The organism is Pseudomonas sp. LB3P14 (assembly GCF_054898045.1).
This window is the reverse complement of sequence record NZ_CM142714.1, coordinates 6,629,010-6,686,139: the sequence shown is the minus strand read 5'-3', so window position 1 is coordinate 6,686,139 and position 57,130 is coordinate 6,629,010. Positions and strand designations below refer to the sequence as shown.

At 59.6% G+C, this 57,130-nt stretch carries 54 protein-coding genes (2 of these 54 only partly in view); 18 read left to right on the top strand and 36 right to left on the bottom strand.

Annotated features, from left to right (window positions below):
• Positions 1–175: the 5' end (the start) of an efflux RND transporter permease subunit gene (locus ACYZT5_RS30705; RefSeq protein WP_462048666.1), read on the bottom strand. It extends 2,897 nt beyond the left edge of the window; 175 of the gene's 3,072 nt are visible here — the first part of the coding sequence; its start codon is at positions 173–175; its stop codon lies beyond the left edge, outside the window.
• Positions 176–181: 6 nt separating this feature from the next.
• Positions 182–1,282 (bottom strand): efflux RND transporter periplasmic adaptor subunit, encoded by a 1,101-nt coding sequence (locus ACYZT5_RS30700; RefSeq protein ID WP_462048665.1) that lies wholly within the window; start codon positions 1,280–1,282, stop codon positions 182–184.
• Positions 1,283–1,375: 93 nt separating this feature from the next.
• Here ACYZT5_RS30700 and ACYZT5_RS30695 point away from each other — a divergent pair, with 93 nt between their 5' ends.
• Positions 1,376–2,020, top strand: coding sequence for a TetR/AcrR family transcriptional regulator (locus ACYZT5_RS30695; RefSeq protein ID WP_462048664.1), 645 nt, complete (start codon positions 1,376–1,378; stop codon positions 2,018–2,020).
• Positions 2,021–2,151: 131 nt separating this feature from the next.
• Here ACYZT5_RS30695 and ACYZT5_RS30690 read toward each other — a convergent pair whose 3' ends face one another.
• A complete protein-coding gene (locus ACYZT5_RS30690; protein WP_462048663.1) occupies positions 2,152–2,934 on the bottom strand; it encodes a class I SAM-dependent methyltransferase in 783 nt (260 codons plus the stop codon).
• 93 nt (positions 2,935–3,027) lie between these two features.
• Here ACYZT5_RS30690 and ACYZT5_RS30685 point away from each other — a divergent pair, with 93 nt between their 5' ends.
• Complete coding sequence (locus ACYZT5_RS30685; RefSeq protein WP_462048662.1) at positions 3,028–3,648, top strand: energy transducer TonB; 621 nt, start codon at positions 3,028–3,030, stop codon at positions 3,646–3,648.
• Positions 3,649–3,665: 17 nt separating this feature from the next.
• On the opposite strand, the gene ACYZT5_RS30680 is transcribed toward ACYZT5_RS30685, so the two are convergent.
• The 7 genes from ACYZT5_RS30680 to ppc form a co-directional block, all read right to left on the bottom strand.
• Complete coding sequence (locus ACYZT5_RS30680) at positions 3,666–4,334, bottom strand: extensin-like domain-containing protein (protein WP_462052338.1); 669 nt, start codon at positions 4,332–4,334, stop codon at positions 3,666–3,668.
• Positions 4,335–4,363: 29 nt separating this feature from the next.
• Entirely contained in the window at positions 4,364–5,185 is an 822-nt protein-coding gene (locus ACYZT5_RS30675) for an isocitrate lyase/PEP mutase family protein (RefSeq protein WP_462048661.1), read from the bottom strand.
• Between the two features lie 33 nt (positions 5,186–5,218).
• Complete coding sequence (locus ACYZT5_RS30670) at positions 5,219–6,079, bottom strand: DUF72 domain-containing protein (protein WP_462048660.1); 861 nt, start codon at positions 6,077–6,079, stop codon at positions 5,219–5,221.
• Positions 6,079–6,384 (bottom strand): hypothetical protein, encoded by a 306-nt coding sequence (locus tag ACYZT5_RS30665; protein WP_462048659.1) that lies wholly within the window; start codon positions 6,382–6,384, stop codon positions 6,079–6,081. The genes ACYZT5_RS30670 and ACYZT5_RS30665 overlap by 1 nt, the downstream gene beginning before the upstream one ends.
• Before the next feature lie 259 nt (positions 6,385–6,643).
• Positions 6,644–7,318, bottom strand: coding sequence for a tRNA (adenosine(37)-N6)-threonylcarbamoyltransferase complex dimerization subunit type 1 TsaB (gene tsaB / locus ACYZT5_RS30660; protein ID WP_095128123.1), 675 nt, complete (start codon positions 7,316–7,318; stop codon positions 6,644–6,646).
• Positions 7,319–7,411: 93 nt separating this feature from the next.
• Positions 7,412–8,059 carry an adenylate kinase gene (gene adk, locus ACYZT5_RS30655; protein ID WP_462048658.1) on the bottom strand — a complete coding sequence of 216 codons (648 nt, stop codon included), beginning with the start codon at positions 8,057–8,059 and terminating at the stop codon, positions 7,412–7,414.
• 289 nt (positions 8,060–8,348) lie between these two features.
• Positions 8,349–10,979: a phosphoenolpyruvate carboxylase gene (gene ppc, locus ACYZT5_RS30650; RefSeq protein ID WP_462048657.1), complete on the bottom strand. Its 2,631-nt coding sequence runs from the start codon at positions 10,977–10,979 to the stop codon at positions 8,349–8,351.
• Positions 10,980–11,516: 537 nt separating this feature from the next.
• On the opposite strand from ppc, the gene ACYZT5_RS30645 reads away from it, so the two are divergent.
• From ACYZT5_RS30645 to ACYZT5_RS30635, 3 genes are all read left to right on the top strand, one after another.
• Positions 11,517–11,861 carry a pilin assembly protein gene (locus ACYZT5_RS30645; protein WP_462048656.1) on the top strand — a complete coding sequence of 115 codons (345 nt, stop codon included), beginning with the start codon at positions 11,517–11,519 and terminating at the stop codon, positions 11,859–11,861.
• Positions 11,862–12,134: 273 nt separating this feature from the next.
• A complete protein-coding gene (locus ACYZT5_RS30640) occupies positions 12,135–12,548 on the top strand; it encodes a DUF4398 domain-containing protein (RefSeq protein ID WP_462048655.1) in 414 nt (137 codons plus the stop codon).
• 49 nt (positions 12,549–12,597) lie between these two features.
• Positions 12,598–13,386: an OmpA family protein gene (locus ACYZT5_RS30635; RefSeq protein WP_462052337.1), complete on the top strand. Its 789-nt coding sequence runs from the start codon at positions 12,598–12,600 to the stop codon at positions 13,384–13,386.
• A 162-nt stretch (positions 13,387–13,548) separates the two neighbouring features.
• On the opposite strand, the gene ACYZT5_RS30630 is transcribed toward ACYZT5_RS30635, so the two are convergent.
• The 15 genes from ACYZT5_RS30630 to ACYZT5_RS30560 form a co-directional block, all read right to left on the bottom strand.
• The gene (locus ACYZT5_RS30630; protein ID WP_282482739.1) at positions 13,549–13,878 is read right to left on the bottom strand and encodes a hypothetical protein; all 330 of its coding nucleotides are present in this window, start codon (positions 13,876–13,878) and stop codon (positions 13,549–13,551) included.
• Positions 13,875–14,789, bottom strand: a complete 915-nt coding sequence (locus ACYZT5_RS30625; RefSeq protein ID WP_462048654.1) for an alpha/beta hydrolase — start codon at positions 14,787–14,789, stop codon at positions 13,875–13,877. The genes ACYZT5_RS30630 and ACYZT5_RS30625 overlap by 4 nt, the downstream gene beginning before the upstream one ends.
• A gap of 135 nt (positions 14,790–14,924) precedes the next feature.
• A complete protein-coding gene (locus ACYZT5_RS30620) occupies positions 14,925–16,202 on the bottom strand; it encodes a flavohemoglobin expression-modulating QEGLA motif protein (protein ID WP_462048653.1) in 1,278 nt (425 codons plus the stop codon).
• 36 nt (positions 16,203–16,238) lie between these two features.
• Complete coding sequence (locus tag ACYZT5_RS30615; protein ID WP_462048652.1) at positions 16,239–16,793, bottom strand: hypothetical protein; 555 nt, start codon at positions 16,791–16,793, stop codon at positions 16,239–16,241.
• A 152-nt stretch (positions 16,794–16,945) separates the two neighbouring features.
• Positions 16,946–17,650 (bottom strand): TetR/AcrR family transcriptional regulator, encoded by a 705-nt coding sequence (locus ACYZT5_RS30610; protein WP_462052336.1) that lies wholly within the window; start codon positions 17,648–17,650, stop codon positions 16,946–16,948.
• A gap of 114 nt (positions 17,651–17,764) precedes the next feature.
• Positions 17,765–19,267, bottom strand: coding sequence for a lysine--tRNA ligase (gene lysS / locus ACYZT5_RS30605; protein ID WP_462048651.1), 1,503 nt, complete (start codon positions 19,265–19,267; stop codon positions 17,765–17,767).
• Between the two features lie 102 nt (positions 19,268–19,369).
• Positions 19,370–20,465 (bottom strand): peptide chain release factor 2 gene (gene prfB, locus ACYZT5_RS30600; RefSeq protein WP_140677704.1). Its coding sequence is split into 2 segments (ribosomal slippage): positions 19,370–20,392 and positions 20,394–20,465, totalling 1,095 coding nucleotides; the frame shifts between segments, so codons are not numbered across the junction.
• A 316-nt stretch (positions 20,466–20,781) separates the two neighbouring features.
• Complete coding sequence (locus ACYZT5_RS30595) at positions 20,782–21,783, bottom strand: diguanylate cyclase domain-containing protein (protein ID WP_462048650.1); 1,002 nt, start codon at positions 21,781–21,783, stop codon at positions 20,782–20,784.
• Between the two features lie 48 nt (positions 21,784–21,831).
• Positions 21,832–22,842, bottom strand: a complete 1,011-nt coding sequence (cheB, locus tag ACYZT5_RS30590; protein ID WP_462048649.1) for a chemotaxis-specific protein-glutamate methyltransferase CheB — start codon at positions 22,840–22,842, stop codon at positions 21,832–21,834.
• Entirely contained in the window at positions 22,839–25,124 is a 2,286-nt protein-coding gene (locus ACYZT5_RS30585; RefSeq protein ID WP_462048648.1) for a response regulator, read from the bottom strand. Before ACYZT5_RS30585 ends, cheB begins: the two co-directional genes overlap by 4 nt.
• A complete protein-coding gene (locus ACYZT5_RS30580; protein WP_462048647.1) occupies positions 25,121–25,804 on the bottom strand; it encodes a chemotaxis protein CheW in 684 nt (227 codons plus the stop codon). Before ACYZT5_RS30580 ends, ACYZT5_RS30585 begins: the two co-directional genes overlap by 4 nt.
• A complete protein-coding gene (locus tag ACYZT5_RS30575) occupies positions 25,801–27,072 on the bottom strand; it encodes a CheR family methyltransferase (protein WP_462048646.1) in 1,272 nt (423 codons plus the stop codon). Before ACYZT5_RS30575 ends, ACYZT5_RS30580 begins: the two co-directional genes overlap by 4 nt.
• Entirely contained in the window at positions 27,069–27,605 is a 537-nt protein-coding gene (locus ACYZT5_RS30570) for a chemotaxis protein CheW (RefSeq protein WP_462048645.1), read from the bottom strand. Before ACYZT5_RS30570 ends, ACYZT5_RS30575 begins: the two co-directional genes overlap by 4 nt.
• A complete protein-coding gene (locus tag ACYZT5_RS30565) occupies positions 27,605–29,227 on the bottom strand; it encodes a methyl-accepting chemotaxis protein (RefSeq protein WP_462048644.1) in 1,623 nt (540 codons plus the stop codon). The genes ACYZT5_RS30570 and ACYZT5_RS30565 overlap by 1 nt, the downstream gene beginning before the upstream one ends.
• Before the next feature lie 327 nt (positions 29,228–29,554).
• Positions 29,555–30,277, bottom strand: a complete 723-nt coding sequence (locus ACYZT5_RS30560) for a tellurite resistance TerB family protein (protein WP_462048643.1) — start codon at positions 30,275–30,277, stop codon at positions 29,555–29,557.
• Positions 30,278–30,465: 188 nt separating this feature from the next.
• Between ACYZT5_RS30560 and ACYZT5_RS30555 the strand changes: the two genes are divergently transcribed.
• From ACYZT5_RS30555 to ACYZT5_RS30520, 8 genes are all read left to right on the top strand, one after another.
• Entirely contained in the window at positions 30,466–31,380 is a 915-nt protein-coding gene (locus ACYZT5_RS30555) for a LysR family transcriptional regulator (protein WP_008072897.1), read from the top strand.
• Positions 31,381–31,480: 100 nt separating this feature from the next.
• Positions 31,481–32,968 carry a gamma-aminobutyraldehyde dehydrogenase gene (locus ACYZT5_RS30550; protein WP_462048642.1) on the top strand — a complete coding sequence of 496 codons (1,488 nt, stop codon included), beginning with the start codon at positions 31,481–31,483 and terminating at the stop codon, positions 32,966–32,968.
• Positions 32,969–33,050: 82 nt separating this feature from the next.
• Complete coding sequence (gene ydcS, locus ACYZT5_RS30545) at positions 33,051–34,202, top strand: putative ABC transporter substrate-binding protein YdcS (protein WP_462048641.1); 1,152 nt, start codon at positions 33,051–33,053, stop codon at positions 34,200–34,202.
• A gap of 161 nt (positions 34,203–34,363) precedes the next feature.
• Positions 34,364–35,401 carry an ABC transporter ATP-binding protein gene (locus tag ACYZT5_RS30540; RefSeq protein ID WP_462048640.1) on the top strand — a complete coding sequence of 346 codons (1,038 nt, stop codon included), beginning with the start codon at positions 34,364–34,366 and terminating at the stop codon, positions 35,399–35,401.
• A 1-nt stretch (position 35,402) separates the two neighbouring features.
• Positions 35,403–36,350 carry an ABC transporter permease gene (locus ACYZT5_RS30535; RefSeq protein ID WP_462048639.1) on the top strand — a complete coding sequence of 316 codons (948 nt, stop codon included), beginning with the start codon at positions 35,403–35,405 and terminating at the stop codon, positions 36,348–36,350.
• Entirely contained in the window at positions 36,340–37,164 is an 825-nt protein-coding gene (locus ACYZT5_RS30530) for an ABC transporter permease (RefSeq protein ID WP_462048638.1), read from the top strand. Before ACYZT5_RS30535 ends, ACYZT5_RS30530 begins: the two co-directional genes overlap by 11 nt.
• A 50-nt stretch (positions 37,165–37,214) precedes the next feature.
• Positions 37,215–38,639: a gamma-aminobutyraldehyde dehydrogenase gene (locus ACYZT5_RS30525; protein ID WP_462048637.1), complete on the top strand. Its 1,425-nt coding sequence runs from the start codon at positions 37,215–37,217 to the stop codon at positions 38,637–38,639.
• A 180-nt stretch (positions 38,640–38,819) separates the two neighbouring features.
• On the top strand, positions 38,820–40,304 hold the full coding sequence (locus tag ACYZT5_RS30520) for an APC family permease (protein WP_462048636.1): 1,485 nt from the start codon (positions 38,820–38,822) through the stop codon (positions 40,302–40,304).
• Between the two features lie 44 nt (positions 40,305–40,348).
• Here ACYZT5_RS30520 and ACYZT5_RS30515 read toward each other — a convergent pair whose 3' ends face one another.
• Positions 40,349–40,975 carry an RloB family protein gene (locus ACYZT5_RS30515; RefSeq protein WP_462048635.1) on the bottom strand — a complete coding sequence of 209 codons (627 nt, stop codon included), beginning with the start codon at positions 40,973–40,975 and terminating at the stop codon, positions 40,349–40,351.
• A 2-nt stretch (positions 40,976–40,977) separates the two neighbouring features.
• The gene (locus tag ACYZT5_RS30510; protein ID WP_462048634.1) at positions 40,978–42,231 is read right to left on the bottom strand and encodes an AAA family ATPase; all 1,254 of its coding nucleotides are present in this window, start codon (positions 42,229–42,231) and stop codon (positions 40,978–40,980) included.
• Positions 42,232–42,534: 303 nt separating this feature from the next.
• On the opposite strand from ACYZT5_RS30510, the gene ACYZT5_RS30505 reads away from it, so the two are divergent.
• Positions 42,535–43,047 (top strand): BRO-N domain-containing protein, encoded by a 513-nt coding sequence (locus ACYZT5_RS30505; RefSeq protein WP_462048633.1) that lies wholly within the window; start codon positions 42,535–42,537, stop codon positions 43,045–43,047.
• A 100-nt stretch (positions 43,048–43,147) separates the two neighbouring features.
• Positions 43,148–43,351, top strand: coding sequence for a hypothetical protein (locus ACYZT5_RS30500; protein WP_462048632.1), 204 nt, complete (start codon positions 43,148–43,150; stop codon positions 43,349–43,351).
• A 9-nt stretch (positions 43,352–43,360) separates the two neighbouring features.
• On the opposite strand, the gene ACYZT5_RS30495 is transcribed toward ACYZT5_RS30500, so the two are convergent.
• Positions 43,361–43,546, bottom strand: coding sequence for a hypothetical protein (locus tag ACYZT5_RS30495; RefSeq protein ID WP_282377029.1), 186 nt, complete (start codon positions 43,544–43,546; stop codon positions 43,361–43,363).
• Positions 43,547–43,959: 413 nt separating this feature from the next.
• Between ACYZT5_RS30495 and ACYZT5_RS30490 the strand changes: the two genes are divergently transcribed.
• Positions 43,960–45,585 carry a glucan biosynthesis protein D gene (locus tag ACYZT5_RS30490; RefSeq protein ID WP_462048631.1) on the top strand — a complete coding sequence of 542 codons (1,626 nt, stop codon included), beginning with the start codon at positions 43,960–43,962 and terminating at the stop codon, positions 45,583–45,585.
• Positions 45,586–45,648: 63 nt separating this feature from the next.
• On the opposite strand, the gene ACYZT5_RS30485 is transcribed toward ACYZT5_RS30490, so the two are convergent.
• The 3 genes from ACYZT5_RS30485 to ACYZT5_RS30475 form a co-directional block, all read right to left on the bottom strand.
• Positions 45,649–46,755, bottom strand: a complete 1,107-nt coding sequence (locus ACYZT5_RS30485; RefSeq protein ID WP_462048630.1) for an NADH:flavin oxidoreductase/NADH oxidase — start codon at positions 46,753–46,755, stop codon at positions 45,649–45,651.
• A gap of 266 nt (positions 46,756–47,021) precedes the next feature.
• Entirely contained in the window at positions 47,022–48,731 is a 1,710-nt protein-coding gene (gene recJ, locus ACYZT5_RS30480; protein WP_462048629.1) for a single-stranded-DNA-specific exonuclease RecJ, read from the bottom strand.
• Between the two features lie 66 nt (positions 48,732–48,797).
• The gene (locus ACYZT5_RS30475; RefSeq protein ID WP_007897614.1) at positions 48,798–49,340 is read right to left on the bottom strand and encodes a YaeQ family protein; all 543 of its coding nucleotides are present in this window, start codon (positions 49,338–49,340) and stop codon (positions 48,798–48,800) included.
• A 147-nt stretch (positions 49,341–49,487) separates the two neighbouring features.
• Between ACYZT5_RS30475 and ACYZT5_RS30470 the strand changes: the two genes are divergently transcribed.
• Positions 49,488–50,687 carry a CaiB/BaiF CoA transferase family protein gene (locus tag ACYZT5_RS30470; protein WP_462048628.1) on the top strand — a complete coding sequence of 400 codons (1,200 nt, stop codon included), beginning with the start codon at positions 49,488–49,490 and terminating at the stop codon, positions 50,685–50,687.
• 58 nt (positions 50,688–50,745) lie between these two features.
• Positions 50,746–51,609, top strand: coding sequence for a TIGR02285 family protein (locus ACYZT5_RS30465; RefSeq protein ID WP_462048627.1), 864 nt, complete (start codon positions 50,746–50,748; stop codon positions 51,607–51,609).
• Between the two features lie 170 nt (positions 51,610–51,779).
• On the opposite strand, the gene ACYZT5_RS30460 is transcribed toward ACYZT5_RS30465, so the two are convergent.
• From ACYZT5_RS30460 to dsbC, 5 genes are all read right to left on the bottom strand, one after another.
• Entirely contained in the window at positions 51,780–52,067 is a 288-nt protein-coding gene (locus ACYZT5_RS30460; RefSeq protein ID WP_461974037.1) for a DUF3509 domain-containing protein, read from the bottom strand.
• Between the two features lie 162 nt (positions 52,068–52,229).
• Positions 52,230–53,588 (bottom strand): transporter substrate-binding domain-containing protein, encoded by a 1,359-nt coding sequence (locus ACYZT5_RS30455; protein WP_462048626.1) that lies wholly within the window; start codon positions 53,586–53,588, stop codon positions 52,230–52,232.
• Between the two features lie 121 nt (positions 53,589–53,709).
• Positions 53,710–55,119 (bottom strand): threonine synthase, encoded by a 1,410-nt coding sequence (thrC, locus tag ACYZT5_RS30450; RefSeq protein WP_462048625.1) that lies wholly within the window; start codon positions 55,117–55,119, stop codon positions 53,710–53,712.
• 66 nt (positions 55,120–55,185) lie between these two features.
• On the bottom strand, positions 55,186–56,490 hold the full coding sequence (locus tag ACYZT5_RS30445) for a homoserine dehydrogenase (protein ID WP_462048624.1): 1,305 nt from the start codon (positions 56,488–56,490) through the stop codon (positions 55,186–55,188).
• A gap of 133 nt (positions 56,491–56,623) precedes the next feature.
• Positions 56,624–57,130, bottom strand: partial view of a bifunctional protein-disulfide isomerase/oxidoreductase DsbC gene (gene dsbC, locus ACYZT5_RS30440; protein ID WP_123365749.1) — the 3' portion only. Its footprint extends 225 nt past the window's final position; the window shows 507 of its 732 coding nt (coding positions 226–732); its start codon lies beyond the right edge, outside the window — the gene reads right to left on this strand; its stop codon occupies positions 56,624–56,626.

The window sequence follows — 57,130 nt, the reverse complement described above, 5'->3', positions numbered from 1 at the left end:
GCGCCGTGGCCCCCGGCCAATTGGTACGAATCACCATGGCCTTGAAGGTGAACGGCGGGTCTTCACTTTGGCCGAGTTTGGTGTAGGACAGTGCGCCGACTACTGCCAGCAAGAGCATCAGGAACAGTACGATCTGGCGATTACGCAGCGCCCATTCGGAAAGATTGAAACCCATCGGGGATTACTCCTTGTCCGCCAGATTGACCACGCGGTTGGAGCGATCCACCGGGCGCACTTGCTGCCCGTCATGAAGCACATGAACACCAGCAGCCACGACCCAGTCACTGGCGTTCAGGCCTTCGAGCACGGGCACGGTTTTCTCGCCGAAGGCACCGACCCGGACCGGGGCTTTTTTCAAGGTATTGTTGGCGCCAAGCACCCAAACGTAGGTGGCACCGTTTTCCGCGGTGACGGCCGACAGCGGTACCGACAGCGACACCACGTCGGCGGTCTGGATGAACACTCGGGCGCTCTGGCCGAGCTCTGCGGGGACCTTGCCGGTGGTGAAAGCGATGCGGGCGGCAAAGGTGCGCGATTTTGGATCGGCAGCGGGCGACAGTTCACGGATGCGCCCGGCGAAACGTTGGTCGGGTTGGGTCCAGAGTTCTACCGACACTGGCTGACCGACCTTGAAACGGCCGAAACTTTGTTCCGGCAGGCTGATCGACACTTCACGCTCACCATCGGTGGCGAGGGTAAACACCGTTTGCCCGGCCGCCACGACTTGCCCGACTTCGACCGCACGTTTGGCCACCACGCCATCCTGAGGCGCGCGCAGCACGGCGTAACTGGCCTGATTGGTCGAGACGTTGAATTCGGCTTTGATTTGCTTGAGGCGTGCTTCACCGGATCGGTAAAGGTTTTCGGAATTGTCGTACTGCGAACGGCTGACCATCTGACGGTCCATCAAGGTCTTGTAGCGATCACGCTCGGCACGCACCAGGCTCAGATTGGCCTCGGCAGCGGCGACCTGGGCGCGGGTGGCTTCCAGTTGCAGGCGTACATCCTGAGGATCGAGCTCCACCAAAGGTTGGTCGGCCTTGACCCGCTGCCCCTCTTCGACCAGTCGTCGACTGACTTTACCGCCGATGCGAAACGCCAGGTCCGGCTCAAAGCGAGCGCGGACTTCACCGGGAAAGCTTTCCATCGCCTGAGCCGAAGGCTCTGGCTGCACGACCATGGCCGGGCGAACGGTGACTTGGGGCGCCTCTTCGTGACCACACGCAGACAATAAAAACGCCAGACTGACTGGCAACGCGAGGGGCAAGGCATAGCGGAACATGGTGAAGGACCTTTCGCTAATGGTGCTTGGAATAATTATACTGAGCAGTATGTTATTAATAGCAAACTCACCAGTCCAGTAATAAAAGCGCATATGCCCAACAATCTTTCAGCACCCAACGGCCCAGGCCGTCCCAAGGATTTGGCCAAGCGCCGAGCGATCCTCGATGCGGCGAAAATTCTGTTTCTGAGCAAGGGTTATGCGAATACCAGCATGGACGCCGTGGCGGCCGAGGCCGGAGTGTCGAAGCTGACGGTCTACAGCCATTTCAACGACAAGGAGACGCTGTTCTCCGCCGCCGTGATGGCCAAGTGCGAAGAGCAATTGCCTACGCTGTTTTTCGAATTGCCGGACGGCGTCGCGGTGGAAACCGTGTTGCTGAACATCGCGCGCGGTTTTCATCAGCTCATCAACAGCGACGAATCGGTCAACCTGCATCGGTTGATGATGACGCTGGGCAGCCAGGACCCGAAACTTTCGCTGATCTTCTTCGAGGCCGGGCCTGAGCGCATGCTGCATGGCATGGAGCGGTTGCTGATAAAGGTTGATCAGAGCGGAGCCTTGAGCATCGACAAACCGCGCAATGCGGCCGAGCATTTCTTCTGCCTGCTCAAGGGCGCGGGGAATTTCAGGCTGCTGTATGGCTGCGGCGAGCCGTTGACCGGGGAGGCGGCCGAGAGCCATGTGCAGGAAGTGGTGGGGTTGTTTATGCGGGCTTATCGGCCAGAGACAGCCTGATAGATGTTTATTGATAGAGCCGACGCCATCGCGAGCAAGCTCGCTCCCACAGATGTTGTATTGAACACAACATCAGAGAACACCTCAGAATCTGTGGGAGCGGGCTTGCCCGCGATGGGGGCGACGCGGTCTTAAGGCTTCAGCGCTTTTTTCGGATAAATGTCATACCGACTGGATTTACCATCCAGCGCATGGCTCGGCTTCGGTCCTTCAATGCTCGGCGCCTTGCGCGGTCGCTTGACCACCACCCGGTGGCTGGCCAGGGCCAACGCGGCTTCAAGCAATGCAGGGGCATCCGGATCATCGCCGACCAACGGGCGGAACAGGCGCATTTCCTTCTTCACCAAGGCAGTTTTCTCACGATGGGGAAACATCGGGTCGAGGTAGATCACCTGCGGCGGCTCGCCTTCCCAATTGCGCATCACCTCGATCGAATTGCCCTTGAGCAAGCGCATCCGCGCCACGATCGGCGCCACATCAAAGTCTTCCGCGCCGCGCGCCAGGCCATCTTCAAGCAAAGCGCCAATCAGCGGCTGACGCTCGATCAGGCTCATCTCGCAGCCCAGGCTCGCCAGCACGAACGCATCTTTGCCCAGCCCCGCCGTGGCATCCAGCACGCGCGGACGCACGCCTTGGGCAACCCCGACAGCCTTGGCGATCATCTGACCGCTACCGCCGCCGTACAAACGGCGATGGGCTGCACCACCCTCGACGAAGTCCACCCGCACCGGCCCCGGCGCGTCCGGGCCGAGTTGCTGCAACTGCAAACCCAGGTCGCCGACCTGCAAGGCAAACTCACCGTCATCCACCTGCATCGGCAAACCCAGGCGCTCGGCCCATTGTTCGGCCTGTGGCTGATAAGTCTCGGCCAGGGCCTCGACATGGATGCGGCAGACCGCAGGTTGCTCAATCATGGGAAAACACGCTCAAAAAATTAATGATCGGCAAAAACGGCCGATAACAAAACTATCGAGCATTTTGCCAGAGCTGAGCGTCGACCGAGAGAAATGTCAGACATTCAAACCACATCCGTCGGCTACCTATCGCGTCATGGCGATTATGGCCTGCGAAACTCCCAAGCACTGAGCGGCGTCAGTCACCTGTGGCAAGATTTTTTTGCCCAGGCCCTGGCCGAACAGTCGAGCGATGTGGTGCCTGCATGCGGGACTTTCCCACCGGTTGATCTCGAGAGCCCGGTCGAGCCGACCGTCGGCAGCGAGCTCTACGCACACATCATTTCCCAGCGCGAATGCGATGTGAAAGAAACCGAGGTCCGCCCGCCGGAGCCACTGTTCCTGCCGATTGCCGAGTTCGACATGGACCTGGCCGACAAACCTTTCCCACCGTTCCCGGCACAAGAAATCGTCGCGCAACAGAAACAACAGGACTTCGAAAGCGGTTGGGTGCGCCCGATCGTGCTCACGGCCGGTCAACCACTGCCAGCGCCTGGCGCCGCACCGCAACCGCGTCCACTGCACCTGCCGATCGCCGAATTCGAACTCGATCTGCTGGACAAGCCATTCCCGCCGTTCTCGCCCGAAGAGCGGGCGGAGCAACAGAAGCAATTCGATTTCGATAACGGCTGGGCTCGCCCGATCGTCCTGCAGAACCTGCGCATCGCCGCCTGACTTTCAATAACAGGCCTTCAGCGACACACCCACCACGGCCCGACATCTACATGAAAGTGATTGCGGTGGGCGGCGTTGTAATCCGGGCTCAATACCACACTGAACATGTCGCAGGCGCCATCGCGGACCTGACGTAAAAACCGTGCGTCCTGATTATCCTTCGGCCAATCCTTGAGCACGTTGATGGAGCGGCCATCGGCCAAGCGAAAACCGGCAATATCCAGAGCATCGGCGCTGGCATGCTGGCTGCGTCTGCCGTTTTCGCGGCTGTAGACGTTGCGGCAGGCAAAGCTGCCGAGATGGTCGACACGCGTTACCGCTTGACCGTAGACCGCCTGTGCCGCGGGTTGCAGGGCGTGGTGCTCGAACAGGGCGAACGACACCGCCAGGCGACAACTGGCGAGGAAACTGCTGTTAAGGGCCACCTCGCCACCTAGCACACGCAATGTGTTGATCAACGGGCACGTCGCGTCGGGGCTGTCGGCCTGATGGGTCACGCGCAATCCGGAGCTGCTCAGGGCTTGATCGCACAACTGCGGATCATCGCGCAGGCGCATCAGTTTGTAGCGGGTCAGAAAATTGGGCGCGGCCTTCACGTCCAGCGGCGCCCAAGGATTCCACTGGGGTGGTAGAGAGATCCAGCCGCGCCAGACGCTCACGGCTGCCGCCCCCATGATCAACAGCATCAACAGCAGCCACCAGCGAAACCGCACCGTCAGCCTTTGAACAATTGATTGGCCTGGGCGTACGGCATGGATCGCGATGTGAACCCGAACGTGCCCGACGTCTTGATCTCTTCGGCAGCGCGGAAAAACTCGCCATACGCTGCCAGGGCCAGCGCCGAACCGACGCTGATGCGTTTGACGCCCATTTCGCTCAACTGCTCGACCGTCAATTTCAATCCGCCAGACATCAATACATTGACCGGTTTCGGCGCCACGGCACGGACCACCGCCAACACGTCTTCAGCGCTGCGCAGACCTGGCGCATAAAGCACGTCGGCGCCCGCCTCGACAAATGCCTGCAAGCGGCGAATGGTATCGGCGAGATCAGGATTGCCGTGCAGAAAGTTTTCGGCCCGGGCCGTCAGCATGAAGGGGAAAGGCAAGCTGCGAGCCGCCGCGACCGCCGCTTCGATGCGCGCCACGGCATGCTCGAAGCAGTAGATCGGCGCATCTTCACGGCCGGTGGCATCTTCGATAGAGCCGCCGACCGCACCGGCCTCTGCTGCACGCAAAATACTCTGTGCGCATTCGGCTGGATCGTCAGCGAAGCCGTTTTCCAGATCGACGGCGACTGGCAGATCAGTTGCCGCGACAATCGCCCGAACGTTTGCCAGGGTGTCGTCCAGCGTCAACGCGCCATCGGGGCGGGCGTTGGAAAAGGCGTAACCGGCACTGGTGGTTGCCAGCGCTTCAAAACCAAGGCTGGCGAGCATTTTCGCCGAGCCGGCGTCCCACGGGTTGGGAATGACAAAAGCGCCCTCGCGTTCGTGCAGTGCTTTGAACGCTTGGGCTCGAAGGGTTTGCGCATCCATTGGCAGGCTCCTGAAAAGGACAAGGAATCCGCTTCAGAGCAGGCCAAGTTGCTCGGCAGCGGGCTCTCTGTATAGCTCAGGCAGCGGCGGCAGGCCAGGCAAACGCAGCATCAGTTGTGCGTGAAAACGTTGCGCCAGTTTGGCGGCCAGCAGGTTGTCGGCGGTGTGCAGGAAGATATAAGGCGTGCGGCCCTCTTCAATCCACACGGCGATTTTCTCGACCCACGGCACCAGGAACGGGTCGTTGGCCTCAAGCTGCGGGTGGCCGATGAAGCGCACCTGCGGACATTGCGTGAAGGCTGCCGGACGGGTTGGCACCCTGGGCTTTTTCGATTGGGCGTGAAGTACCGAGGCATCGGTCGATGTGCAGCTGAACAACGCCCGGGGATCGAGGCAGATACGCTCGACACCGCGATCCAGCAGCAGGCGATTGAGCCTTCTCTCGGCATCGCCCTTGGCGAAGAATTCGTCATGCCGCACTTCAACCGCCAAAGGCCGGTCCACAGCGTCGATAAAACTGGCAAGCTCTGACAGTCGCTGAGGTGTGAAGCTTTTGGACAGTTGCAGCCACAGCGGTGAAACCCGCTCACCGAGGGGGCTGAGCAATTGCAGGAAGGTGTCGACAGCGGTCAATTGTTCGCGCAGGTCGCCGCTGTGGCTGATGTCACCTGGGAACTTGGCCGTGAAGCGAAAGTGTTCGGGCATAGTCTCGGCCCAACGCTGCACAGTGGTCGCAGCCGGGCTCGCGTAGAAGGTCGTATTGCCTTCCACGGCGTTGAACACTTGGGAATAGAGATTCAGAAATTCGGCGGGCTTTGCGTCTTGCGGATACAGGTAGTCGCGCCAGGCGTTTTCACTCCAGGACGGACAGCCCAGGTAGTAAGGCAGCTGCATCAGATGTACAAGTCGAGGCCCAGCACATCCGAATCCCAATCGACAAAACCGGCGGTGCTCAGGTAGCTGGCCAAGGCCTTTGCGACACTGTTGCTCATGGCACGGTGATAAAGCATGTCTTGTTGACGGGCGGGGAGATTACTCAAGCGTTGCGCAGAGGCTTTGGCGGCGCGAGCGGCCATTTGCTCTTCGGACGGAAATTCCAGCTCGCCGTCGATAACAACGGACTCGTCCTCTGCCACATGGCCTTTGCGAGGCTTGCGCTTGATGGGGTAAGACTGAGAGGGAACGCCGTCTATACGCATGAGTACATGTCCGGTATCAATAATGGCAGCTTAGTGGCACATAGCCCACTGCGCAAACCGCCGAGTGATAACTAGAACACAGAAAATGGAAAAGGTTTAAAAGCTGGGGGTATAAAACGACGATTGGCTAAATCTCGGAGATTGCTTTCGCGGGCAAGCCTCGCTCCTACAGGGTTTGTGTCGTTCACATATTTTGCGGCTGGCTCAAAACCTGTGGGAGCGTGGCTTGCCCGCGAAGGGACCGACTCGGTATTGGGAATTAACGTGCTTTGGGGGTGGCTACTTTATCGCGCAGGTACACCGGCTGAGCCTCATCAGCCACGATCGCTTCGCCACGCGCCCAGGCAAAACGCGCCAGGGTCAGCAGGTCTTCAGCGTGAGGCAGCATGCCCGCATCCTGCCCGGTCAGGCTCACGGCGATACGCTCGGCGTAACCCCAGCCAGTGCCGGCGCCAAACCACTCACCGCTGGCATCAGCTGGCAACGCCGCCACTTCCGGCGGCAACACCGCTTCATTGCCAACCAGCCGCATCTCCCCCGCCGTTTCGCGGTAGCAACCCCAATACACCTCATCCATCCGCGCATCGATGGCGGCCGCGACCTGGCTCACGCCGTGTTCGCGATACGCCCGCTGCGCCAACACGGCCAGGTTGGAAACCGGCAGCACCGGGCGATCCAGCGCAAACGCCAGCCCCTGCACCACGCCGATAGCGATCCGCACACCCGTGAACGCACCCGGCCCACGTCCGAACGCGATCGCATCGACCGCTTGCAGGGTGGTGCCGGCATCCGCCAGCAGTTGCTGAATCATCGGCAGCAACTTCTGCGCATGCAGGCGCGGGATCACCTCGTAATGGCTCGTGACTTTGCCGTCATGCAGCAAGGCAACGGAGCAAGCTTCAGTCGCGGTGTCCAGGGCCAGCAAGGTGCTCATCGATGTTTCCGTAAGAGAGGTCAGAAAAAGTGCGCCAGTATAAACAACTACGGCCCGCAAGCGGGCCGTAGAAGATGAAGCGATTCAGACTTTTCAGCTCAGCGCTTCAAGCACCTTGCCGGTGATCGCTTCAACCGAGCCGACGCCAACGATGTGGCTGTACTTCGGCTTGCCCTGATCAGCGGCCAGGTTCTGGTAGAACGCTACCAGTGGCTTGGTCTGGGAATGGTAGACCGACAGGCGATGACGCACGGTTTCTTCGGTGTCGTCCTTGCGCTGCACCAGTGCTTCACCGGTGATGTCGTCCTGGCCGGCGATTTTCGGCGGGTTGTAGACGGTGTGGTACACGCGGCCGCTGGCTTCGTGAACACGACGACCGGCGATACGCTGCACGATTTCTTCGTCGTCGACGGCGATTTCGACCACGTGATCCAGCTCCACGCCGGCTTTCACCAGGGCTTCAGCCTGAGGAATGGTGCGCGGGAAACCGTCGAACAGGAAACCGTTGGCACAATCGGCCTGGCTGATGCGTTCCTTGACCAGATTGATGATCAGGTCATCGGAAACCAGACCACCGCTGTCCATGACGCTCTTGGCGATCAGGCCCAGCTCGGTGCCGGCCTTGACAGCGGCACGCAGCATGTCGCCGGTGGAGATTTGCGGGATACCGAATTTTTCGGTGATGAACTTAGCCTGAGTACCTTTACCGGCCCCGGGAGCTCCCAGCAGAATGACGCGCATCGATGTGCTCCTCAATTTTTTATATAGATAACGTCAGATTCGCCTCGTGGGGCCAATCTCAAAATAAGGGTCGTGACCGCCCAAACGGTCAAAGGCTGATCAAGATACACAGCAGGCCCGGACCACACAAGCCGCCGAAAGTCGGAGAAACCCGCGCCTGATGTGGCCTTTCGTCGGGGTACCCCTAGTCGCAACCCCATCACTAACTGTCGCCTGGCAGCACTTTTCAACCCCTCGCCCACAGGCAACTCGACGCTCGCGCCGAGTGCCTTGCCCCACGACGAAAACCTTAGCCGGTATTACGCAAACCGGCGGCAATCCCCGCCACAGACACCAGCAGCGCCTGTTCTACCGGGCTGCCCTGCGCCACTTCCTGTTGTCTCGAACGCGCCAACAACTCAGCCTGCAATAGATGAAGAGGGTCGAGGTAAGTGTTGCGCAAGCGGATGAATTCAAGCGTGGCTGGGCTATGTGCCAGTAGCTGCGACTGACCGGTCAGCCCCAGGACCACCGAGCAAGCCTGCGACAATAGGTCGCGTAAATGTGCACCCAAAGGGAGCAGATCCGGATCGACCAAGCGCTCATCGTAGGACCGGGCGATATCGGTATCGGCCTTGGCCAGCACCATTTCCAGCATATCGATGCGCGTGCGGAAGAACGGCCACTGCTCGCGCATCTGCCCCAGCAGCTCACCTTCGCCGCGCTCCAGCGCCTTGCTCAACGCCGCTTCCCAGCCGAGCCAGGCTGGTAGCATCAGACGCGTCTGGGTCCAGCCGAAGATCCACGGGATCGCCCGCAGGCTTTCAATCCCGCCGGCGCGGCGCTTGGCCGGGCGACTGCCCAGTGGCAAGCGTCCCAGTTCCTGCTCCGGAGTGGACTGGCGGAAATACTCAACGAACTGCGGGTTTTCCCGCACCACGGCGCGATAAGCGCTGACACCGTCAGCAGCCAATTCGTCCATCAAATGGCGCCAGGCAGGCTCCGGTGGAGGCGGCGGCAGCAAGGTCGCTTCCAATACCGCTGCCAGGTACAGATTGAGATTCTGCTCGGCGATGTCCGGTAGACCGAATTTGAAACGAATCATTTCCCCCTGCTCGGTGGTACGGAAACGCCCCGCCACCGAACCCGGCGGCTGCGACAGAATCGCCGCGTGCGCCGGACCGCCACCGCGACCCACGGTGCCGCCACGACCGTGGAACAACAACAGCTCCACTTGCTGCTCGCGGCAGATGTCGACCAAGCGCTCCTGCGCCCGATATTGCGCCCAGGCCGCCGCCGTCGTGCCAGCGTCCTTGGCCGAGTCGGAGTAGCCGATCATCACTTCCTGCGGCCCTTGCAGGCGCGCGCGATAACCCGGCAACAGCAACAGCTTTTCGATCACCGGGCCGGCGTTGTCGAGGTCGGCAAGGGTTTCGAACAACGGCACCACCCGCATCGGCCGCAACACGCCAGCCTCTTTGAGCAGCAGTTGCACGGCCAGCACGTCGGAAGCGGCGCCGGCCATGGAGATCACATAAGAACCGAGCGATGCGCCCGGTGCCGCGGCGATTTCCCGGCAGGTCGCCAGCACCTCGGCGGTGTCGGCCGACGGTTTGAAGTACGCCGGCAGCAGTGGCCGACGGTTATTCAGTTCGCGCATCAGGAAGGTAATGCGCTCTTCCTCGTTCCAGTCTTCGTATCGCCCCAGGCCCAGGTAATCGGTGATCTCGGTCATGGCCGCGGTATGTCGTGTCGAGTCCTGCCGCACATCGAGCCGCACCAGGAACAGCCCGAACGTCACCGCCCGGCGCAGGCAATCGAGCAGCGGCCCATCGGCGATCACGCCCATGCCGCACTCATGCAGCGAGTGGTAGCACAGCTCCAGAGGATCGAGCAGCTCGCGGTTGTTTTGCAACACATCGGCCGTTGCTGGCGTGGCCGTCGTCAACGAGGCGTGAGCCCAGTTACGCGTCGCGCGCAGGCGTTCACGCAGCTGTTTAAGCACCGCACGGTAAGGTTCGGCGCTGTCCCCGGCCTTGGCCTTCAAGTCGTCGCTGGCCTGCTGCATCGACAACTCGGCTGCCAGGTGATCGACATCACGCACGTACAAATCGGCGGCCATCCAACGCGCCAGCAGCAAGACTTCACGGGTGACGGCAGCCGTCACGTTCGGGTTGCCGTCCCGGTCGCCGCCCATCCACGAGGCAAAGCGAATCGGTGCAGCTTCCAGTGGCAAATGCAGGCCGGTGGCGTCATGCAGCGCTTTATCGGCCTTGCGCAAATAGTTGGGGATCGCCTGCCACAGCGAATGCTCAATCACCGCGAAACCCCATTTGGCTTCATCGACGGGCGTCGGGCGGGTGCGGCGGATTTCTTCGGTGTGCCAGGCTTCGGCGATCAGGCGCTGCAACTTCGCATGGATTTGCTCGCGTTCGGCAGTGGTCAGGTCGCGATGGTCCTGGGCGGCCAGCTGCGCGGCAATTGCGTCGTACTTCTGGATCAGCGTGCGGCGCGCCACTTCGGTCGGATGAGCAGTCAACACCAACTCGATTTCCAGTCGCCCTAATTGCCGGGCCAGGGATTCGGCACCATGGCCTTCGGCAAGCAGCCGGGCAAGCAGTTCCGGCAGTACTCGTGCTTCGAACGGTGCAGGCTGCGACTCTTCGCGACGGTGAATCAGCTGATATTGCTCGGCGATATTGGCCAGGTTGAGAAACTGGTTGAACGCCCGCGCCACCGGCAGCAACTCTTCTTCGCTCAATTGGTTGAGGCTGGCGCTCAGTTCAGCGTCCATCGAACCGCGACGGTCGGCCTTGGCGCCTTTGCGGATCTGCTCGATCTTGTCGAGAAAGCCGTCCCCGTACTGTTCACGAATGGTGTTGCCCAACAGTTCACCCAACAGGTGAACATCCTCGCGCAAGCGTGCATCAATATCGGTCATCAGCAGTTCTCCAGCGAAAAATCCGGGTGTGCTCGTCGTTAGAGAGTGCCGCTGTAAAGCGGTTCTTACAAGCAGACGACGAAGGGAATGCGGTTCACCTGAGAAAGTTTGATCGTTCCCACGCTCTGCGTGGGAATGCATCCCGTGACGCTCCGCGTCACCCCTGCGCAGGGCTCGAGCCTTGTGTCGACAGCGGAACGCGGAGCGTCCCCGGCGGCATTCCCACGCAGAGCGTGGGAACGATCAATACGCGTAGTCGTTGAGGAAGTAGGCCGGCAGGTAGGCCGCCTCGCTTTTGCGATATCCGATTACCGATTACCGAGGAAACGGATATACACCCAATCCCCCCAACGAACCCCCACCACAAATGAGTGTTAACGCCTGAAGCACCGAGGCAACGTTCACCACTAGACGACGAAGGGACTTTAAACCTTGGGCGTTAAAGCTAGTCTGAAGAGTAAGCCGTACAACGGCTGCAGCCGGCCTTTGCCGGACACCGACACTGCCTGCCACGAGCAGGTGCGCAATGAGGTCACTATGAAAATCCGCGAGCTTGCCCATCACTGGGAAGAAAACGCCAAGGGTCGCCTGACCGATACCGGATACTCGATTCATCTGGATGTGGAGGCCGCCGCACGGCTGGCGGCAATTATCGAGATGTACCCCAAACGACACCCCGAAGAACTGCTCGGCGAGCTGATCGGCGCCGCCCTTGAAGAGCTCGAAAAGAGCTTCCCGTATGTGAAGGGCTCAACGGTCGTAGCCACTGACGAAGAAGGTGATCCGCTGTACGAAGACGTCGGTCCGACTCCGCGCTTTCTCGCGTTGTCCCGTCGTCATTTGCACGATTTGTCGGCCGGTAACGACAAGCAGAAACACTGATTTACGCGCGTCTCCCCCTCCAAAAAAGCCTGTTCCCGACCCTGAAAAAGGTCGGGAATACCGCTGCATATCGCCAAAATTCCCGGTTTAGAGCCTTGTCCGTTCGGTCAAAGTTTTTTCAGGCAATGGGCCATATTCTCTGAACTTTTGAAAAACGCCTCGGGTCACACCCATTAACCACGCCTGGGACGGCCGTTTCAAAACACCCCCGGAAATTGAAGGTTGCGGCTCCTTGCCCAGGATGGATTGTTAAGTTTTTCAGGAGTTATTCCAATGGAGTTGAAGACCATGAAAACCCGAACTGCCAAATCCTCCTTCCCCCCTCTGCGTAGCCTGAAACTGGCTGCCCTGGCAATCGGCAGCGGCCTCGTTCTGGCCGGTTGTGCCGGCAACCCGCCAAGCGAGCAATTCGCCGTGACGGAATCGGCGGTCAACAGTGCCGTCAGTGCCGGCGGTACCGAATTCGCGGCAGTGGAAATGAAGTCCGCCCAGGACAAGCTCAAACAAGCCGAAATCGCCATGCACGACAAGAAGTATGACGAAGCCAAGACCCTCGCCGAACAGGCCGAGTGGGACGCTCGAGTGGCTGAACGCAAAGCCCAGGCGATGAAAGCCGAACAGGCTGTGAAGGACTCTCAGAAAGGGGTTCAGGAACTGCGTCAGGAAAGCCAGCGCACCGTGCAATAAGCGGCGCGGCACGACGCACTTCTTACTCGACTAAAAGGACGAAACCATGATGCGCAAACAATTGATGATCCCTGCCCTGCTGGCCGCAAGCGTTGCACTGGCCGCCTGCTCCACGCCGCCTAACGCGAACCTGGAACAGGCCCGGACCAACTACACCGGCCTGCAAACCAACCCGCAAGCCAGCAAAGTCGCGGCGCTGGAAACCAAAGAAGCCAGCGATTACCTGGACAAGGCCGACAAGGCTTACCAGGACAAAGAAGACCAGGCCAAGGTCGACCAACTGGCTTACCTGACCAATCAACGTGTTGAAGTGGCGAAGCAGACCATCGCGCTGCGTACCGCTGAAGCCAATCTGAAAAACGCTTCTGCACAACGTGCCCAGGCCCGACTGGATGCCCGCGACGCGCAGATCAAGCAATTGCAGGACAGCCTGAACGCCAAGCAGACCGATCGCGGCACGCTGGTGACGTTCGGTGACGTGCTGTTCGCCACCAACAAGGCCGAGCTGAAATCCAGCGGTCTGGTGAATATCAACAAACTGGCCCAGTTCCTTCAGGAAAACCCGGACCGTAAAGTGATTATCGAAGGCTACACCGACAGCACGGGTGCGGCGAACTACAACCAGTCGCTGTCCGAACGCCGTGCGACTTCCGTGCAAGTGGCCTTGATCAAGATGGGTGTAGATCCAGCGCGCATCGTGGCCCAGGGTTATGGCAAGGAATACCCGGTGGCCGAGAACACCAGTGTTTCGGGTCGTGCGATGAACCGTCGGGTGGAAGTGACCATTTCCAACGACAACCAGCCGGTGATCCCGCGTTCGGCGGTCAGCTCGAACTGAGTTGAACCAGCTGTAACGCAAAAGCCCCGCCTGAGTCGATCAGGCGGGGCTTTCTGTTTGGTTTTTCGTAGGAGCGAAGCTTGCTCGCGAAGAAGGCAACTCGGTCTTTCAGATGTACCGCGTTATCGTTCTTCGCGGGCAAGCCTCGCTCCTACAGAATCATCATTGTTCGAGTTTTTGCGGGGTTTCCTCGCCTACGCAGCGCACGGCTTTTTTCTTGTTATTGACCAATACGCCACTCAGGCCTTTCTGTTCGGTGTCGAACATCACCAGCACGCCATCGATGCACTGGGCTACTTGCGGGGCCGGCTCCAGGGAGACTTTGTAGTCTTCGCCCGGCACAGTCTTGAGCATGGTGAAGTCGCTGAGCAGCAGCGCATCTTCGGGTTTGGCGAAGTGCAGGTAGCCGTAGAACCACAGGGCCCCGACAGTGCCGAGGATGCTGCAGATACCGGTGATGATCAGCGGGATGGCGTTACGTTCTTCACTCATTGCGGACTCTCTGGTGGTTCATCTTCAGAATTTTTCGGTGCCGGGTAATTCGGGACTTCACCCAGTCGGCGCAAACCGTTGAAATGCTGCGGGTCGTCGAGATAACGCAGCATGACTTTGCGCCAGACCGGATCGGCGAACGTCTGCACATGCCCCCCACGGGTCAGTTGCAGCACTCGCGGCGGCGGCGCAGCTTGATACAGACGGATGCCGTTGGAAAGGGGCACGATCGGATCGTCGATGCTGTGGTAGATCAGTTTCGGCACGTCTTTGAGCTGCGCCATGGAATGGATCGCGCTGTCGCCGTCCGGCACCAGCCACGACAGCGGCACCTGAAACAACCAGGTCAGCCAGGAATTGCTCAGGGCGAATTGGCCGATACTGCGGTAGCTGGCGGGCACGCCGTCGAGGACGATGGCTTTGAGTTGTTTCTGGCGCTCGGGATGCTGAACCAGATAATGCACGGCCATCGAACCGCCAAGGCTTTGCCCCAGGAGGATCAGCGGCTTGCCCTTGACCTCCGGTGCCTGGTCGAGCCATTTGAACGCAGCGTCGATATCCTGATAGATCTCCGGCAGCGTCGGTTCACCTTCGGACAAACCGTAACCGCGATAGTCCAGCAGCAGCACTTGATAGCCTTCTTTGGGCAACCACCAGCTCCCGCCCAGATGCATGGGCAGATTGCCCCCGTTGCCGTGCAGATGCAGCACGGTGCCTTTGACCTCGACACCTTTTTTCGCCGGCAACCACCAGCCGTGCAGCTTGAGGCCGTCGGCGGTGGTCAGAGTAACGTCGCGGAATTCGAGTTTGGCTTTTTCCGGGGTGAACAACTGGCCGGGCTCGGGGTAGAACAACAAAGAGCTGCAACCGCCGAGGCTCAGAAGAAGGCAGACGATGCCGAGGATTCTCATCCTGTGAAACCTCGCTGTGAATTTGATGATCGTTCCCACGCTCTGCGTGGGAATGCATCCCGTGACGCTCTGCGTCACAGAGGACGCGGAGCGTCCATGGCGGCATTCCCACGCAGAGCGTGGGAACGATCTGAATCAAAGGATATTGGAGTAATCCGCTTCGATCCGGTCCAGGCTCAGGTGATTGAGGAAGTTGGAGAAGCACATCCACGCCGACAGCGCGTTCAGGTCACGGAACTGGTCCGGCAAATACTTCGGTGCCACCACCAGCCCTTCATCCACCAACTGGCGCAAGGTCCGCATGTCTTCCAGCGTGGTCTTGCCACAAAACAGCAGCGGTATCTGCTCGAGTTTGCCTTTACGCACGGCCAACTGAATGTAGTTGTAAACCATGATAAAGCCCTTGAGGTAGGACAAGTCTTTGGTAAATGGCAGACCTGTCGGCACCGAGCCACGGAAAACCCGACTGGCGTTGCCGTAGCTTTCGGCCATTTCGAAACCCTGCTCGCGGAAGAACTCGAAGATCTGCAGGAAGTCCGCGCCCTCCTCCACCATATGAATGGCGCGGGTACGGTTGGTCAGCTTGCGCAGCCGACTCGGGTAAGAGGCGAAAGTGATGATTTCCATCAGGATTGCCAGGCCTTCCTGAGTCACCGTCGACGAAGGCGGACCTTTGGAGAGGAAGGTGCAGATCGGCTGGTTCAGACCATTGAGCGTGGTCCCCACATGCACCAATCCTTCGTGGACTTCAAGGGCGCGCACGTCACGCTCGTTGAACATCGCGTCGGCGCGAATCTTGATGTAGTCGGCGCCGGCCGCCGCATCGGCGACGATCCCGTCGGACTCGAACACCCGAATGGTTTCCTCGGCTTCGCCAAACACCTTGTTCAACCGGTGTTGCAGCAGGCTGACGGCTTCCTGGGCGTTGAGGGTTTTCGGTTCGTCCTTCAGATCGCCACGGCCATCGATGTTGTTCAGGTAATCGGAGAGCATCAGCCCCAGGTCGGCCAGGGTCGGGTCGCCGGCGTGGAACGCGTCGGACGCGGCACCGTACAACTCCTGGGAAATCAGCCCGAAATCCTCGGTGCCGCGCGCTTCGAGCATGCGCACCACCATCCGGTATTCCTTGCACATGCGGCGCATGATCTGGCCGACCGGGTTGAACTGACCCAGCTGACGGGTGATGTCGCGCTCGATGTTCTGGAATTCCAGTTTCACTTTGCTGGAGTCAAAAGCCAGCGGCCGATTGAGGTAATAGTCGCGGTCCACCGCCGGCATTTCCTTGCCCTTGGCCTTGAGGAAACCCTTGCGGATGCTGTCGTCCCACTTGACCGCATCGAGGACGCGAATCGGCGTCTGCGCCAGCACAATGCGATCGGACAAAATGCGTATCGACTGCTGGTAATCGTCCACCCGAAACTCCTGTAGAAAAACCGTTACGTACTGGGTTTATTTGGCTTTGGCCGGACGCTGATAGCGCACCGCCTCGACGAAGACATCGGAATTGGCCGGGTCGTCGAGGTAGGCAAAAACCTGCTCCAGGCTGTTGTTGATCAATACGCCGTCGCCATCGTCGGTCTGGAAGCCTTCGCCACTCAGGACTTTCTGCCCCAGGGCCTGGTTGATCTGCTCGAGGTCGAGGTTGTAGATCACCAGTTCATGCTTATCGGTGAGTTCGAAACCAGCGATGGTGTAATGCCCGCCGAACTGCGCCGGCACCTTCGCCGACAAGTACCAGCGACTGCCATGGCGGGTCACCGTGAAGGGATAGGCTTCACGTTCCTTGGGTTTAGCCTTGAAGTAGCTGACCGCCTGATAGTGGTTGTCGCCAATGCGCGTCAGCTCCAGGTTGAGCGGCTCACCCCAGGCATTGGTGCTGGTCCATTTGCCGAGCAATCCTTTGGGCACAGGATCACTTGCGGGCAGAGGGTCCTTGAAGGTCACCAGACAGCCACTGAGCAGCAGGAACGACAAGGCGATCACAACGACACGCCAGGCTTTCATTCAACACTCCCTTTGAACACACTTCACCCCGCGATCGTTCCCACGCTCTGCGTGGGAATGCATCCAGTGACGCTCTGCGTCACACCGTAAGGGACGCGGAGCGTCCCGGGCGGCATTCCCACGCAGAGCGTGGGAACGATCAGAGGACCGGGTTACACCGACGCCAATACCAAATGCATGTAGCGGGTCAGGATGCCGAGCATTTCGGCTTCGGCGACAGGCTCGGCGTCGTTGAGCAGGCCCTGATATTCCATCCGTCCGATAATCGCCGTCAACACTTTGGCATCCTGTTGTGGCTCGCGGGAACCCAATACCTCGAAAAAATGGCAGGTGCCTTGCAGAAGAATCTGCTGATGCGAGCGCACCAACATCGCCAGGCGCGGGTTCAACAGAGCCTCCTGACGGAACGCCTGCTCGGCCATCAAGTGTTCGCGACGGTTGTGTAATTGACGCTGCACATAATCAGCGGTCAGGCGCGCAATGTCGTCAGCCAGCTGTGAACGGGCTTCAGGACTGCCATCACCATAAGCAACCATTTCACGCAGCAAGCCTTCGTTGCTGGCCCACAACTTGGCCATGAACGCCGCGCTGCGTTCCACGTATTGGGCAAAGGTATCGGTGAGCAGGTCATCGATATCCTTGAAATAGTAAGTGGTGGCCGACAGTGGCACCCCGGCCTCGGCGGCCACCGCGCGATGACGCACGGCCCGCACGCCATCGCGCACGACAATGCGCATCGCCGCATCGAGAATGTCCTGTCGACGCTGCTCGCTGCCCTGTCGGCTGGCCTTGCGGCCCTGGTACTGAACACTTTCAGCGACCGCCGTGGCGACGTCCGCTGCACCCTCTTGAGCAATTGCACGGTTCACGACAGGTATTCCTCTCTTACTTCAAAAGTAACCAATTGATACGTTTGTACCAGACAGGCAATAAAAAGCCGCCTGTTTTAGGCGGCTTTTTAGTTGAAACACTTACGCTTGCGGCCGCATGTGCGGGAACAGGATCACGTCGCGGATCGACGGGGAGTTGGTCAGCAGCATCACCAGACGGTCGATGCCGATACCTTCACCGGCGGTTGGCGGCATGCCGTACTCCAGCGCGCGAACGAAATCGGCGTCGTAGTGCATGGCTTCGTCATCGCCGGCATCCTTGTCGGCCACCTGCGCCATGAAGCGCTCGGCCTGGTCTTCCGCGTCGTTCAACTCGGAGTAGGCGTTGGCGATTTCGCGGCCACCGATGAACAGCTCGAAACGGTCAGTGACGTTCGGGTTCTCGTCATTACGACGGGCCAGCGGCGACACTTCGAACGGGTACTGAGTGATGAAGTGCGGCTGTTCCAGCTTGTGCTCGACCAGCTCTTCGAAAATCATCACCTGCAGTTTGCCCAGACCTTCGAAGCCCAGCACCTTGGCGCCGGCCTTCTTGGCGATGGCGCGGGCCTTGTCGATGTCAGTCAGGTCGTCAGCGGTCAGCTCAGGGTTGTACTTGAGGATCGAGTCGAACACCGACAGACGCACGAACGGTTCGCCGAAGTGGAACACTTTGTCGCCGTACGGGACGTCGGTGCTGCCCAAAACCAGCTGAGCCAGCTCGCGGAACAGTTCTTCGGTCAGGTCCATGTTGTCTTCGTAGTCGGCGTAAGCCTGGTAGAACTCCAACATGGTGAATTCTGGGTTGTGACGGGTCGAAACGCCTTCGTTACGGAAGTTGCGGTTGATCTCGAACACTTTCTCGAAGCCGCCAACCACCAAACGCTTGAGGTACAGCTCCGGCGCGATACGCAGGAACATCCCCATGTCCAGCGCGTTGTGGTGAGTCTCGAACGGCTTGGCCGCCGCACCACCGGGGATGGTTTGCAGCATCGGCGTTTCGACTTCCAGGAAGTCACGCTGCATCAGGAAGCTGCGGATGTGCGCAATCACTTGCGAACGAACGCGGAAGGTCTGGCGCACGTCTTCGTTGACGATCAGGTCAACGTAACGCTGGCGATAGCGCTGCTCGGTGTCGGACAGGCCGTGGTGCTTGTCCGGCAGTGGGCGCAGGGATTTGGTCAGCAGGCGCACGTCGCTCATTTCGACGTACAGGTCGCCCTTGCCGGAACGCGCCAGGGTGCCTTCAGCGGCGATGATGTCGCCCAGGTCCCAGGTTTTCACCGCGGCCAGGGTTTCTTCAGACAGGGTTTTACGGTTGACGTAAACCTGGATGCGCCCGGACATGTCCTGGATCACCATGAACGAACCACGGTTGAGCATGAGACGACCGGCAACCTTGACCGGAATTGCAGCCTCTGCCAGCTCTTCCTTGGTCTTGTCCGCGTACTGTTTCTGCAAGTCTTCGCAGTAGTTGTCGCGGCGGAAGTCGTTCGGGAAGGCATTGCCCTTGGCGCGCTCGGCAGCCAGCTTTTCCTTGCGCAGGGCGATCAGGGAGTTTTCTTCCTGTTGCAGGGCTTGCGGGTCGAGTTCTAGGTCGCTCATGTCTTTAAAAATTCCATCACAGGTTCGTTGCCCCCGGCTGTCGCCGGGGTTCGCGGGCAAGCCTCGCTCCTACAGGGGCATGACACCCCTGTAGCGCGTGCCTTAGAGCCCTTGTTTCAAGCTGGCCACCAGGTATTCGTCGATGTCGCCGTCGAGCACCTTGTCGCAGTCACTGCGTTCGACGTTAGTACGCAGATCCTTGATTCGCGACTGGTCGAGCACGTAGGAGCGAATCTGGTGACCCCAGCCGATGTCCGACTTGGTGTCTTCCAGGGCCTGGGAAGCGGCGTTGCGTTTCTGCACTTCCTGCTCGTACAAGCGCGCCCGCAACATTTTCATCGCGGTGTCTTTGTTGGCGTGCTGGGAGCGTTCGTTCTGGCAGCTGACCACGGTGTTGGTCGGTACGTGCGTAATACGTACGGCCGAGTCGGTGGTGTTTACGTGCTGACCACCGGCACCGGAGGAGCGGTAGGTATCGATGCGCAGGTCCGACGGGTTGATGTCGATTTCGATGTTGTCATCGATTTCCGGCGACACGAACACGGCCGAGAACGAGGTGTGGCGACGGTTACCGGAGTCGTACGGGCTCTTGCGCACCAGACGGTGCACGCCGATTTCGGTACGCAACCAGCCAAAAGCGTATTCGCCCTTGATGTGGATCGTGGCGCCCTTGATCCCGGCGACTTCACCGGCCGACAGCTCCATGATGGTCGCGTCGAAACCGCGTTTGTCGGCCCAGCGCAGGTACATGCGCAGCAGGATGTTGGCCCAGTCCTGAGCCTCGGTACCGCCGGAGCCGGCCTGGATGTCCAGGTAGGCGTTGTTGGCGTCCATCTCACCGCTGAACATGCGACGGAATTCGAGTTTTTCCAGGGATTCGCGCAAACGCTCGACTTCGGCAGCGACGTCATCGACGGCAGCCTGGTCTTCTTCTTCGGCGGACATCAGCAGCAGGTCTTTGGCGTCGGCCAGGCCTGTGTGCATTTCGTCGAGGGTTTCGACGATCTGAGCCAGCAGGGACCGCTCGCGGCCCAGCTCCTGAGCGTACGTCGGGTTGTTCCAGACATTCGGATCTTCAAGCTCGCGATTGACTTCAGTCAGACGCTCATGCTTTTGATCGTAGTCAAAGATACCCCCGAATAGTTTCGGAGCGCTCGGACAGGTCCTTGATACTGTTAAGGATCGGGTTGATTTCCATGGCGGGCAGCACTCGTTGGCGAACTTTTGAAAGCCGGCGAGTATAACGTAATCAGGCTGTCACGGCAGCCCGCCTGGCGGCTTTAGGGGCGAATGGATTGAGGTTCTTTGTCTGGCTTGAGATCGCTCCCCTCACCCTAACCCTCTCCCCAGAGGGGCGAGGGGACTGACCGAGGTGTTTTGGCGAAGTACTGCGACCTGCAATTACGAGTCGAACTCAGGATCTGAAAAACATGGAGATCGGCTCTCTTTCCCCCTCTCCCCCGTGGGGAGAGGGATGGGCAGGCGGCGTTCCGATGAGGGGTCGATCCTGAATTTCACTCAATCCCAACCTGATTACGCCCATTGTTCTTCGCCAGATACAGCCCCTTGTCCGCCGCCGAGATCAATTGCCGGCAATCGCTCCCCGGCTGCGGGATCATGGTCGACAGGCCGATGCTGATGGTCAGGCTCGAACCTTCGGCCGGGAAAATGTGCGGGACCTTCAACGCGGCCACGGTCTGACGGAGTTTTTCCGCGACCAGTCGCGCGCCGCCCGGCGAAGTATTGGGCAGCACCAGAACGAACTCTTCGCCGCCGTAACGGGCTGGCAGGTCCGAAGGCCGCGCACTGGCATCACGAATCGCCGTGGCCACTTTGCGCAGGGCTTCATCGCCTTCAAGGTGGCCGAAACTGTCGTTGTAGGACTTGAAGTAGTCGACATCGATCATCAGCAGCGACAGTTGGGTCTGGTCACGCAGTGAGCGGCGCCACTCCAACTCCAGGTATTCGTCGAAATGCCGGCGGTTCGACAGCCCGGTCAGGCCGTCGGAGTTCATCAAGCGTTGCAGCACCAGATTGGTGTCGAGCAACTGCTGCTGGCTGACCCGCAACGCGCGGTAAGCCGCATCACGCTGCAGCAAAGTCATGTAGGAGCGCGAGTGGTAGCGAATGCGCGCCACCAGTTCGATGTTGTCCGGCAGTTTGACCAGGTAATCATTGGCCCCGGCCGCAAACGCCGCGCTCTTGATCAGCGGGTCTTCCTTGGTCGACAGGACAATGATCGGGATGTCCTTGGTCGCCGGATGGTTGCGGTACTCGCGCACCAGGGTCAAGCCGTCAAGACCAGGCATCACCAGATCCTGCAGGATCACCGTCGGCCTGATGCGGATCGCCTGGGCGATGGCCTGGTGCGGGTCGGCGCAGAAGTGGAAGTCGATATTGTCTTCGTTCGACAACCCGCGGCGCACCGCCTCGCCGATCATCGCCTGATCGTCTACCAACAACACCATGGCGGCATTTTCGTCGGTTTTGAAGTCGTCGAGCTGTAAATCATTCATGGACAGTCACCTGAGTACTACTTGGGCCAGGATTGCTGTGAAAATTCTTCATTTGGGGAATATCTCCAGCAATCGTGGCGCTATCTTATCCAGTGGGCGAATTTCCATCGCCGCATCGATGGCCGCTGCCGCCTTCGGCATTCCGTACACCGCACTGCTGTTCTGATCCTGAGCGATGGTCAGGAAGCCCTGTTGGCGCATGAGTTTAAGCCCCTGCGCGCCATCGCGCCCCATGCCGGTGAGCAAAACACCCACGGCATCGCCGTTCCAGTAATTGGCCACGCTCTCGAAGAACACATCGATCGAGGGCCGGTAGATCTCGTTGACTGGTTCGGCGGTGTAGGCCAGCGTACCGTTTTTCAACAAGCGAATATGGTGGTTAGTACCCGCCAGTAGCACCATGCCGGCCCGCGGAGGCTCGCCTTCCTGGGCCAGGCGCACATTCAGGCCACTGGCGCTGCTGAGCCATTCGGCCATGCCGGCGGCGAACACCTGGTCAACATGCTGCACCAGCACGATGGCCGCCGAAAAATCTCGCGGCAACTCCTTGAGCAAGACTTCCAGCGCGGCCGGGCCACCTGCCGAGGAGCCGATCGCTACCAGACGCTGGCGCGAGACCGAACTGCGCAGCGGACTCGGTGCCGATCGTTCCCGATTGCCCCGGTCACCGATCAGCCAACCGATGTTCATGATCTTGCGCAGTAACGGGGCCGCTGCCTCTTGGGCATTGCCGGCACCGAGGGCCGGCGTATCCACCACATCCAGCGCTCCGTGGCCCATGGCCTCGAACACCCGATGCACGTTTTGCTCGCGGTCGACTGTGACGATGACGATCGCGCACGGCGTATCAGCCATGATCCGCCGGGTCGCCTCCACGCCATCCATCACCGGCATGATCAGGTCCATCAGGATCAGGTCCGGCGTGTTTTCGGCACAACGTTGCACCGCCTCGGCCCCATTACTGGTGACCCAAACCACCTCGTGCGCCGGCTCGAAGGCCAGGGCGCGGCGCAGGGCCTCCACCGCCATGGGCATGTCGTTGACGATTGCGATTTTCATGCCCGCGCTCCTCCAATGAGCTCAACCACCGCGTCAAGCAGGGCGTCGTCATGAAAACTGGCTTTGGCTAGATAATAGTCGGCTCCAGCGTCCAGTCCACGACGGCGGTCCTCTTCACGATCCTTGTAGGACACCACCATCACCGGAAGCGATTGCAGGCGATTGTCCCGGCGCAATAAAGACACCAGTTCGATGCCATCCATGCGCGGCATATCGATGTCGGTGATCAGCAGATCGAAATCCTCGGAACGCAAGGCGTTCCAGCCATCCATACCGTCCACCGCCACCGCCACGTCGTAGCCGCGATTGAGTAACAACTTGCGTTGCAGCTCGCGCACGGTCAGTGAATCGTCGACCACCAAAATACGTTTTCGAGCAGCTTCAACCGCCTGGCTGCCCTGACGGGCAATGCGCTCAAGACGCCCGGTATTGAGCAGTTTGTCCACCGAACGCAGCATGTCTTCGACGTCGACGATCAGCACCACCGAACCGTCGTCGAGCAAGGCCCCGGCGGAAATGTCCTGCACCTTGCCCAGACGCTCGTCCAGCGGTAATACGACCAACGTCCGCTCGCCGATAAAACGCTCGACCGCCACGCCGTAAATCGCCTCGCGCTCGCGAATCACCACCACTTTGAGGGTTTGCTGGCTGTTCTGGCTCGCCGGACGCTGCAACAGTTGACTGGCCGCAACCAGCCCGACATGCCGGCCCTCGTGCCAGAAATGCTGACGGCCTTCGACCTGGACGATGTCCGCCGGCTCCAGATCGCACATCCGTTCAATGTGGGCCAGCGGGAAGGCATACGCCTCGTCACCGACTTCCACCACCAGACTGCGCACCACCGACAGGGTCAGCGGCACTTCGAGATGGAAGCGACTGCCCTCGCCCGCCGCCTGCTCCAGCACGACCGCGCCGCGCAACTGGCGGACCATGTGCTGAACCGCATCCAGACCGACGCCGCGCCCGGAAACTTCGGTGACCGTGTCGCGCAAGCTGAAGCCCGGTAGAAACAGGAAGGTCAGCAGCTCTTCTTCACTCAACTGCGCGGCGGTCTCGGCCGGGGACAACTGGCGTTCGATGATGCTGCGGCGGACCTTTTCCAGATCGACGCCATTGCCGTCATCGCTCAGTTCCAGCACCAACAGACCGGCCTGATGGGAAGCGCGCAAACGGATCAGGCCTTCAGCGGGTTTGCCCGCCAATAGCCGTTCCTCCGGGGATTCGATGCCGTGATCCACAGCGTTGCGCAGCAGGTGGGTCAGCGGCGCTTCAAGCTTCTCCAGCACGTCGCGGTCGACCTGGGTTTTCTCGCCCTCGATCTCCAGTCGCACCTGTTTGCCGAGGCTGCGGCCGAGGTCACGGACCATGCGCTCTTGCCCGGTCAACACATCGGCAAACGGCCGCATGCGGCAGGCCAACGCGGTGTCATACAACACTTGCGCCCGTAGACTGGCCTGCCAGGCGAACTCATCCAGCTCGGCGTTTTTCTCTACCAGCAATTGCTGGGATTCAGCCAGCAATCGGCGGGCATCGTCGAGGGCTTCCTGGGCCTCCAGGCTCAAGGCGTGGTCCTTGAGCTGGACGTTGAGGTTTTCCAGTGCCCGCAGGCCGTTGTTCTGCATGCGTTTGAGGCGCTGCATGGTGGCCAGGTGCGGTTTGAGCCGCAGGGTTTCCACCAGGGATTTGCTCGACAGATCGAGCAGGCTGTTCAGGCGTTCGGCCGTGACGCGTAATACGCGCTCGCCGTTTTCGGTGGTGCGTTTAGTCTTGGGCGTTGGCTCGGCGGGCGCTGCCGAGGGGGCTTCGGTGGCGGCCGGCATCGGCGGCTCAAATTTGGGCGTCGGCGGGTCCAGCTGAAGTTCTGCCATCGGCGGCGCGATGGGGGTAGCCGCCATGTGATCAAGCAGCCGTCCCATCAAGACGACGTAAGCTTCGATATCCGCAGGCGCCGGAGCGTTGCCCGGCGTCGCAATTCGCATCAGCAGATCGGTGCCTTGTAACAGTGCATCAATGTATTCGGGCCGCAGGTACAGGCGCCCTTCCTGGGCGCTGACCAGGTAATCCTCCATCACATGCGCGACGCTGACCCCGGCGTCGACACCGACAATCCGCGCCGCGCCCTTGAGCGAGTGCGCTGCGCGCATGCACGATTCGAGGTGATCGGCCTGGGTCGGATCGCGCTCCAGCGCCAGCAGGCCGGCGCTTAGCACCAAGGTCTGGGCCTCGGCTTCCAGGCTGAACAGTTCCAGCAAAGAGGCGTCGCGCATTTGCTCGGGGGTCATGTGAGGCTCCGGGTCACGGCGGACAGCATCTGCTCTTCATCCAGCCAACGCAGGCTGCGGCCTTTGAATTGCAACACGCCACGGGTGTATTTGCCGCTGGCCTGAGTGCCGGAGCGGGACGCCGCCTCGAGGAGGTGTTCGTCGATGGCGTGAATCCCGTCCACTTCATCCACCGGCACCACCACCGGCCCACCGTGGGCGGCGATGATCAGCATCCGCGGCATGACCCGCGCGCCGGACGCCACGCTGCTGGCGCCATCGAGCCCCAGCAACTCCACCAGTGACAGGCACGCCACCAGAGCGCCGCGCACATTCGCCACGCCGAGCAAGGCCCGGGAGCGCTGGTGCGGCAAGGAATGAATCGCTTGCAGCGGCGCCACTTCCACCAGGCTGCGGGTGGCCAGGCCCAGCCATTCTTCGCCGAGACGGAACATCAACAGCGAACGGGTTTTCACCTCGCTCTCGACCGCCGTGGAGACTTGCACGCGATCTTCCTGCTGCAACGCGTAGCGGTCGAGCAAACGCGTCGCAGCGGCCGAATACACCCCGCAATTGCGGCAGTGAATGTGATCGCTCAGCAGCGGGCAGGACTTGTCGCCATGGATACCGATGCGGTTCCAGCAATCGTCGATGGCCTGGGCATCTTCATGGGTGAGGCTAAAGGTGTCGGCGGCGTTCATCGTTTACGCTCACTGTCAGCGGCGCGCTCACTGCGGGCGGCGCGGTCCTGCAATCGTCTGGCTCCCGCCGTGTCGCCCAACGATTGCAGCAACGCCGCCAGGTGCATCAACGCGTCGGGATGTTGCGGTTCGAGGTACAACGCCTTGCGATAAAAACCCTGGGCCTCCAGGACTCTACCGGCGACATCACTGAGCAAGCCCAGCCAGTAAAAGACCTGGGCCACTGGCTCGTGACTGCGCAAATAGCTATCGCACGCGGCGCGGGCTTCGGCGCTTTTGCCTTCGTTGGCCAGCGCGGCAATGTTCGCCAGCAGCGCGGCGGCGTCCGGGTTGGCGGTTTTCGTCACGGCAGGTAGCGGCGCCACCGTTGCGAAGGGCCGGCTGCGAACGGGCGGCGGGGTCACGCTGCGCACCGGCTGGCGCGCGGGCAGAGGCGTCGGCACGAAAGTCGAAATGGGCGCAGGCTCTGCTGCGCTCTGACGACTGAACGCAAAGGACTGCGCGATGCCGATCGAACGCATGCCGAAACGGCCGAGCAAACTGCCCTCGGCCGGGCCGATAAACAGCACACCGTCGACATGGGTCAGGCGCTTGAGAACTTCGAACACTTGCTGCTGGGTCGGCTGATCGAAATAGATCAGCAGGTTGCGGCAAAACACAAAGTCATAAGGCGGCTCGTTGGCCAGCAACGTCGGATCCAGCAGATTGCCGACCTGCAAACGCACTTGTTCAAGCACTCGTCCGCTGAGGCGATAGCCCTCGTCTTCAGCGGTGAAATGCCGCTCGCGAAACGCGATGTCCTGACCACGAAACGAATTCTTGCCGTACAGCGCGCGCCGGGCTTTTTCCACCGACAACGGGCTGACGTCCATGCCTTCGACCTTGAACTGGTGCGGCTGGAACCCGGCATCAAGCAACGCCATGGCGATGGAATACGGTTCTTCACCCGTGGAACAGGGCAGGCTGAGAATCCGCAGCGCGCGCATGTTGTTGATGTCGCTCAGGCGTTTGGCAGCCAGTTTCGCCAGGGTGGCGAAGGATTCCGGGTAACGGAAAAACCAGGTCTCGGGGACGATCACCGCTTCGATCAGCGCCTGCTGCTCGTCCCGCGAGCCCTGCAAGGTGTGCCAGTACTCATCGGTCGTCAGCGCTTTGGAGGCCGTGCTGCGCTGACGTACCGCACGCTCGATGATCGCCGGTCCCACCGACGTCACGTCGAGACCGATGCGCTCTTTGAGGAAATCGAAAAACCGCTGGTCGCTGCTCATGGCCGCTCCTCAAACAGCGCCAGGTCCAGCGGCTGCGACGGGAACAACAGCGCGCGAACCTGCTCGTCCAGCAGATCGGCGACCCGCACCCATTGCAGCAAACCCTGGGCATCCTCGCGCACCGGCCCGAGGTACGGCGCCTGGCGATTGTCCAGGCCATAAGGCTGAAAATCCGCCGGGTTGCAGCGCAAGGTATCGGTGGCCTGTTCCAGAATCAGCCCGAGCAATTGCGCCTCAGCGGTTTCATCCGGGCGGTAATTGACCAGCACCAAGCGCGTGCTGGTGCGGGCCTGGGCCGGTTGGCCGAAGGTCAGCGCACTGAGGTCGATCACCGGCACCACCGCGCCGCGATAGGCGAACACCCCGGCGACCCAGTCCGGCGCGCGGGGAATCGGCTTCAACGGCAGGCGCGGCAGCACTTCCGCCACCTCGATGGCCTGCAAGGCATAGCGCTCGTTGCCGATGCGGAACACCAGAAACAATGATTGCAGCGCCGGCTTCACGGCGATGCGTTTGGCCGTGAGTTCGCTCATCAGACTTTGAATCGCGAAACGCCGCCGCGCAGCCCTACGGCCACCTGGCTCAGTTCATCGATGGCGAAACTGGCCTGGCGCAGGGACTCGACAGTCTGGCTGCTGGCATCGCCCAACTGCACCAGCGCATGGTTGATCTGTTCGGCGCCCGTGGCCTGGGCCTGCATGCCTTCGTTGACCATCAACACCCGTGGCGCCAGCGCCTGAACCTGATGAATGATCTGCGACAGTTGCTCGCCAACCTGCTGCACTTCGGACATGCCGCGGCGCACTTCTTCGGAGAACTTGTCCATGCCCATGACCCCGGCCGACACCGCCGACTGGATCTCGCGAACCATCTGCTCGATGTCGTACGTGGCGACGGCGGTCTGGTCCGCCAGGCGCCGCACTTCGGTGGCGACCACGGCAAAACCGCGGCCGTATTCACCGGCCTTTTCGGCCTCAATCGCCGCGTTGAGCGACAAGAGATTGGTCTGGTCGGCGACCTTCACGATGGTCACCACCACCTGGTTGATGTTGCCGGCCTTCTCATTGAGGATCGCCAGTTTGGCGTTGACCAGATCGGCCGCGCCCATCACCGAGTGCATGGTCTCTTCCATCCGCGCCAGGCCTTGCTGCCCGGAACCGGCGAGCACCGAGGCCTGATCGGCGGCGGTGGACACTTCAGTCATCGTGCGCACCAGATCCCGCGAAGTGGCCGCAATCTCACGGGACGTCGCGCCGATTTCGGTGGTGGTGGCGGCGGTTTCGGTGGCGGTCGCTTGCTGTTGCTTGGAAGTGGCAGCGATCTCAGTGACCGAGGTGGTGACTTGCACCGACGAGCGCTGAGCCTGAGACACCAGGGACGTCAGCTCGGCCATCATGTCGTTGAAGCCGGTTTCCACGGCACCAAATTCGTCCTTGCGCGCAAGGTTCAAGCGATTGCTGAGATCACCGGTGCGCATGACGTCGAGAATTTCGACGATCCGGTTCATCGGCGCCATGATCGCGCGCATCAGCAGCAGACCGCAGAGGCCGGCGGCCAGCACCGCGATCAGCAGGGAAATGCCCATGATGACCTTCGCGGTGACCACAGCGTCATCGATGTTCGCGATCTCCTGATCGGCCACCGCTTTGTTTTCGCGCAGGATGTCGTTGAGCTTCATTCGGCCGGCAGTCCAGGCCGGCGTCAGTCGTTCAGTGAACAACTTGATGGCTTCGGCTTCCTGATTGCGCTTATGCAAGTCGAGTACAGCGGCCAGGGTCTTTTCGTAATCCTCATAGAGTTTTTCGAAGGCAGCGAATTCGACCTTGTCTTCATCGGTGGTGACGGTGCCGCGATAGTTACTCATCGCTTCTTGCACACGCGCCTCGAAGCTTTTGAAGTCTGCGGCGTCTTCGGCACTGATGCCCTGCCCTTCCTTCAAGCCCAGCATTTCCTGGGTCTGGAGAAAACTGTCGACCCAGGCGCCCCGAATCGTCGAGCTGTAATACACCCCGGGAAGCGCGTCGTCACGAACGCTGGCTTCGCTGTTTTCAATCGTCAACAGCCGCGAATACGAGACGACGACCATCAGCAACATGATGGCGATAATCACCGCAAAGCTCGCCAAGATGCGTTGGCGCAACGTCCAGTTCTTCACAGTCAGTCCTCGGGTGCGGTTGAAATGTTGCGGAGTATAGCTGAGGGCGGTGTTTCATTTATAAGACTGTTGCCAGTGGTGAATTGGAAGAAAAAGGCTCGCTCCCACACTCGACCGAGCTGTCCAAACGGACGCGATCTATGTGGGAGCGAGCCTGCTCGCGAAGAACGATGACGCGGTTTATCTGACTGAACACCTACTCCGGTGGATCGAGGTTATCCAGAGCCTTCTCGGAACGCGCTGTTTTGATGCAAAAAATCGCAGGCTCCGCCAGTGCCTACGGTCGATGTAGGCATTGGCGCAACCTGCGATTTTTTAAAGAAACGGTTAAATAGAAGCCTGACGCACCTGCCTTTCCAACTCAGCCTTCAACCCTGGCTCAAGCTTCAGTTGCCGCGCCAGTTCATCGAGGTAGGACTTCTCCATGAAGCTCTCCTCGTCCACCAGCATCACACTGGCGATGTACATTTCGGCAGCCATTTCCGGTGTGCTCGCAGCGCGGGCAACGTCGGCCGGGTCCAGCGGTTTGTTGAGTTCGGCGTGCAGCCAGTGTTGCAACTCCTGATCGTTATCGAGCTTGGTGAATTCACCTTCAATCAGCGCACGTTCACGCTCATCGACATGGCCATCAGCTTTGGCCGCAGCCACTAATGCTTTGAGAATCGCCTGGCTGTGCAGCTCGACTTGCTCCGCCGGCAAACGATCAAGTGTTTGCGGTTCGGTTTGGGGTGCAGTGCCCTGCTGGGCCTGCCAGTTACCGTACGCCTTGTAGGCAATCACACCCAATGCGGCGAGGCCACCGTAAGTCAGGACCTTACCGCCGACATTGCGCCCTTTCTTGCTACCCAGCAGCAAACCCATGGCGCCGGCCGCCAACGCTCCGCCGCCCGCGCCTGAGAGCAAACTGCCGAGGCCGCCCGAACCACCACTGCCGCCGAGCAATCCGCCCAAGCCACCGCCAGAGGTCTTGTTTTGTGAGCCGCCGGCCTTGTTCTGCAACATGTCCTGACCGGACTTGAGTAGCTGATCGAGCAATCCACGGGTGTTCATTTGCTGCCTCCACGCATTCGGGTTAACCGGATCATTAAGGCCACCAGCCTAGTTCGAAAGTGCCCGCCGTCCGGGAGCGAGAGTGCTTCGAGATGTTGCGCAGCGTTCTTCAGCTGACCGCAGCCCCTCAGAAAAAAAGATATACACTCAGAAAAATCTATAAAAACCGCCCACCGGGTACTTTCCCCATGATGACCTTGCGTCAGATTCGTCACTTCATCGCCGTGGCCGAAACCGGCTCGATCTCCGCCGCTGCACAAACCGCGTTCATTTCCCAGTCCACCCTGACCCTGGCGATCCAGCAACTGGAGCAGGAAATCGGCGTTGGCCTGTTCAATCGTCACGCCAAGGGCATGACGCTGACCCACCAGGGCCACCAATTCCTACGCCAGGCGCATCTGATTCTGGCGACGGTGGACAACGCCAAACGCAGCCTGCAACAGAGCACCGATCAGGTCGCCGGGCAGTTGATCATCGGTGTGACCAGCCTGGTGGCCGGTTACTACCTCGCGGATTTGCTCACTCGTTTCCAACGCGCCTACCCCAACGTCGAGATCAGGGTGATGGAGGATGAGCGGCCGTACATCGAGCATTTGCTGGTCAGCGGCGAGATTGATGTTGGCGTGCTGATCCTCTCCAACCTCGAAGACCGCCACGCCTTGCAGACCGAAGTGCTGACTCACTCGCCCCATCGGTTATGGTTGCCGGCCCAGCATCCGCTGCTGGAACACGACAGCATCAACCTCGCCGACGTGGCCCGCGAACCGTTGATTCAGCTGAACGTCGATGAAATGGATCGCAATGCGCAACGCATGTGGTCGGCCGCCTCACTGCAACCGCGCATCACCCTCAGAACGGCTTCGACAGAAGCGGTCCGAAGCCTGGTGGCAGCGGGATTGGGCGTGTCGATCCAGCCAGACATGACTTACCGCCCGTGGTCACTGGAGGGCGACATCATCGAAGCCCGCCCGATCGCGGACCTGAGCCAGACCCTCGACGTCGGCCTGGCCTGGCGTCGCGGCACTGCGCGCCCAGCGTTGGTGGACCCGTTCCTGACTGTCGCCCGCGAGCAACCCCATGGCGGGCGCAAGCCATCTATTTAATCGAATGCCACCTTCAGTATTTAGAATTTGTCGACCTCGGGCCTGCGCACTAGTCTTGCTGCATCTATAAGACGGCCGGGCCCCAGTCACAGGGAGCACCATGGCCACACAAGAAAAGAGAACCCGAAAAATGGCTGGCGCGCAGACCCCGTTGTTCACCGCGTTGTTGATCGATGGCGAATTGGTCGCGGGCCAGGGGTTTGTCGAACCGATTCTCAACCCGGCCACCGGTGAAGTGCTGACGCACATTGCCGAAGCGAGCACCGAGCAGGTCGAAGCCGCGATCCTCGCCGCCCACCGCGCCTTTGCCGGTTGGTCGCGGACCACGCCGCAACAGCGCTCGAATCTGCTGTTGGAGATTGCCAACGCCATCGAAAAACAAGCCGACCTCCTCGCCCGCCTCGAATCCCTGAACTGTGGCAAGCCATTGCACCTGGCCCGTCAGGACGACTTGAGCGCCACAGTCGATGTGTTCCGCTTCTTCGCCGGCGCCGTGCGCTGCCAGACCGGTCAGCTCAGCGGCGAATACCTGCCGGGCTACACCAGCATGGTCCGTCGCGATCCGATTGGTGTGGTCGCGTCGATTGCGCCGTGGAACTACCCGATCATGATGGCCGCGTGGAAAATCGCTCCAGCCCTCGCCGCCGGCAACACGCTGGTGTTCAAGCCGTCCGAACACACGCCGCTGTCGATTCTGGCCCTGGCGCCAGCGCTGGCCGAGATCCTCCCGCGCGGGGTGATCAACGTCGTTTGCGGCGGTGGTGAAGGCGTTGGCAGCCATTTGGTTAGCCACCCTAAAGTGCGCATGGTGTCGCTGACCGGCGATATCGTCACCGGGCAAAAAATCCTCCAGGCCGCGGCGAAAACCCTGAAGCGCACCCACCTCGAACTCGGCGGCAAAGCGCCAGTGATCGTTTGTAACGATGCTGATATTCAGGCCGTGGTCGAAGGCGTGCGCACTTACGGCTATTACAACGCCGGCCAGGATTGCACCGCCGCTTGCCGAATTTATGCACAGGCCGGGATTCATGACCGCTTGGTGGCCGAACTCGGCGCGGCGGTCAGCAGCCTGCGCTTCGCCGGTAAACGCGATGACGACAACGAGATCGGCCCGCTGATCAGCACCCGTCAACGCGACCGCGTGGCCAGTTTCGTCGAGCGTGCCCTTGGCCAGCCGCACATCGAGCGGGTGACCGGCGCGGCGGTGCATTCCGGCGCCGGCTTCTATTACCAGCCGACCTTACTGGCCGGTTGCAAGCAGAGCGATGAAATCGTCCAACGCGAAGTCTTCGGGCCGGTGGTCACCGTGACCCGTTTTGATGGACTCGAACAAGCCTTGGACTGGGCCAACGACTCGGAATACGGCCTCGCCTCCTCGGTCTGGACCCAGAACCTCGACAAAGCCATGCAGGTCGCGGCGCGGTTGCAGTACGGCTGCACCTGGATCAACAGCCATTTCATGCTGGTCAGCGAAATGCCCCACGGCGGCCTGAAGCGTTCGGGCTACGGCAAAGACTTATCCAGCGATTCGCTCCAGGACTACAGCGTGGTGCGGCACATCATGGCCCGCCACGGCCAGCATCTCTGACTACGCTTATAACAAGCCACTAACGGCATGCTTCACCACGTTCAAAACTGCCCCGACCATAATTAAAGAAGAGGGAAACCCCATGTTCGTGCACAAGACCGCACTGCTCAGTGCAATCACCACGGCGCTGCTGGCCAGTGCCAGCCTCCAGGCCGCCGAACCGCTGAAAGCCGTCGGTGCCGGCGAAGGTCAGCTGGATATTGTGGCCTGGCCCGGCTACATCGAACGTGGCGAAAGCGACAAGGCCTACGACTGGGTGACCGGTTTCGAGAAGGAAACCGGCTGCAAGATCAATGTGAAAACAGCCGCCACTTCCGATGAAATGGTCAGCCTGATGGCCAAGGGTGGTTACGACCTGGTGACCGCGTCTGGCGATGCGTCCCTGCGACTGATCGCCGGCAAGCGTGTGCAGCCGATCAACACGGCGTTGATCCCGAACTGGAAGAACATTGACCCTCGTCTCAAGGACGGTCCTTGGTACGTCGTCAATAAGCAAACCTACGGCACCCCGTACCAATGGGGCCCGAACGTGTTGATGTACAACACCAATATCTTCAAAACAGCGCCGGACAGCTGGAGTGTGGTGTTCGAAGAACAGACTCTGCCGGACGGCAAGTCCAACAAGGGTCGGGTCCAGGCCTACGACGGCCCGATCTATATCGCCGATGCGGCGCTTTATCTCAAATCGAAACAGCCGGAGCTGGGCATCAAGGACCCGTACCAGCTCAACGAAGCGCAATACAAAGCAGCGCTGGACCTGCTTCGCAAGCAACAGCCCTTGATCCACCGCTACTGGCATGACGCAACGGTCCAGATGAGTGACGTCAAAAACGAAGGCGTGGCGGCGGCCAGCACTTGGGGTTACATGGTCAACGGCCTGGTGGCGGACAAGCAGCCGGTTGCCTCGGTCATTCCAAAAGAAGGTGCAACGGGTTGGGCCGACACCACCATGCTGCACGCCGAAGCCAAGCACCCCAACTGCGCCTACAAGTGGATGGACTGGTCGCTGCAACCGAAAGTCCAGGGTGACCTGGCGGCATGGTTCGGTTCGCTGCCGGCAGTTCCGGCGGGGTGCAAGGAGAGCGAGCTGCTCGGCGCCGAAGGTTGCAAGACCAACGGTTTCGACCAGTTCGAGAAGATCGCTTTCTGGAAAACCCCGCAGGCTGAAGGCGGCAAGTTCGTGCCGTACAGCCGCTGGACCCAGGACTACATCGCGATTATGGGTGGTCGCTGACACACCCGTACTGATCGTTCCCACGCTCTGCGTGGGAATGCATCACCGGACGCTCCGCGTCCATTCGCGCAAAGGTGACGCAGAGCGTCACGGGCTGCATTCCCACGCAGAGCGTGGGAACGATCATTGATAGAAAGCGCGCCTTTTTGGAGCACCGCACCATGACGCTTGCAGTCCAGTTCACCAACGTTTCCCGTCAGTTCGGCGAAGTGAAGGCCGTTGACCGGGTTTCCATCGATATCCAGGACGGCGAGTTCTTTTCCATGCTGGGCCCTTCCGGCTCGGGCAAAACCACCTGTCTGCGCCTGATCGCCGGTTTCGAACAACCGAGCGCTGGCTCTATCCGTATTCACGGCTTCGAGGCCGCCGGGCTGCCGCCGTATCAGCGTGACGTGAACACCGTGTTCCAGGATTACGCGCTGTTTCCGCACATGAACGTACTCGACAACGTCGCCTACGGTTTGAAGGTCAAAGGCGTCGGCAAGTCCGAACGCCAGAAACGCGCTGAAGAAGCCCTCGACATGGTCGCCCTCGGCGGTTACGGCGAGCGTAAACCGGTGCAACTGTCCGGCGGCCAGCGCCAGCGTGTGGCCCTGGCCCGCGCCTTGGTCAATCGTCCGCGAGTGCTGCTGCTCGATGAGCCGTTGGGCGCTCTTGACTTGAAGCTGCGCGAGCAAATGCAGGGTGAACTGAAGAAGCTGCAACGCCAGCTCGGCATCACCTTCATCTTCGTCACCCACGACCAGACCGAAGCGCTGTCGATGTCGGATCGCGTGGCAGTGTTCAACAAGGGGCGCATCGAGCAGGTCGACACTCCGCGCAACCTGTACATGAAACCGGCTACAACCTTTGTCGCCGAATTTGTCGGTACCTCCAACGTGATTCGCGGCGATCTGGCGAAGCAATTGAGCGGCAATCCACAGCCGTTTTCGATTCGCCCGGAACACGTGCGTTTCGCCGAAGGGCCGCTGGCCAGCCATGAAATTGAAGTCAGCGGCTTGCTCCATGACATTCAGTACCAGGGCAGCGCCACCCGCTATGAAGTGAAACTGGAAAACGGCCAGACCTTGAACATCAGCCAGGCCAACGTCCAGTGGCTGGACGTCAGCGCCAAGCACCAGACCGGGCAACGCATCAGCGCGCGCTGGGCACGGGAAGCGATGATCCCGTTGCACGACAACGTTGTCGGCGGGGTGTGAGATGAACAGCGTGGCGATGACTCAAACCCCGGCCGGCGGCTCCCCGCTGCGCAGGTTTTCCAACCTGCTGTATCGCCGGCCGAACTTGTACCTGTCGATGCTGCTGGTACCGCCGCTGCTCTGGTTCGGCGCGATCTACCTCGGCTCACTGCTGGTGCTGCTGTGGCAAGGCTTCTACACCTTCGATGATTTCACCATGGCGGTCACGCCCGACCTGACCCTGGCGAACTTCGCTGCCCTGTTCCAGCCCTCGAACTTCGACATTATCCTGCGCACTTTAAGCATGGCCGTCGTCGTGTCGATCGCCAGTGCCGTGGTCGCGTTCCCGATTGCCTACTACATGGCGCGCTACACCACCGGCAAGACCAAGGCATTTTTCTACATCGCGGTGATGATGCCGATGTGGGCCAGTTACATCGTCAAGGCGTATGCCTGGACACTGCTATTGGCCAAGGGCGGCGTCGCGCAATGGTTCGTTCAACACCTGGGGCTGGAGCCCGTATTGCAGTTCGTGCTGGGCATTCCCGGGGTGGGCGGCAGCACGTTGTCGACCTCACACCTGGGTCGTTTCATGGTGTTCGTCTACATCTGGCTGCCGTTCATGATCCTGCCGATCCAGGCCTCGCTGGAACGTCTGCCGCCGTCCTTGCTGCAAGCTTCTGCCGACCTTGGCGCCAACCCGCGCCAGACCTTCATGCAAGTGACTTTGCCGCTGTCGATTCCGGGCATCGCGGCCGGTTCGATCTTCACCTTTTCGCTGACCCTGGGCGACTTCATCGTGCCGCAACTGGTGGGGCCACCGGGCTACTTCGTCGGCAGCATGGTTTACGCCCAGCAAGGCGCGATCGGCAACATGCCGATGGCTGCGGCTTTCACGCTGGTGCCGATCGTGCTGATCTCCATTTACCTGTCCATCGTCAAACGACTGGGGGCCTTCGATGCGCTCTGACTCTTCATCTCAAGATCAGGCTTCTCTGGGCCTGCGCATCGCAGCCTGGGGCGGGTTGGTGTTTCTGCACTTCCCGATCCTGATCATCTTCATGTACGCCTTCAACACTGAGGACGCAGCGTTCAGCTTCCCGCCCAGGGGCTTCACCCTGAAGTGGATCGGCGTGGCGTTCTCCCGTCCTGACGTACTGGAAGCGATCAAGCTGTCGCTGCAGATTGCCTCCGTCGCGACGTTGATTGCGTTGGTCCTCGGTACGCTGGCTTCGGCGGCGTTGTACCGCCGGGATTTCTTCGGCAAGCAAGGCATCTCGCTGATGCTGATCCTGCCGATTGCCTTGCCCGGGATCATCACCGGTATCGCCTTGCTGGCGACCTTCAAGACGCTGGGGATGGAGCCTGGGATGTTCACCATCATCGTCGGTCACGCGACCTTCTGTGTGGTGATCGTCTACAACAACGTCATCGCCCGGTTGCGTCGTACTTCTCACAGTTTGATCGAGGCTTCGATGGATCTTGGCGCCGATGGCTGGCAGACCTTCCGCTACATCATCCTGCCGAACCTCGGTTCGGCGTTGTTGGCCGGCGGCATGTTGGCGTTTGCCCTGTCGTTCGACGAAATCATCGTCACCACTTTCACCGCCGGCCATGAACGCACCCTGCCGCTGTGGCTGCTCAACCAGCTCAGCCGCCCACGGGACGTGCCGGTGACCAACGTCGTCGCGATGCTGGTGATGATGGTGACCATGCTGCCGATTCTCGGCGCCTATTACCTGACCCGTGGCGGCGAAAGCGTTGCGGGCAGTGGCGGCAAGTGAGTTTCCTGACAATTCCAATAATGAATTTGCGGTAGAAAGAGGACAAAGCCATGCAAACCAAACTCTTGATCAACGGCCAACTGATCGATGGCGAAGGCCCCGCCCAACCCGTGTTCAACCCTGCGCTGGGCAGCGTACTGGTGGAAATCAATGAAGCCAGCGAAGCCCAGGTCGATGCCGCCGTGCGGGCCGCCGACAGCGCCTTCGAAACCTGGTCGCAAACCACCCCGAAAGAACGCTCGCTGCTGCTGCTCAAACTCGCCGACGCCATCGAAGCCCACGGCGAAGAGCTGGCCAAACTGGAATCGGACAATTGCGGCAAGCCTTACAGCGCTGCGCTGAACGACGAGATCCCGGCGATTGCCGACGTGTTCCGTTTCTTCGCCGGCGCCAGCCGTTGCATGAGCGGTTCGGCGGGCGGTGAATACCTGCACGGCCACACCTCGATGATCCGTCGCGACCCGGTCGGCGTAATCGCCTCCATCGCGCCGTGGAACTACCCGCTGATGATGGTCGCCTGGAAAATCGCCCCAGCCCTCGCGGCGGGTAATACCGTGGTGCTCAAACCATCGGAACAAACCCCGCTGACCGCCCTGCGTCTGGCAGAACTGGCGTCGGATATTTTCCCGGCCGGTGTGCTTAACCTGGTGTTCGGCCGTGGTCCTACGGTCGGCAGCCCACTGGTCACACACCCGAAAGTGCGCATGGTCTCGTTGACCGGTTCGATCGCCACCGGTTCGAACATCATTTCCAGCACCGCTGACAGCGTCAAACGCATGCACATGGAACTGGGCGGCAAGGCCCCGGTGATCATCTTCGACGACGCCGACATCGAGGCTGCCGTGGAAGGCATTCGCACCTTCGGCTTCTACAACGCCGGCCAGGACTGCACCGCCGCCTGCCGCATCTACGCGCAGGAAGGCATCTACGACACGTTCGTCGAGAAGCTCGGCGAAGCGGTCAGCAGCATCAAGTACGGCGTGCAGGATGATCCGTCGACCGAGCTCGGTCCCCTGATCACCGCGCAACATCGCGACCGCGTGGCCGGGTTTGTCGAGCGTGCCGTGGCGCAACCACACATCCGCTTGGTCACGGGAGGAAAAGCTGTTGAGGGCAATGGCTTCTTCTTCGAACCGACGGTGTTGGCCGACGCTCAGCAGGACGACGAGATTGTTCGTCGCGAAGTATTCGGGCCGGTGGTGTCGGTGACCAAATTCACCGATGAAGCGCAGGTGCTGGGCTGGGCCAACGATTCCAACTACGGCCTGGCGTCGTCGGTCTGGACCTCGGACGTCGGTCGCGCGCATCGCTTGTCTGCACGCCTGCAGTACGGCTGCACCTGGGTAAATACGCACTTCATGCTGGTCAGCGAAATGCCGCATGGCGGTCAGAAACTGTCCGGTTATGGCAAGGACATGTCCATGTACGGGCTGGAGGACTACACCGTCGTTCGGCATGTGATGTTTAAGCACTAAAAGCTTCGCGGGCAAGCCTCGCTCCTACAGAACCCGCGAACCTGTAGGAGCGAGGCTTGCCCGCGAAGGCCTCACCGCAACACAAAACAAAACAATAACCACCGATCCGGGCAGCGCCGTCATGGCCCTGCCACGGTTTCGGACATCCGAAATCTGCCGATTTTCCGGAGTTAACACACTATGAGTGCATCACCCGATCTCTCAGCAGTCGTTGCCGACAGCGATGCCGAGCAACTGCGCAAACTGGGCTACACCTCGAACTTCAATCGCAGCATGAGCCTGTGGGAAAACTTCGCCCTGGGCTTCACTTATCTCTCTCCGGTCGTAGGGGTTTATACCCTGTTCGGCCTGTGCCTCGCCGCCGGTGGGCCACCGATGTTCTGGGCTTATTTGCTGGTCGGATGCGGCCAGTTGCTGGTGTGCCTGATCTTCGGTGAAGTGGTCTCGCAGTTCCCGATTTCCGGCGGTGTGTACCCGTGGGCTCGCCGCTTGGTGGGCAAGCGCTGGGCGTGGATGGTCGGCTGGATCTACTCCATCGCCCTGTGCGTGACCATCGCCGCCGTTGCGGTGGGCGCGGGTCCGTACCTGGCCGCCATGATGGGCTTTGAACCGAGCAACAACACCAACATCGTCATCGCGCTGTTTCTGACCTTGTTCGCCACCCTGGTCAACCTCAGCGGCACCAAGGTGCTGGCGCGGATCGCCATGTTCGGCTTCCTCTGTGAGCTGGTTGGCGCGGTGATCGTCGGCGTTTATTTGCTGATCTTCGAGCGTCATCAATCGATCAGTGTGTTGTTCAACACCTTCGATATCAGCATTGATGGCTCCTACCTGCCGGCGTTCCTCACCGCATCGCTGGCGGGGATGTTCCTGTACTACGGCTTCGAGGCCTGCGGCGATGTGGCCGAAGAAACCCCGAACCCGAGCAAGCAGATCCCGGTGGCCATGCGCATGACCATCTACATCGGCGGCATCGCAGCGATGTTCGCCTGCCTGGCGCTGATCCTCGCTGTGCCAGACATGCAAGCGGTGATCAACGGCACCGACAAGGACCCGGTCACCACCATCCTTAACAACGCCTTCGGCCCGGTCGGTTCGAAAGTGGTGATGGGCGTGGTCATGATTTCCTTCATCTCCTGCGTCATCAGCCTGCAAGCGGCGGCGAGTCGTCTGCTCTATTCCTACGCTCGAGATGAAATGGTCATCGGCAGCTCACTGCTGAAGAAGATTTCCCCTACGACTCAGGTTCCGGTTGCGGCGCTGTTCGTGTCCGGTGTCCTGCCGGCGCTGATCATTGTGCTGGGTTTCTTCCTGCAGGATGCGGTGGCAACCATCGTCAGCTTCGCGGCCATCGGCATCTACCTGGCGTTCCAGATGATCGTGCTCGCGGCACTCTATGCACGCATGAAAGGCTGGAAACCGAGCGGCAAATTCACCCTCGGCGCCTGGGGCTGGGCAGTCAACGTCGGAGCGCTGGTCTACGGTGTTGGCGCGATCATCAACATGGCCTGGCCGCGCACGCCGGATGCGGCGTGGTACATCAATTACGCAATGGTGTTGAGTACTGCCATCGTGATTGGTCTGGGGCTGATTTACATGTGGATTGCCAAGCCGTATGACCACGGGACTGCGCCTGCGGGGGATGCCTGGAAGGTTAGTCGGTAACGGTGTTTACCCTGTCCGCAGCGATGCGGGCAGGGTTTGTGGTGTTAGATCGGTAGGGGTTTGGAGAGCATTTCGAATTCGTCCATCAGCAGATGGATTTCGGTGCTGGGGTTGGGTTCGCCGCTGATAACGACGTCCTCAATAATTTTTGGCCCTAAATCTCTCGCCCTTTGGAAGGGTTCACCCAAAAGTTGCGCGAAATAGTTGGTGTCTTCGCCTTTCTCGTATTTATCCATGTTGGGTTTTTCTCTGAGGCTCTTGGCCACCAAGTCGCCTGGTGAGTGTTTCCCGACCGCTCGAAATGGCTTTCGATTGAAACCGAAGTGCAGAAGCAGCCAAAACTCAAAACAGGGGTACGAAGCGATGACTTTGATTTTCGGATGAGGCCTCGCCAGGTTTATTGCTCGCTCAAAACACAGATGTGTATCGCGATCCAATGCACAAAACACCTTGTCGAAGCATTTCTGGCGGACTATTGCTGTTTCTACAATGCCACTTGGGTGTGTGACGCCACAGTGGGTAATTTCCACTTGAGCTTTGGCGCGAAAATGAAATGCAGCCTCCTCCAGATATCGTTTTCCTGACTTACTGTCTTCACAGAGGATCAACACTTTGGGTTGAGGCTTGAACCGCGGTGCCTTTCGTTCAAATAGCCGTATCGAACGCGCCATGATCAACCCCTCCTTATCAGTGGTAACCCGCGATAACGGCCTTCAAAGTAGCGTTTCTCGACATCCTCCCCTTCCCTCCCTCCAAAATCGTAAACAGAAAAAAGGCAGGTTGCACCGTTAGCGTCTCTTTCGGTGATCCAGAACTGATCGCGCCGAAGCGCTTTGGCGTTCATTAGGTGAGTGTCGTGAGTGGTAAAGATCAGTTGGGTATTCAACCCACTGTCCAGGTGTTTCTCAATCAGGTCAGCGACTATTGAGGGGTGAAGGCTGCTGTCCAACTCATCGACTGAAAGAATCCCACTCCCATCAGAGTGATTGATCATGAACCAGGGCAGCCAGAATCCGATCAGGTTTTTCGTACCACCGGACTCCTCTGAAAAATCAAACTCCGCGTTGCCTAAAAGACTCGTATGCGTCAGGGTTACTTTGTCTTTTTGGACTGCTGCGAAGAACTCTTTCAGTGTGAGTTTTTCAGTTCGCTGAACAGACTCTGCGTCTTCGGTATTGAGCCGGATCGCTGACACCGGGACATCCACTTCCTTTAGAAAGTCTCGTAAATCATGTGTGTAATCCGATGCCATCCGAAGAAATCTGATGGATGCTGCTGACAGCCCCATCATGTTGTTCTGCTCAATAACGAGTAGACCGGTTTGAAACCAGCTAAATGGCCCCCGCAACTGAGTCAACTCTTCGCTACTGTTCGCAACCGCCTGCGAAATAAACAACATCTTGGGGCTCGTCAGACGCCGCCAAGCGTTGTGCACCTCCTTACCGCCCTCAAGGCATGAGCCAAAAACATAATGCTCGCCCTCATCAACAAAGAGACGCGAATACAACAGCATTGCTTTACCTTTAGGATAGGAAACCAATTGTTCCTCGATAATCCGCTGTGCAGTCATGCGCAGAACAAACCGATATCTGACCCCGTGTTGAATGAAGTTGTACTCAAAAGAACTGGGTTCGTTTTGGAGTTGCGGATCAAACCGAAACGGCGAGACCGGTAGCGGTTCATCATTTGATGTAGGTATTGAAGCAAGCAAACTCCCCATGATCCCCATCGCCCGGATAAGCGAAGATTTACCGGATGCGTTCGGTCCGTATATCGCGGCGACCTTCAGTAAATCCGGCAGCTTTTCTCCATTTACCGGCGACTTGAAAATGTTGCGCTTTTTGCTCAGGCGCGGCGTTGCAGCCATGGACAGAGTTTGTTTGTCACGGAAGGAGCGATAATTAGAAACTGAAAATTCGATCAACATGTAGCAAACCTGCAGTTCGTTCCTGAATGCAGGAAAAACTATAGGAAAAACCACGGCTGTGATGCTGCTTGACTGCACCTCATGCAAAAACAGGCAATTCCTACAGATCAAGCCTTCCAGAAAAGACACTGATTCCTACAACACGCGGTGCCAGAGTAGACTTGGCGCCGCGAGCGCCTGAACGATAGGCTTTACCTCGTCGCTGCCAAATCAGCGACCCGGGGTCGAAGCCGGAACACAATCAATATGGCGCAACCGCGCTCCTCTGAGTGGCGGCTCCCTTTTCAACTTGGAGTCGAAAAAATGCTTGAGTACACACCAAATCCGCCTGAAATCCATCCTCATTTCACCCCCACCGTATTCACCCGCCACAACCGCTTTCTCCACGCCTTCATGCAGGACAACCAAGCCTGGTTCTGCGTCCAGGATCTCGGTCGCCTGATGGGTCGCCCGATGGATCAACGCCTCACCCTGAAGCTCGATCCCGATCAACGTCGATATGTCTGGCTGCTCAAGAGCGGTAACAACGTCGAATCACTGATGGTCAGCGAATCAGGGATGTACGCCCTTCTCGTCCACCATTTCATCCCGGAAAACCGAAACCTGCGCCAATGGTTGAGCAACGTAGTCATCCCAATGCTGCGTAATTCGAAATCGGCATCTGTGGATAACATTCCAAGCCTGAGTACGTTGCAGTGGGCAGGAATCTCAGTGCCGCTTCTGCACTGGCAGCATCAGGCCTGGATCAAGTGGCGGGATATGCCTGATCTGATGCAGGTACAGCGACCGTTCACGATCGTAGGCACTTGCAGCTGAAGGTAAGGTGAAAAAATGAAGAAGGGGCAGACTTCACAGTCCGCCCCTTTGGTTTGGGTACACCTATTCAATTGCCCTCCTGAATGAGTAATCCGTAGCCATGAGCAAACTGTGCATCAGCAGCCAAAGCGTTGTAGAAGTCATTCCAAGTGATAGCTCCTTTGCAGAAAAGTATCTGCGACAGACCATCGAACTAAAAGACATCGCTGCTCGCCACCAAGCAATCCACGAAGGCATCACCGACGCCGATGCAGGAAAATTGACCCGCCTGGCCACCGTAAAAGCCAAATGGCCTTTACGGTAACCATCTCGGTCAAAACCGCGAAACACTCCTCATCGCATCCACCAGATACCGCATCGCAATCTGGTCGCTTTCCGACAGCTCCCGGTAGCGCTCTAACAATTTCATTTCGTCCGAACTGAGCCGACGCCTTCGCCGCCCGGTAGCCAGGCAGGGAAAGATGCCTAACAGTTCGGTGATGCCTTGTACTTTCGACATGGACGATATCCTTCTATACGTCAAAGAAAACTCCAGAAAACCGCATCGCCCTACTACTTTCAGCAGTCGCGTTGTGCCTGCTGAACCCACCGGCCTGGAGGGCCGAAACCGGTCATGTCCATAGAATAGGAATTAAATTGGCGCTGAAAAGTGGTTTTTAGAGTAATTAGTCAAAAAAAGCAGAAATGCCCTATAAATCAGAAAGTACTGTCAGAAAACTTAACCGACATCTCTTGTTTCATTGCCACGAAGCCAAAGTGCTACTAATCATTTTTTCTCCGCAACCGAACGGTCTAAGCTATTTGTTATCTGTTTAATGTCCGTTGCGTTTGGCCGAAGGCATGTCCAAACCTCCATTTTTGATCCAGCACGTGCCAGGAACGGCGCGGGATTGTTCACGACAGGTTGTACTTATGCACCGCAGGAATTTGCTCAAAGCATCCATGGCCATCGCTGCCTACACCGGATTATCAGCCAGCGGGCTGCTGGCTGCGCGGGCCTGGGCCGGTAACAGCGCGGCGGATGGCGAGGCTCAGGCGTTCGACTTCGAAGCACTGAAGATCCAGGCCAAGCAGCTCGCCGGCAATCGATATCAGGACACCAAGCAGGTACTGCCGCCGACCTTGGCGACCATGACGCCGCAAAATTTCAACGCGATCCGGTACGACGGCAACCATTCGCTGTGGAATGACCTCAACGGTCAGCTGGATGTGCAGTTTTTCCACGTCGGCATGGGTTTCAAACAACCGGTGCGCATGTACAGCGTCGATCCCAAGACGCGTCAGGCGCGAGAGGTGCATTTCCGCCCGTCCCTGTTCAATTATGAAAAAACCACGGTCGACACCAAGCAGCTCACGGGCGATCTGGGGTTTTCCGGGTTCAAGCTGTTCAAGGCCCCGGAGCTGGACCAGCACGACGTGTTGTCCTTCCTCGGCGCCAGCTATTTCCGTGCGGTAGATGCCTCGGGCCAGTACGGTCTGTCGGCTCGCGGTCTGGCGATTGATACGTATGCCAAGAAGCGTGAAGAATTCCCGGACTTCACCAAGTTCTGGTTCGAGACCCCGGACAAGGACAGTACCCGCTTCGTGGTCTACGCCCTGCTGGACTCGCCGAGCGCTACCGGTGCCTACCGTTTCGACATTGACTGTCAGGCCAGCCAGGTCGTCATGGGCATCGATGCCCACATCAACGCGCGCACCGCCATCGAACAACTGGGCATCGCGCCGATGACCAGCATGTTCAGCTGCGGCACCCATGAACGACGCATGTGCGACACGATTCACCCGCAGATCCACGACTCTGATCGCCTGGCCATGTGGCGCGGCAACGGTGAGTGGATCTGCCGCCCGCTGAACAACCCGGCCACCCTGCAATTCAATGCCTTCGCCGACACTGATCCGAAAGGTTTCGGCCTGGTGCAGACCGATCATGAGTTCGCCAGCTATCAGGACACCGTCGACTGGTACAGCAAGCGCCCGAGCCTTTGGGTAGAGCCTACGACCGCGTGGGGTGAAGGCTCTATCGATCTGATGGAAATTCCTACGACCGGCGAAACCCTCGATAACATCGTCGCGTTCTGGACCCCGAAGAAACCGGTCGCGGCCGGTGATTCACTGAACTACGGCTACAAGCTCTACTGGAGCGCTGTGCCGCCCGTGGGTACGCCGTTGGCGCGGGTCAACGCTACTCGTTCGGGCATGGGCGGCTTCATCGAAGGCTGGGCCCCCGGCGAGCATTACCCGGAAGTTTGGGCGCGACGGTTTGCCGTGGACTTCACGGGCGGCGGCCTGGACCGCCTGCCGGAAGGTGCGGCGATCGAGCCGGTGGTCACTTGCTCGAATGGGCAGGTGAAGGATTTCAACGTGCTGGTGCTGGATGATATCAAGGGTTACCGAATTACCTTTGACTGGTACCCGACCAATGACAGCGTGGAGCCGGTGGAACTGCGGTTGTTCATTCGCACCCATGACCGGACGTTGAGTGAGACCTGGTTGTACCAGTATTTCCCACCGGCACCGGATAAGCGCAAGTACACCTGACGGCTGTAGAAATACAAAAGCCCCGGTCAACTCGATCGGGGCTTTTTGGTTTTACAGCGTCAGTCAGTCGCGCAGATCCGACTCGTGAATCGGCTGTTCACGATGGGTTGCCCGCTGATACTGCGCCGGCCAGATGGCCTTGCGTCCACCCAGGTCATCATCGGCATGCAGCGGCCAGTAGGGATCTCGCAACAGTTCACGGGCCAGGAAGATGATGTCAGCCTGGCAGGTACGCAGAATGTGCTCGGCCTGCGCCGGCTCGGTGATCATTCCTACCGTGCCAGTGGCAATACCTGACTCTTTGCGCACACGTTCGGCGAAGCGGGTCTGATAACCGGGACCTGTAGGAATCTCGGCGTTGGCTGCGGTACCGCCCGACGAGACGTCGATCAGGTCTACGCCCAACGCTTGGAGGCGTCGCGCCAGCTCCACGGTTTCATCCGGATTCCAGCCGTCTTCCACCCAATCGGTGGCCGACACCCGCACGAACAGCGGTAGTTCTTCAGGCCACACCGCACGCACCGCTTCGGTGACTTGTAGCACCAGCCGGATTCGATTCTCGAACGAACCACCATATTGATCGCGTCGCTGATTGCTCAGGGGCGAAAGAAACTGATGCAACAGGTAACCGTGGGCGGCGTGTATTTCGACCACTTTGAAACCGGCGGTCAGTGCTCGCTTGGCCGACGCGACAAAGGCCTGAATGACCTCAGCGATCTCGCCATCATCGAGCTGCGTGGGGGGTGTGTGCTGCGGGTCGAAGGCGATCGGCGAAGGGCCCACCGGAACCCAGCCACCGTCTTCGGGTTTGACGCTGCCATGTTTGCCGATCCACGGCCGATGGGTGCTGGCCTTACGCCCGGCGTGGGCCAGCTGAATGCCGGCCACCGCGCCTTGAGCCGCAATGAAGCGCGTGATGCGTTGCAACGGTTCGATCTGTTCATCGTTCCACAGGCCGAGGTCCTCGGCGGTGATGCGTCCGTCGGCGGTCACCGCCGTGGCTTCGGTAAACACCAGACCGGCCCCGCCAACAGCGCGGCTGCCGAGGTGGACCAGGTGCCAGTCATTGGCCAGTCCATCGACGCTGGAGTACTGGCACATCGGCGACACCGCAATGCGGTTGAGCAGGGTCAATTGGCGAAGGGTATAGGGTTCAAGCAGCAGACTCATGGGGCACCTCTCGAATCAGTGGGCAGGCTCCAGGGTTCTGTTTGAAAAGTCGACGAGTGACAGGAAAAAGGTGCAGCACCCGCCCCCGCGGGCAAAAATTCGACAAGACGTCACAAGGATAATCAAGCAGTGCTTAGAGCCTAGTCGACATCAGGGGATGAGGGAGGGTTCCGAGGGATTCGGTGTGAAGGAAATCGCCTTCGCGGGCAAGCCTCGCTCCTACAGATCACCGATACCTGTAGGAGCGAGGCTTGCCCGCGAAGGGTTCAACGCGGTTCGATGTGGGCAATCATCAACTGCACCGTCTCGTTGCCACGGAACTCGTTGAGGTCGAGTTTGTAGGCCAATTCCACCCACTTGATGGTCGGATTCGGCCAGATGTCGCGGTCGATGCCGAAGGCAATGCCATCCAGCTTCACCGAGCCGCATTCGCTTCTCAGCACCACTTTGAGGTGCCGCTCGCCGACCACCCGCTGCTCGACCAGCTGGAACACCCCATGAAACAGCGGCTCCGGGAAGTGCTGCCCCCATGGACCGGCATGGCGCAGGGCGCGGGCCAGTTCCAGGTGGAATTCTTCGACCGCCAGTGTGCCGTCCGACAGCAGGCGCCCGGTCAGGTCTTCTTCGCGCAATTGCCTACGCACTTCAGCGTCAAAGGCTTCGGCGAACAATGGAAAATTCGCTTCCGGCAACGTCAGGCCGGCTGCCATCGCATGGCCGCCGTATTTGCTGATCAGATTCGGATGCTGCGCCGCCACCACGCTCAACGCGTCGCGAATATGAAAACCCTGAACCGAACGCCCCGAGCCCTTGAGCAAGCCATCTCCGGCATCGGCAAAGGCAATGGTCGGACGGAAATAGCGATCTTTCATACGCGATGCGAGGATTCCGATGACACCCTGGTGCCACTCGGGATCGAACAGGCACAAGCCGAACGGCATCGACTCGACTGGCAAATCCTTCAGTTGAGCCAGCGCTTCACGCTGCATACCCTGCTCGATGGATTTGCGGTCCTGGTTCATGCCGTCGAGCTGCACGGCCATTTCACGCGCCAGACCGGCGTCTTCAGTGAGCAGGCATTCGATGCCCAGGCTCATGTCATCCAGGCGCCCCGCCGCATTCAGGCGCGGGCCGACAATAAAGCCCAGATCGGTCGAGGTGATGCGCGCAGGTTCACGCTTGGCCACTTCGAGAATCGCCTTGATGCCTGGCCGAGCACGCCCGGCGCGAATCCGTTCCAGGCCTTGGTGCACCAGAATCCGGTTGTTGGCATCCAGCGGTACCACGTCGGCGACGCTGCCCAGCGCCACCAGGTCCAGCAACTCGCCGATGTTCGGCTGCGGCTTGCTCTCGTACCAGCCGAGGCTACGCAAGCGCGCGCGCAGGGCCATCAACACGTAGAAAATCACTCCGACGCCGGCCAGCGCCTTGCTCGGAAACTCGCAACCCGGCTGGTTCGGATTGACGATGGCATCGGCCAACGGCAGTTCATCGCCGGGCAAGTGGTGATCGGTGATCAGGACTTTCAGCCCGGCCTTTTTCGCCGCTGCCACGCCTTCGACACTGGAAATGCCGTTGTCCACGGTGATCAGCAACTGAGGCGTGCGCGTCAGCGCTACCTCAACGATTTCCGGGGTCAGGCCATAGCCGTACTCAAATCGGTTCGGCACCAGATAATCGACATGCGCCGCGCCCAGCAGCCGCAACCCCAGCACGCCCACGGTACTGGCCGTCGCGCCATCGGCGTCGAAGTCGCCGACAATCAGAATCCGCTGGCGCTGCTCCAGCGCCGTCACCAGCAATTCCACCGCCGCATCGATACCTTTAAGCCGCTGGAACGGGATCAGCCGCGCCAGGCTCTTGTCCAGTTCAGCCTCGGACAGCACACCCCGCGCCGCGTAAAGACGCGTCAGCAGCGGCGGCAGGTCGCCGAGGAATGGCAGGGTGTCGGGCAACAGGCGAGGTTCGATGCGCATGGGGTGACAGGTACTTCTCTTGAATACGTAGGATAAAACCGGATGACGCAGGTTAGCTGCGAATAATCAGCCGCGTTCGCCGCTCAGCCACTGCAACTGGACTTCATGCTGACCACGGTCGTCGGTGACGAAAATCGTCCCTTCGCTGATCATCACATCCCACTTGATAACGCGGGGCATGTCCTTGGCCAGGGTTTCCAGCACTTCCTGCGGAACAGCCGCGATGTGCACGTTTTTCAGGTTTTTGATCGCCGGGATCACTTTGGTTTCCCAGACGCGCAGGCTGCCGTAGGCCAGCAGGCTAGTGCGCTCGGTACGACGCGAGCACCACGTCAGGCGATCGGCGTCGGGCTGGCCGACTTCGATCCAGTGTAGAACGCGGTCGTCCAGGCTCTTTTCCCACAGGGCAGGTTCATCCACGTCTGACAGACCGCGACCGAACGACAGCTGCTCGTTGTACCAGAAGGCGTAGGCCAGCAGCCGCACGGTCATGCGCTCTTCGGTTTCCGAAGGGTGGCGGGCGATGGTCTGCTTCACGCTCTCGTACACGCTGCGATCGAGGTCGGTAAGGTTCAGTTCAAACTTGTAGGTCGTGGACGGCTGGGCCATGAACGGGCTTCTTGATACGGGGAAAGGCGGCAAGTCTAACCGATGCGGTAGGCAATCCACGAATGGAAGGCGATCAACCTTGGTCGTCTGACGTTCGGCTATGTTAAAACGCTGTATTCGCTCAGCCTCTGTCCTACAGGATTCAGCATGCCGCTCACCGGAAAACCGCTCTCAGGTCTGAAAGTCATTGAATTGGGTACGCTGATCGCCGGGCCGTTTGCCTCGCGGATTTGCGGCGAGTTCGGTGCCGAAGTGATCAAAATCGAGTCCCCCGATGGCGGCGATCCATTGCGCAAATGGCGCAAGTTGTATGAAGGCACTTCGCTGTGGTGGTTTGTTCAGGCGCGCAACAAGAAGTCCCTGACGCTGAACCTGAAACACCCCGAGGGCCTGGCAATTCTGAAAAAACTGCTCAGCGAAGCGGACATCCTGATCGAGAATTTTCGCCCAGGCGTGTTGGAAAAACTCGGTCTGGGCTGGGAAGTCTTGCACGCACTGAACCCGAAAATGGTGATGGTGCGTCTCTCGGGCTTCGGTCAGACCGGGCCGATGAAGGATCAGCCAGGCTTTGGTGCCGTCGGTGAATCCATGGGTGGCTTGCGCTACATCACCGGTTTCGAAGACCGACCACCGGTGCGCACCGGTATTTCCATCGGCGATTCCATTGCCGCACTTTGGGGCGTGATTGGCGCACTGATGGCCCTGCGTCATCGCGAAGTCAATGGCGGCCTCGGCCAAGTGGTGGATGTGGCGCTGTATGAAGCGATCTTCGCCATGATGGAAAGCATGGTCCCCGAGTTCGATGTGTTTGGATTCATCCGCGAACGCACCGGCAACATCATGCCGGGCATTACGCCCTCCTCTATCCACACCAGTGCAGACGGTAAACATGTGCAGATCGGCGCCAATGGCGACGCGATCTTCAAACGCTTCATGCTGATCATTGGCCGCGAGGACCTGGCCAATGACCCTGCGTTGGCGAGCAACGACGGACGCGATAGCCGTCGCGACGAGATTTATGGGGTGATTGATCGCTGGGTCAACTCGCTGCCGCTGGACACCATCATCGAGCAGTTGAATCAGGCCGACGTCCCGGCCAGTCGGATCTTCAGCGCTGAAGACATGTTCGGTGATCCACAGTACCTGGCCCGGGAAATGTTCCTGAAAGCCAAGTTGCCGGACGGTAAAGATTTCAAGATGCCGGGAATAGTGCCGAAACTCTCTGAGACACCCGGCACTTCGGAATGGGTCGGGCCGCAGTTGGGCGAACACAATGCGCAGGTACTCAACGATCTTGGTTACGACAAGGAACAGATCGCAAAGCTGCGTGAAGACGGGGCTATCTAAGCTGAAACGCCCGCTTTCGCGGCCCATCAACCACTGCCTGTCGCGCGGCGGACGAGCAGTGTGCGCGTTCGTATTTTTCCTTTTGCTCGCCGGCCAGGCTCAGTCAACGTTGGCGCAACCGAAAGAAACCCTGGTCTGGTTATTGCGCGATCTTCCACCGCTGATGATTTTCGAAGGATCGAAAAAGGGCCAGGGAGTGATCGATCAATTGTTACCACTGCTGATCGCCCGCATGCCGCAATACGAACACACCCTGATGCGAGTCAATCGCGCTCGCGGCTTGCAAATGCTCCACGAGCCGTCCCTCACGTGCGATGCGGCGCTGAACTGGAGCAAGGAGCGCGATAGCTGGATCGCGTTTTCCATTCCGGTGTTTCGGGCCATGAGCAATGGATTGGCCGTGCGCCGCGATGATCGGGAGGTGCTGACGCCCTTCATCAAGGAAGGCGAAGTGGACCTGGTTTCCCTGTTGGCCAGTGGCCGCGAGAAGCTGGGCATTATTGCCGAGCGCAACTATGGCGAATATCTCGACGCGCTGCTCAAACAAGCGCCAGCCAACTCACTGACTCTCCACTACGGTAACGACGCCTTGGGCAGCCTGTTGCAAATGCAACGCCTGGGGCGCTTGCGGATGCTGTTGGGATACCGCCCGGAAATCCGCTACCAAGCCCAGCAGCAAGGGATCGCGGAGGATGAATTGCAGTTCTATCCGATTCGCGGCACGGGCAAATACCTGTCCGGTTACATCGGCTGTACCGACACCCCTCAGGGCCGGCAGGCGATCATCGAGATCAACCAACTGCTGCGCACCCTGCCCCACGATCACTTGAGCGAGGCATACGCCGCCTGGCTGGACCCCGAAAGTCGCAGCGACTACCTGGAAGCCAGCCGGGCATTTTTCATACAGCAGGCCGAGCAATGACAAATCGCAGGCAAAAAGAAACCCCGAGAAGTGGGGAGACGACTCGGGGTTAAACGTGGCCTACATAAAGACCAGTAGCAGCAAGCTACAAGCACCGGAGCACAATGCTTGATCCTGCTGTTACATGGTCTGACTGACATAGGCGCAGGAAGGTTCCCACAAAAAACAATTCAATTTCGATTGGCCAGGATCTTGTCCTGAGCCGCATTGCGCAACGCCGCTATGACGCAGGGCTCCAGCCGACCTTCCGCGATCAGCACGTCGCGATGCAACCCGTCGACCACATCCGTCAGTAGACGCTTGCTGGTCAACTGGGCCTGATTGAACGCGCGTTCGACCACGATAGCCCCGGACGCATTCTTCAGTGTCACCAGGCATTCGCCATGGGTCCCTGACGGGGTCAACGTGACCTGATACGGGCTCAGAGCCTCACCGAGCAATAGACTGATACTTTCCATCTCGATCACCACTCAATAGTCCGAAAACAAAGTGCCTGGGGCGTGTCCACAGTAAATGACCTCTGGCCCGAGAAGAAAGTTCTGGATGCCGACTGCAGGTGAACCTGCGCCTCTGGTCGATAGAGCATGCACGGCCTAGATGACAGAGAAAAAACAGCCGCGTCACGCCTGCTTCTTGCGCTTGCCGATATCAGTCCATCCCCCCAGCAGGCCCCGCAATTGCCCGTCGGCACTGTAAAAAGGCACCGTCCACTGATAGATATGCCTGACGCCGTTGTTGAACATCAATTGACGCTCACTGAAGCGGGTCTTGCGCGTACCGAGCTGGGCCATGAACTCTGCATGCAGCAGTTCGGCAGTTTCTTTGGGAAAGACGTCCAGTTCAATCAACTGTCGGCCCTGGATCTGGTCGAAACGGGTCGACAAGCCCTCTTCATAACTTTTGTTGCACATGATCAAACGCCCTTCCAGATCACGAACAAACATCGGATCGGGCATGGCGTCCATCAACGCATGCTGGAAGGCGAGCTGATCACTCAGACTTTTCTCGGCATCCAGGCGCTGCTGGATCAATACCGTGAGCCGGCGGTTCCAGAGCAGAGACAGCAGGCCGAACAGACTGACGATAAACATTCCCCAGCAGCCCCACTGGGTGAGCCGGTGCCAGTTGCCGGGCACTTGAACGGGGGCAATCCCATTGAGCCATTTCAGGCGAATGGCGCGCAATTCGGCAGGAGGAAACGCCTCAAGCGCCTTGTTGAGGATGCTCGACAATTGCGGCTGACCTTTGCGGACGGCCAGGTGGTCTGCCTCCCATTTGCCCTCCACCGTATACCCGACCTTGAGCTGACCGGACGGATAGAGTTGTGCTCCGATTTCGTTCTCGATGGTGGCATAGGCCTCACCGCTTTCGACCAACGCCCGGGCCTCCGTATAGGTTTTAACCGAGCGCAGATCGATCTCCGGATTGTCGCGGCGAATCGTGGCCTCCAGCGCATGCCGGGTCGGCAACACCAGAACCCTTCCCGACAGCTGCTCCAAGGATTGCACCACTGGCGCCCCGGCCCGCCCGACGAACACCCAGCCAGCGCCACCGAACGCATGACTGAAATCCAGAAACGTCTTGCGTTCGTCATTCATCGCCAGCGTCGTGCTCATGTCCGCGGCACCGCTTTCCAGCCGTCCAAGCAACTGATCGGTAGAAAACGACTCTTCATGAACAAACTGCAATCCAGTCATGGCGCTGATGCGGTTGAGCAGATCATTGTTCAAACCGCTCCAGTGGCCGCGCTCATCCTTGAACAGGTACAGCGGATATTGCACCGATGCGACGATGACTGGCGAATGCTCGGCAATCCATTCAAGTTCCTGAGCGTCCAGCTCGATCGCTGCGTTGACGACGGATCCCCTGGACTCGGAAGCCGTCAATTGCGACGCGCTCCCCCATTGAGCAAAGCCCAGGGTGCCAACTAAAAAAAACATCCAGCACGCAGCTGGCTTTAACCCTTTTAAAAACAGCATTACAACTTCCTTCACGATCAACTCGCCCGTCCTTCATAGGGCGAAAACGCAACAAGTGTGGCATGCAGAAATGAGAAAGCCCGTCAGGAGACGGGCTTCAAAATGTGACAGTTTTAATCGGTTACAGAGGCTTGCCGCGGTTGCCATGCTGACTGACAAAGGCCTGGACGGCTTTCAGGTCATTTGGCAGCACGGTGCAGCGCTCATCTCGCTCAAACAAATCAGAAAGATGTGCAGGTAGTTCGAGCGCTTTTCCTACGCCTGCTTTTTCCACGGCGTCCGGGAATTTGACCGGATGCGCCGTACCGAGGATCACCATTGGGATATCCAGGCTGCGACGGCACTCGCGTGCAGCCTTCACACCGATAGCCGTGTGCGGATCCAGCAGTTCGCCGGTTTGCTCGAAGACTTCGGCAATGGTTTCGCAGGTTTGAGCGTCATCCACGGCCAGCGAATCGAACAGTTTGCGAGCTTCGGTCCAGCGCTCCTCTTCGACGCTGAAACCGCCACCCTGCTTGAAGGTGTCCATCAAACCGGCAATCGCTGCGCCGTTGCGACCGTGCAGATCGAACAGCAGGCGTTCGAAGTTCGACGACACCATGATGTCCATCGACGGCGACAGCGTGGCGTGCAGCGTTTCCTTGACGTACTGATTGCCGCTCATGAAGCGGTGCAGGATGTCGTTGCGGTTGGTGGCGACGATCAACTGGTTGATCGGCAGGCCCATGTTGCGTGCCAGGTAACCGGCGAAGATGTCGCCGAAGTTGCCGGTGGGCACCGAGAACGACACCGAACGTGCCGGACCGCCCAACTGCAGGGATGCGTGGAAGTAGTAAACGATCTGGGCCATGATTCGCGCCCAGTTGATCGAGTTCACCGCCACCAGACGCGTGCCTTTGAGGAAGCTCTGGTCGGCGAAGCTGGCCTTGACCATTTCCTGGCAGTCATCGAAGTTGCCTTCGATGGCGATGTTATGAATGTTCTCGCCGAAGATCGTGGTCATCTGGCGACGCTGCACTTCGGACACGCGGTTGTGCGGGTGCAGGATGAAGATGTCGACGTTTTCGCAGTGCTTGCAGCCTTCGATGGCGGCCGAACCGGTATCACCGGAGGTCGCACCGACGATCACTACGCGCTCACCGCGCTTTTCCAGCACGTAGTCGAGCAAACGACCGAGCAGTTGCAGGGCGAAGTCCTTGAACGCCAGGGTCGGGCCGTGGAACAGCTCCAATACCCATTCGTTGCCGTTCAGCTGACGCAGCGGTGCGACGGCGTTGTGCGAGAACACAGCGTAGGTTTCTTCGAGGATTTTTTTGAAGTCGGCATCGGGGATGCTGCCGGCCACGAATGGGCGCATTACCCGGAAAGCCAGCTCGTGATACGGCAGGCCGGCCCAGGAAGCGATTTCTTCCTGGGTGAAACGTGGCAGGTTTTCCGGCACGTACAAGCCGCCGTCAGTGGCCAGACCGGCCAGCAGGACGTCTTCGAAATTCAGGGCCGGTGCCTGGCCGCGGGTACTGATATAACGCATGACTGGCTCCAATAGACAGTGTTCGCAAACCCAGGCCCGCACGCGGGCCCGGTGAACGATAACGGCTTAGTTCAGGTGCTCGACGCGGATCCGTACGACCGGACCGACCACGCCCGTCAGGGCTTCCAGGGCGGCGATTGCGTCGTTCATGTGCCGTTCCAGCACGCGATGAGTCAGCAGAATCATCGGCACCAGGCCGTCGTGTTCTTCGACTTCTTTCTGCATGATCGATTCGATGTTGATACCGCGCTCCGACAGGATGCTCGCCACCTGAGCCAACACGCCCGGATGGTCCTTGGCCTGGATGCGCAGGTAGTAGGCGCTTTCGCAGGCTTCGATCGGCAGGATCGGGTGAGCCGACAGCGAATCCGGCTGGAAGGCCAGGTGCGGCACGCGGTTTTCCGGGTCGGACGTCATGGCGCGAACCACGTCCACCAGGTCGGCGATCACCGACGAAGCGGTCGGCTCCATGCCGGCGCCAGCGCCGTAGAACAGAGTCGAACCGGCGGCATCACCGTTAACCATCACCGCGTTCATCACGCCGTTGACGTTGGCGATCAGGCGATCGGCCGGGATCAGCGTCGGGTGCACGCGCAGCTCAATACCGGCAGCCGTACTGCGAGCCACACCGAGGTGCTTGATGCGATAGCCCAGCGCTTCGGCGTAGTTCACGTCAGCGGTGGTCAGCTTGGTGATGCCTTCGGTGTAGGCCTTGTCGAATTGCAGCGGGATACCGAACGCGATGGACGCCAGGATCGTCAGCTTGTGAGCTGCGTCGATGCCTTCAACGTCGAAGGTCGGATCGGCTTCGGCGTAACCCAGGGCTTGCGCCTCGGCGAGTACGTCTTCGAAGGTCCGGCCCTTTTCGCGCATTTCGGTGAGGATGAAGTTACCGGTGCCGTTGATGATGCCGGCGACCCAGTTTATGCGGTTGGCGGACAGGCCTTCACGGATCGCCTTGATCACCGGAATACCACCGGCCACGGCGGCTTCGAACGCAACAATCACGCCCTTCTCGCGGGCCTTGGCGAAAATTTCGTTACCGTGAACGGCGATCAACGCCTTGTTCGCGGTGACCACATGCTTGCCATTCTCGATGGCCTTGAGTACCAACTCGCGGGCAACGGTGTAGCCGCCCACCAGCTCTATGACGATGTCGATCTCAGGGTTCGTGGCCACTTCGAAGACATCGTTGGTAATCGCAATACCGGTCGTTTGGAACTGAGGCTTTGGCGTGCGCGTGGCAATTTGTGCCACTTCGATTCCACGCCCGGCACGACGAGCAATTTCCTCGGCGTTGCGCTGAAGTACGTTGAAGGTACCGCCACCGACGGTTCCTAACCCACAGATGCCTACTTTGACCGGTTTCACTGTGAACTCCCCATAAAACGGCCGACTCAAGGCCGGCCGTGAAAACAACCGCATGTTCGCGGTTCTCTATTGATGGCCCGGTGAATGTACCGCCGGACCATGATCGTCAATGGCTGACCGTGACGATGCAAATTTATTTCGCGTCCAGCGCCAGTTTGGCGACTTGTGGCGCAGGCTGGTAGCCCGGAATGACTTGGCCATCAGCCAAAACGATGGCCGGTGTGCCGTTCACGCCGATCGACTGACCGAGGGCGAACTGTTTGGAAACCGGGTTATCGCATTTGGCAGCCTTGATTTCCTTGCCGTCGACCATTTTGTCCATGGCCGCTTTCTTGTCTTTCGAGCACCAGACCGCTTGCAGCTGTTCGTCACCCGGCGAGCCCAGGCCCTGGCGCGGGAACGCGACGTAACGCACTTCGATGCCGCGCTTGTTCAGCTCAGGCACTTCGGCATGCAGCTTGTGGCAGTACGGGCAGGTGGTGTCGGTGAACACGGTGATGTGCGACTTGGTTTCGCCGATCGCCGGATACACCACGGTTTCCGCCACCGGAATTTCGTTGACCAGTTTGGAAACGCCCAGGCGTTCGGTCTTCTCGGTCAGGTTGACCGGTTTACCGTCCTTGAGCTGGAACATGTAACC

Excerpts from the sequence above, each read along its gene's own strand:
- ACYZT5_RS30700 (WP_462048665.1), bottom strand. The coding sequence starts at position 1,282 with ATGTTCCGCTATGCCTTGCCCCTCGCGTTGCCAGTCAGTCTGGCGTTT.
- ACYZT5_RS30695 (WP_462048664.1), top strand. The coding sequence starts at position 1,376 with ATGCCCAACAATCTTTCAGCACCCAACGGCCCAGGCCGTCCCAAGGAT.
- ACYZT5_RS30690 (WP_462048663.1), bottom strand. The coding sequence starts at position 2,934 with ATGATTGAGCAACCTGCGGTCTGCCGCATCCATGTCGAGGCCCTGGCC.
- ACYZT5_RS30685 (WP_462048662.1), top strand. The coding sequence starts at position 3,028 with ATGTCAGACATTCAAACCACATCCGTCGGCTACCTATCGCGTCATGGC.
- ACYZT5_RS30680 (WP_462052338.1), bottom strand. The coding sequence starts at position 4,334 with ATGCTGTTGATCATGGGGGCGGCAGCCGTGAGCGTCTGGCGCGGCTGG.
- ACYZT5_RS30675 (WP_462048661.1), bottom strand. The coding sequence starts at position 5,185 with ATGGATGCGCAAACCCTTCGAGCCCAAGCGTTCAAAGCACTGCACGAA.
- ACYZT5_RS30670 (WP_462048660.1), bottom strand. The coding sequence starts at position 6,079 with ATGCAGCTGCCTTACTACCTGGGCTGTCCGTCCTGGAGTGAAAACGCC.
- ACYZT5_RS30665 (WP_462048659.1), bottom strand. The coding sequence starts at position 6,384 with ATGCGTATAGACGGCGTTCCCTCTCAGTCTTACCCCATCAAGCGCAAG.
- tsaB (WP_095128123.1), bottom strand. The coding sequence starts at position 7,318 with ATGAGCACCTTGCTGGCCCTGGACACCGCGACTGAAGCTTGCTCCGTT.
- adk (WP_462048658.1), bottom strand. The coding sequence starts at position 8,059 with ATGCGCGTCATTCTGCTGGGAGCTCCCGGGGCCGGTAAAGGTACTCAG.
- ppc (WP_462048657.1), bottom strand. The coding sequence starts at position 10,979 with ATGACCGATATTGATGCACGCTTGCGCGAGGATGTTCACCTGTTGGGT.
- ACYZT5_RS30645 (WP_462048656.1), top strand. The coding sequence starts at position 11,517 with ATGAAAATCCGCGAGCTTGCCCATCACTGGGAAGAAAACGCCAAGGGT.
- ACYZT5_RS30640 (WP_462048655.1), top strand. The coding sequence starts at position 12,135 with ATGGAGTTGAAGACCATGAAAACCCGAACTGCCAAATCCTCCTTCCCC.
- ACYZT5_RS30635 (WP_462052337.1), top strand. The coding sequence starts at position 12,598 with ATGCGCAAACAATTGATGATCCCTGCCCTGCTGGCCGCAAGCGTTGCA.
- ACYZT5_RS30630 (WP_282482739.1), bottom strand. The coding sequence starts at position 13,878 with ATGAGTGAAGAACGTAACGCCATCCCGCTGATCATCACCGGTATCTGC.
- ACYZT5_RS30625 (WP_462048654.1), bottom strand. The coding sequence starts at position 14,789 with ATGAGAATCCTCGGCATCGTCTGCCTTCTTCTGAGCCTCGGCGGTTGC.
- ACYZT5_RS30615 (WP_462048652.1), bottom strand. The coding sequence starts at position 16,793 with ATGAAAGCCTGGCGTGTCGTTGTGATCGCCTTGTCGTTCCTGCTGCTC.
- lysS (WP_462048651.1), bottom strand. The coding sequence starts at position 19,267 with ATGAGCGACCTAGAACTCGACCCGCAAGCCCTGCAACAGGAAGAAAAC.
- ACYZT5_RS30595 (WP_462048650.1), bottom strand. The coding sequence starts at position 21,783 with ATGAATGATTTACAGCTCGACGACTTCAAAACCGACGAAAATGCCGCC.
- cheB (WP_462048649.1), bottom strand. The coding sequence starts at position 22,842 with ATGAAAATCGCAATCGTCAACGACATGCCCATGGCGGTGGAGGCCCTG.
- ACYZT5_RS30585 (WP_462048648.1), bottom strand. The coding sequence starts at position 25,124 with ATGACCCCCGAGCAAATGCGCGACGCCTCTTTGCTGGAACTGTTCAGC.
- ACYZT5_RS30580 (WP_462048647.1), bottom strand. The coding sequence starts at position 25,804 with ATGAACGCCGCCGACACCTTTAGCCTCACCCATGAAGATGCCCAGGCC.
- ACYZT5_RS30575 (WP_462048646.1), bottom strand. The coding sequence starts at position 27,072 with ATGAGCAGCGACCAGCGGTTTTTCGATTTCCTCAAAGAGCGCATCGGT.
- ACYZT5_RS30570 (WP_462048645.1), bottom strand. The coding sequence starts at position 27,605 with ATGAGCGAACTCACGGCCAAACGCATCGCCGTGAAGCCGGCGCTGCAA.
- ACYZT5_RS30560 (WP_462048643.1), bottom strand. The coding sequence starts at position 30,277 with ATGAACACCCGTGGATTGCTCGATCAGCTACTCAAGTCCGGTCAGGAC.
- ACYZT5_RS30555 (WP_008072897.1), top strand. The coding sequence starts at position 30,466 with ATGATGACCTTGCGTCAGATTCGTCACTTCATCGCCGTGGCCGAAACC.
- ACYZT5_RS30550 (WP_462048642.1), top strand. The coding sequence starts at position 31,481 with ATGGCCACACAAGAAAAGAGAACCCGAAAAATGGCTGGCGCGCAGACC.
- ydcS (WP_462048641.1), top strand. The coding sequence starts at position 33,051 with ATGTTCGTGCACAAGACCGCACTGCTCAGTGCAATCACCACGGCGCTG.
- ACYZT5_RS30540 (WP_462048640.1), top strand. The coding sequence starts at position 34,364 with ATGACGCTTGCAGTCCAGTTCACCAACGTTTCCCGTCAGTTCGGCGAA.
- ACYZT5_RS30535 (WP_462048639.1), top strand. The coding sequence starts at position 35,403 with ATGAACAGCGTGGCGATGACTCAAACCCCGGCCGGCGGCTCCCCGCTG.
- ACYZT5_RS30530 (WP_462048638.1), top strand. The coding sequence starts at position 36,340 with ATGCGCTCTGACTCTTCATCTCAAGATCAGGCTTCTCTGGGCCTGCGC.
- ACYZT5_RS30525 (WP_462048637.1), top strand. The coding sequence starts at position 37,215 with ATGCAAACCAAACTCTTGATCAACGGCCAACTGATCGATGGCGAAGGC.
- ACYZT5_RS30520 (WP_462048636.1), top strand. The coding sequence starts at position 38,820 with ATGAGTGCATCACCCGATCTCTCAGCAGTCGTTGCCGACAGCGATGCC.
- ACYZT5_RS30515 (WP_462048635.1), bottom strand. The coding sequence starts at position 40,975 with ATGGCGCGTTCGATACGGCTATTTGAACGAAAGGCACCGCGGTTCAAG.
- ACYZT5_RS30510 (WP_462048634.1), bottom strand. The coding sequence starts at position 42,231 with ATGTTGATCGAATTTTCAGTTTCTAATTATCGCTCCTTCCGTGACAAA.
- ACYZT5_RS30505 (WP_462048633.1), top strand. The coding sequence starts at position 42,535 with ATGCTTGAGTACACACCAAATCCGCCTGAAATCCATCCTCATTTCACC.
- ACYZT5_RS30500 (WP_462048632.1), top strand. The coding sequence starts at position 43,148 with ATGAGCAAACTGTGCATCAGCAGCCAAAGCGTTGTAGAAGTCATTCCA.
- ACYZT5_RS30495 (WP_282377029.1), bottom strand. The coding sequence starts at position 43,546 with ATGTCGAAAGTACAAGGCATCACCGAACTGTTAGGCATCTTTCCCTGC.
- ACYZT5_RS30490 (WP_462048631.1), top strand. The coding sequence starts at position 43,960 with ATGCACCGCAGGAATTTGCTCAAAGCATCCATGGCCATCGCTGCCTAC.
- ACYZT5_RS30485 (WP_462048630.1), bottom strand. The coding sequence starts at position 46,755 with ATGAGTCTGCTGCTTGAACCCTATACCCTTCGCCAATTGACCCTGCTC.
- recJ (WP_462048629.1), bottom strand. The coding sequence starts at position 48,731 with ATGCGCATCGAACCTCGCCTGTTGCCCGACACCCTGCCATTCCTCGGC.
- ACYZT5_RS30475 (WP_007897614.1), bottom strand. The coding sequence starts at position 49,340 with ATGGCCCAGCCGTCCACGACCTACAAGTTTGAACTGAACCTTACCGAC.
- ACYZT5_RS30470 (WP_462048628.1), top strand. The coding sequence starts at position 49,488 with ATGCCGCTCACCGGAAAACCGCTCTCAGGTCTGAAAGTCATTGAATTG.
- ACYZT5_RS30460 (WP_461974037.1), bottom strand. The coding sequence starts at position 52,067 with ATGGAAAGTATCAGTCTATTGCTCGGTGAGGCTCTGAGCCCGTATCAG.
- ACYZT5_RS30455 (WP_462048626.1), bottom strand. The coding sequence starts at position 53,588 with ATGCTGTTTTTAAAAGGGTTAAAGCCAGCTGCGTGCTGGATGTTTTTT.
- thrC (WP_462048625.1), bottom strand. The coding sequence starts at position 55,119 with ATGCGTTATATCAGTACCCGCGGCCAGGCACCGGCCCTGAATTTCGAA.